Source organism: Streptomyces saintjeani (genome assembly GCF_055409605.1).
In genome coordinates, this window is record NZ_CP189624.1 from 7829649 (window position 1) to 7886985 (window position 57337).

The window sequence follows — 57337 nt, forward strand, 5'->3', positions numbered from 1 at the left end:
TGCGAACGCCGCCTCCTGGCCGAAGGAGATGACCGGGAGGAGCAGGTCGAGGGTGTAGAAGACGGGGTTGAAGCCGGGGGACTCGGCGGGCTTCAGGGGCGCCGGGTGGTGGAGGGCGAAGGTGACCGAGCCGAGGGCCAGCAGGGAGAGCAGCCAGATGCCCGCGCGCAGGGGGCGGAAGCCGTAGCCGACCGTCGTGTCCTGGAGGTGGCCCCAGAGGCGGCCGTACCAGGGGAGGGTGCGGCGGTGGCAACGCTGCTTGGCGAGCTGGACCAGGCGGGCGGAGGCGTCGTCGCCGGTTCTGCGGTAGGCGGCGGTGAGCTGCTCGTACGCGTGCGGGTTGAAGGAGTCGTCGCGGTCCAGCATCGGGAGGCGGGACTCGACCGGGGCGTGCGGGGTCAGGAACGTGTACGTCAGGTCCAACAGGCGGACCTGGTCCGGGAGTTTCTCCGGGGACAGGTTCAACTGGCCTATCTCCGTGGCCCGGAGGTTCAGCATGCCCTCGATCGGAGCGCCCCTGCGCAGCCACAGCTCCCCGATCACGCAACTGCTCGCGCGCAGCGCCGTCCCGCCGGGGTTCGACAGCGTGCAGTCGAGGAGGTCGATCCGGCCGGGGACCCGGGCGCCGCGCAGGTCGATCCGGCCCTGTGCGCGCAGGCGGCGGGCGACGATGTTCGCGCCCACCTCCATCGTCTCGGCCTGGAGGACGTTCGCGCCCGGGTGGGCGAGGTCCGCGTCCTCCAGGTCCACCGAGCCGGCGACACGGGCGCCGTCGAGGCGGATCAGGCCCCGTACGGTGAGGCCCCTCGCGCACAGCTCGTCGTCCACGGAGACCTGGTTGAGGCCCAGCGCCGGCAACCCGCTGTCGTCGCCGGTGACTTCCGCGTGGTCCAGGAAGAGCGCGCCCGCGATCTGGGTGCCGCCGAGGCGGACCGGGCCGGAGATACGGCACCGGGTCAGACGCAGGCTGCCGTCGATGCGGGCGCGGGCCGCGGCGAGGCCGGGGAGGGTGCTGTCGCGCAGGTTCAGGTACGGCAACTGGGCCCCCGCGAAACGCGGAGTCCGGTCGAAACGGCAGTAGTTGAGGCGGATCACCTGCTCCACGGTCGCGTACCGCAGGTCCAACTCGCCGGTGATCCGCGCCCCCAGGAGCTTCAGCGCGGGTACCTCGCCGGGTTCCGAGGGGCCGTTGAGCAGCAGCGCGCGCAACACCTCGGCACGGACGGACCGTTCGGGCCCCCACTCGACGCCGGGCCCGTCCCCGTCCCCGTCCCCGTCCCCGTCCTCGTCACGGAAGTCCACGGTCGCCCCCGTGACGAAGGCCCGCCAGACGCGTCGCTCGGCCGGTGTCAGATCGTTGATCTCCATCGGTCGCGACTCTGGCGGGCCTGGTGGCGGGGTGTCAACGGGGGTGGTGGCAGATCACACGGGGGTGCTGCGGGGCGGGAGGGCGAGACGCCGGGGCGATGCGCCATCGCCGCGCGCCGCACCCCGTCCGCCTCACCGACCCCGTCACGCCCTCGCGTTCCACTCCGCGATCGCCGGCCACCCGTGCTCCATCGACAACCGGCTCACCGTCCCCGTCGCCAGCTGGAACAACCGCCCCTCGGAAGCCGGCAACCCCAGCCGCCGGGCCGTCAGCACCCGCAGGAAGTGCGCGTGGGCGACCAGCACCACGTCACCCTCCTCCAGCGCGGGCACCACACGCGCGAGCACCCGGTCCGCGCGAGCGCCGATCTCCTGCGGCGACTCCCCGGGGTGCCCCTCGGGACCGGGCGGCACCCCGTCGGTCCACAGGTACCAGTCGGGACGCGTCCTGTGGATGTCGACGGTCGTGATCCCCTCGTACCCGCCGTAGTCCCACTCGTGCAGGTCGGGCTCGGCCGACGCCCCGGTGATCCCGGCGAGTTCGGCGGTACGGACGGCGCGGGCCAGCGGGCTGGTCAGCGCGAGTGAGAAGGTCCGGCCCGCGAGGAGCGGCGTGAGCGACTTGGCCTGCTGCTCACCCTGGTCGGTGAGGGGCAGGTCGGTCCAGCTGGTGTGCCGGCCCGACGCGCTCCACTCCGTCTCCCCATGGCGGACCAGGAACAAGTCCCCCATGGCCGGACCTACTTGCTCTCGACGGCGTGCCCGCCGAACTGGTTGCGCAGCGCCGAGATCATCTTCATCTGCGGCGAGTCGTCCTGCCGGGACGAGAACCGCGCGAACAGCGAGGCGGTGATCGCCGGGAGCGGCACCGCGTGGTCGATGGCGGCCTCGACCGTCCAACGCCCCTCGCCGGAGTCCTCGGCGTACCCGCGCAGCTTGTCCAGGTGCTCGTCCTCGTCCAGCGCGTTCACCGCGAGGTCGAGCAGCCACGACCGGATGACGGTGCCCTCCTGCCAGGACCGGAAGACCTCGCGCACGTCGGTGACGGAGTCGACCTTCTCCAGCAGCTCCCAGCCCTCGGCGTACGCCTGCATCATGGCGTACTCGATGCCGTTGTGGACCATCTTGGAGAAGTGCCCGGCGCCGACCTTGCCGGCGTGGACGTACCCGTACGGCCCTTCGGGCTTGAGGGCGTCGAAGACCGGCTGCACCTTCGCGATGTGCTCGGCGTCGCCGCCGACCATCAGGGCGTAGCCGTTCTGGAGACCCCACACGCCGCCGGAGACACCCGCGTCGACGAAGCCGATGCCCTTGGCGCCCAGCTCCTGCGCGTGCTTCTCGTCCTCGGTCCAGCGGGAGTTGCCGCCGTCGACGACCGTGTCACCGGCATCGAGGAGGCCGCCCAGCTCGTCCACGACGGACTGCGTGGGGCCGCCGGCCGGGACCATCACCCAGACCACGCGCGGCGCTTCGAGCTTCTCCACCAGCTCCGACAGGCTCGCCACGTCGGAGAGTTCGGGGTTGCGGTCGTACCCGACGACGGTGTGGCCGGCGCGGCGGATCCGCTCGCGCATGTTGCCGCCCATCTTGCCGAGACCGATCAGTCCGAGCTGCATGGCTACTTCACTTCCTTGAGGTCACGGTAGGCGGCGACGAGAGCGGCCGTGGAGGCGTCGAGTCCGGGCACGTCCGCACCCGAGGTGAGGGCGGGCTCCACGCGCTTGGCGAGGACCTTGCCCAGCTCCACGCCCCACTGGTCGAAGGAGTCGATGTTCCAGACGGCGCCCTGGACGAACACCTTGTGCTCGTAGAGGGCGATGAGCTGCCCGAGGACCGACGGTGACAGCTCGCCCGCGAGGATGGTCGTCGTGGGGTGGTTGCCCTGGAACGTGCGGTGCGCTACCTGCTCCTCCGGGACGCCCTCCGCACGGACCTCGTCGGCCGTCTTGCCGAACGCCAGCGCCTGGCCCTGCGCGAACAGGTTGGCCATCAACAGGTCGTGCTGCGCCTTGAGTTCGTCGCTCAGCTCGCCGACCGGACGCGCGAACCCGAGCAGGTCGGCCGGGATCAGCTTCGTGCCCTGGTGGATCAACTGGTAGTACGCGTGCTGCCCGTTGGTGCCCGGCGTGCCCCACACCACGGGACCGGTCTCCCAGGAGACCGGACGCCCCTCGCGGTCCACGGACTTGCCGTTGGACTCCATGTCCAGCTGCTGCAAGTAGGCGGTGAACTTGGAGAGATAGTGCGAGTACGGCAGCACCGCGTGCGACTGCGCGCCCAGCACGTTGCCGTACCAGACCCCCAACAGGCCCATGATCAAAGGCGCGTTGGCCTCGGCGGGCGCCGTACGGAAGTGCTCGTCGACCAGGTGGAACCCGTCGAGCATCTCCCGGAACCCGTCCGGACCGATCGCGATCATCAGCGAGAGCCCGATCGCGGAGTCGTACGAGTAGCGCCCGCCGACCCAGTCCCAGAACTCGAACATATTCGCCGTGTCGATGCCGAAGTCCGCGACCTTCTCGGAGTTCGTCGACAGCGCGACAAAGTGCTTGGCCACGGCCTTCTCGTCGCCGTCCAGGCCCCTGAGCAGCCAGGATCGCGCCGAGGTGGCGTTGGTGATCGTCTCGATCGTGGTGAACGTCTTCGAGGCGACGATGAACAGCGTCTCCTCGGGATCGAGGTCGCGCACGGCCTCGTGCAGGTCGGAGCCGTCCACGTTGGACACGAACCGGAAGGTCAGCGAACGGTCCGTGAACGCCCGCAGCGCCTCGTACGCCATCGCGGGACCGAGGTCCGAGCCACCGATACCGATGTTGACGACGTTGCGGATCCGCTTGCCGGTGTGCCCGACCCACTCGCCCGACCGCACCTGCCCGGCGAACGCGGCCATCTTGTCGAGCACCGCGTGCACGGCCGGTACGACGTTCTCGCCATCGACCTCGATCACCGCGCCGCGCGGCGCCCGCAGCGCGGTGTGCAGCACCGCCCGCTGCTCGGTGATGTTGATCTTCTCGCCCCGGAACATCGCGTCCCGCAGCCCGAACACGTCGGTGGCGGCGGCGAGTTCACGCAGCAGCGTCAGCGTCTCGTCGGTGACGAGGTGCTTCGAGTAGTCGATCCGCAGATCGCCGACCCGGACGACGTACCGCTCGGCGCGGGCGGGGTCGGTCGCGAACAGCTCGCGCAGCCCGGTCCGTCGGGCCGAGTGCGCCAACAGCGCTTCCCACTCGGGCCGTTCGGTGAGCAGAGGTGTCTCAGACATGTGCGGGGGTCTCCTTGGTGCCCTCGCCGCGCAGGGCGACGGCGTACATCTCGTCCGCGTCGAGGCGACGCAGTTCCTCGGCGATGAGTTCTGAGGTGGTGCGCACCTTCAGCGCGAGGGTGCGGGACGGCTGGCCCGGCAGCGACAGCGTCGCGAGGGGGCCGTCGGGACGGTCGATGACGACCTCGCCGTCCGCCGTGCCGAGCCGGACGGCCGTGACGACCGGACCGGCCGTGACCACGCGGTCGATCGTGACCTTGAGGCGCGCCTCCAGCCAGCGGGCGAGCAGCTCGGCGGCCGGGTTGTCGGCCTCGGCCTCGACGGCGCCGGAGACGATCGGCACCCGGGCCTGGTCGAGGGCCGCCGCGAGCATCGAGCGCCACGGTGTGAGGCGGGTCCAGGCGAGGTCGGTGTCGCCGGGGGCGTACGACCGTACCCGCGCGGACAGCGTCTGGAGGGGGTTCTCGACCGCGTACAGGTCGGTGATCCTGCGCTGCGCCAGCGCGCCCAGCGGGTCCTTCGAGGGGTTCTCGGGGGCGTCCACCGGCCACCAGACGACGACCGGCGCGTCCGGCAGCAGCAGCGGCAGGACCACCGAGTCGGCGTGGTCGGACACCTCGCCGTAGGTGCGCAGCACGACGGTCTCGCCGGCGCCCGCCTCGGAGCCGACCCGGACCTCGGCGTCGAGCCGGGACTGGGTGCGCTCGCGCGGGGTGCGGGCCTGGCGCTTGATGACGACCAGGGTGCGCGAGGGGTGCTCGTGCGATGCCTCCTCGGCCGCCTTGATCGCGTCGTACGCGTTCTCTTCGTCCGTGACGATGACCATCGTCAGGACCATTCCCACGGCGGGGGTGCCGATGGCGCGGCGACCCTGCACCAGCGCCTTGTTGATCTTGCTTGCCGTGGTGTCGGTGAGGTCGATCTTCATGGCCTGCGCCAGCTCCGTCCGTCTCGTGCGAGCATCTCGTCGGCTTCCTGGGGGCCCCAGCTGCCGGACGCGTACTGGGCGGGCTTCCCGTGCGTCGCCCAGTGGACCTCGATCGGATCGAGGATCTTCCAGGACTCTTCCACTTCCTGGTGGCGGGGGAAGAGGTTGGCGTCCCCGAGCAGTACGTCCAGGATGAGCCGTTCGTACGCCTCGGGGCTGGACTCCGTGAAGGATTCGCCGTACGCGAAGTCCATCGTCACGTCCCGGATCTCCATCGAGGTACCCGGGACCTTCGACCCGAACCGTACCGTCATGCCCTCGTCCGGCTGGACCCGGATGACGATCGCGTTGGAACCCAGCTCCTCCGTGGCGCTGGAGTCGAACGGCGAGTGCGGCGCCGTCTGGAAGACCACCGCGATCTCGGTGACCCGGCGGCCGAGCCGCTTTCCGGTGCGCAGGTAGAACGGGACCCCGGCCCAGCGGCGGTTGTCGACGTTCAGCTTGATCGCCGCGTACGTGTCCGTCGTGGAGGCCGGGTCGATGCCGTCCTCCTGGAGGTAGCCGCTGACCTTCTCGCCGCCCTGCCAGCCCTCGGCGTACTGGCCGCGCACGGTGTGCTCGCCGATGTTCTCCGGGAGCTTCACGGCCTTGAGGACCTTCAGCTTCTCGGTGAGCAGCGACGCCGCGTCGAACGCGGCCGGCTCCTCCATCGCGGTGAGCGCCATCAGCTGGAGCAGGTGGTTCTGGATGACGTCACGGGCCGAGCCGATGCCGTCGTAGTACCCGGCGCGCCCGCCGATGCCGATGTCCTCGGCCATCGTGATCTGCACGTGGTCGACGTACGACCGGTTCCAGATCGGCTCGAACATCTGGTTCGCGAAGCGCAGCGCCAGGATGTTCTGGACGGTCTCCTTGCCGAGGTAGTGGTCGATCCGGAAGACCTGGTCCGGGTCGAACACGTCGTGCACGATCCGGTTCAGCTCCTCGGCCGACGCCAGGTCGTGCCCGAACGGCTTCTCGATGACCGCGCGCCGCCAGGAGCCCTCCGGCGGGGTCGCCAGCCCGTGCTTCTTCAGCTGCTGGACGACCTCGGGGAAGAACTTCGGCGGTACGGAGAGGTAGAAGGCGTAGTTGCCGCTCGTACCGCGCGCCGCGTCCAGCTCGTCGACGGTCTGCCGCAGCTGCTTGAACGCGGTGTCGTCGTCGAAGGCCCCGGGGATGAACCGCATGCCCTCCGCGAGCTGCTGCCACACCTCCTCGCGGAACGGCGTCCGGGCGTGCTCGCGCACCGAGTCGTGCACGACCTGCGCGAAGTCCTGGTCCTCCCAGTCCCGGCGGGCGAACCCGACGAGCGAGAAGCCCGGCGGGAGCATCCCGCGGTTGGCGAGGTCGTAGACGGCCGGCATCAGCTTCTTGCGCGACAGGTCACCCGTCACCCCGAAGATCACCAGCCCGGACGGCCCCGCGATCCGCGGCAGCCGCCGGTCCCGGGGATCCCGCAGCGGGTTCTCCCAGTCGGCCGGGTCCACGGCCGTACCGCTGACAGTGTCTACGGCGTTCATTCCGCGCCCACTCCCTTGTTTCCCTTGCTCTCCAGCGACTTCCTGACCGCGCTCAGCAGGTCCTCCCACGCGACCGCGAACTTCTCGACACCCTCCTGCTCCAGTCGGGTGACCACCTCGTCGTACGACACACCCAGCGCCGCCACCGCGTCGAGGTCCGCGCGGGCCTGCTCGTACCCGCCCGTGACCGTGTCACCGGTGACGACCCCGTGGTCGGCGACCGCGTCCAGTGTGGCCTGCGGCATGGTGTTGACCGTGCCGGGCGCGACCAGCTCGTCCACGTACAGGGTGTCCTTGTAAGCAGGATCCTTCACTCCGGTCGAAGCCCACAGCGGACGCTGGCGGTGCGCGCCCGCGCTCTCCAGGGCGGCGAAGCGCTCGGAGGCGAAGACCTTCTCGTACGCCTCGTAGGCCAGCCGCGCGTTCGCGAGCGCCGCCCTGCCCTTGAGGGCGAGGGCCTCGTCGGTGCCCAGCGCGGTGAGCCGCTTGTCGATGTCGGAGTCGACGCGGGAGACGAAGAAGGAGGCCACGGAGTGGATCGTGGACAGGTCGAGACCGGCCGCGCGCGCCTTCTCCAGGCCCGCGAGGTAGGCGTCCATGACCTCGGCGTACCGCTCCAGGGAGAAGATCAGCGTCACGTTCACGCTGATCCCGAGGCCCGCGACCTCGGTGATCGCCGGGAGGCCGGCCTTCGTCGCCGGGATCTTGATCATCACGTTCGGCCGGTCCACCAGCCAGAACAGCTGCTTCGCCTCGGCGACGGTCGCCGCCGTCTCGTGCGCGAGACGCGGGTCCACCTCGATCGAGACCCGGCCGTCCCGGCCGCCGCTCGCGTCGTACACCGGCCGCAGCACGTCCGCCGCGTCCCGTACGTCGGCCGTCGTCATCATCCGTACGGCCTCGTCGACCGTGACGCCGCGTACGGCCAGGTCGGCGAGCTGCTCCTCGTAGCCCTCGCCGGAGCCGATCGCGGCCTGGAAGATCGAGGGGTTGGTGGTGACGCCGACGACGTGCTGGGTGGCGATCAGCTCGGCGAGGTTGCCGGAGACGAGCCGCTGGCGCGAGAGGTCGTCCAGCCAGATGGAGACGCCTTCAGCACTCAGGCGTTCCAGGGGTGTTGCGGTCACTTCGATCATCTTCTTTCTGGCGTTTCGATCAACCACGCGCGGCGGCAAGGGATTCCCGGGCTGCGGCGGCGACGTTCTCTGCGGTGAAGCCGTACTCGGCGAACAGGGTCTTCGCGTCGGCGGAGGCGCCGAAGTGCTCCAGGGACACGATGCGTCCGGCGTCACCGACGTAGCGGTACCAGGTCAGGCCGATGCCGGCTTCCACGGCGACGCGGGCCTTGACGGCGGCGGGGAGGACTTGCGCGCGGTACTCGGCGGTCTGCTCCTCGAACCACTCCACCGACGGCATCGAGACCACGCGGGTGGGGGTGCCCTCGGCCTCCAGCAACTCCCGTGCGGCGACGGCGAGCTGGACCTCGGAGCCGGTCGCGATCAGGACGACCTCGGGGGCCTCGCTCGCCTCGGCCAGGACGTAACCGCCCTTCGCCGCGTCCGGGTTGGGCGCGTACGTCGGAACTCCCTGGCGGGTCAGGGCCAGTCCGTGCGGGGCCGGGTGCGTGGAGTGGCGCTTGAGGATCTCCGCCCAGGCGATCGCCGTCTCGTTCGCGTCGGCGGGGCGTACGACGTTCAGGCCCGGGATCGCGCGCAGCGACGCCAGGTGCTCGACCGGCTGGTGGGTCGGGCCGTCCTCGCCGAGGCCCACCGAGTCGTGCGTCCAGACGTAGGTGACCGGGAGCTGCATCAGCGCGGACATGCGGACCGCGTTGCGCATGTAGTCGGAGAAGACGAGGAACGTCCCGCCGTAGATACGGGTGTTGCCGTGCAGCGCGATGCCGTTCATCTCGGCGGCCATCGAGAACTCGCGGATGCCGAAGTGGACGGTCCGGCCGTACGGGTCGGCCTCCGGAAGGGGGTTGCCCTTCGGGAGGAACGAACTCCCCTTGTCGATGGTCGTGTTGTTCGAGCCCGCCAAGTCGGCGGAGCCGCCCCAGAGTTCGGGGACGACCGGGCCCAGCGCCTGGAGGACCTTGCCGGAGGCCGCGCGCGTCGCGACGGACGTGCCCTCCTCGAACACCGGCAGCGCGTCCTGCCAGCCCTCGGGGAGCTGACCGGCCACGACACGGTCGAACAGGGCGGCGTGCTCGGGGAATCGGTTCCGCCACTCGGCGATCCGCTTGTCCCACGCGGCGTGCGCCTCGGCGCCCCGGTCGAGGGCCTGGCGGCTGTGGGCGAGGACCTCGGGGGCGACCTCGAAGGACCGCTCCGGGTCGAAGCCGAGCAGGCGCTTGGTGGCGGCGACCTCGTCGGCGCCGAGCGCGGAGCCGTGCGAGGCCTCCGTGTTGCGGGCGTTGGGGGCGGGCCAGGCGATGATCGTGCGCAGGGCGATGATCGACGGGCGGTCGGTCTCGGCCTGCGCCGCCTTCAACGCCGCGTACAGGGCGGGGACATCGACGTCGCCCTCGTCGGTGGGTGCCACGCGCTGAGTGTGCCAGCCGTACGCCTCGTACCGCCCCAGGACGTCCTCCGAGAACGCCGTCGCCGTGTCGCCCTCGATCGAGATGTGGTTGTCGTCGTAGACGAAGACCAGGTTGCCGAGCTTCTGGTGGCCTGCCAGCGAGGACGCCTCGGCGGAGACGCCCTCCTCCAGGTCGCCGTCCGAGACGATCGCCCAGATCGTGTGGTCGAAGGGGGAGGTGCCCTCGGGGGCCTCCGGGTCGAAGAGGCCGCGTTCGTAGCGGGCCGCCATCGCCATGCCGACCGCGTTCGCCAGGCCCTGGCCGAGGGGGCCCGTCGTGGTCTCGACGCCCGCCGTGTGGCCGTACTCGGGGTGGCCCGGGGTCTTCGAGCCCTGCGTGCGGAACGCCTTCAGGTCGTCGAGTTCAAGTTCGTATCCGGCCAGGAAGAGCTGGGTGTAGAGGGTCAGCGAGGTGTGGCCGGGGGACAGTACGAAGCGGTCGCGGCCCGTCCACTCCGGGTCCGCCGGGTCGTGCCGCATCACCTTCTGAAAGATCGTGTACGCGACCGGGGCCAGGCTCATCGCCGTGCCCGGGTGGCCGTTGCCGACCTTCTGCACCGCGTCCGCCGCGAGCACGCGGGCGGTGTCCACGGCTCGGCGGTCGAGGTCGGTCCACTCCAGGGCCTTGGGTGTCTGCGCGCTCATCGTCAGAGATCCCTCTTCAAGAAGTCACTTGTGCGACCGGTAACACGGCCGTTACGTCTCCAAAACTAAAAGTCGGACTTTTTCTGTGGAAGGGCTGCATGTGTCAGCCTGTGGTGAAAGTGGGACACGGAGATCACGAGCGAGGCGGCGCGAGCGGGACATGGCGGACAGAACCATCCAAGGCGGCGAGGGTGACGGGCCGGTGGCCGGAATCCGAACGTTCCCCTTCCCCGCCGACCTCAGCGTCGCGGGGGTGGGCATGCAGGTCGGGCCCATGAACACCGGGCGCGCCTGGCACCCCGCCGAGGCACGCATCGACCGCGTCCACCGCATCGACTTCCACGTGGTCCTGCTGTTCGAGGACGGGCCCGTGCGGCACATGGTCGACTTCACGGAGTACGAGGCCCGTGCGGGCGACGTCCTGTGGATCAGGCCGGGGCAGGTCCACCGCTTCTCCCGCGTCCCCGACTACCGGGGGACCGTCCTCGCGATGCAGCCCGGGTTCCTGCCGCGCGCGACCGTCGAGGCGACGGGGCTGTACCGCTACGACCTCCCGCCGCTTCTGCGCCCCGACGCGGAGCGGCTCGCCGCGCTGCGGGGTTCCCTGTCGCACCTCCGGCGCGAGTACGAGGACGCGAAGACGCTGCCGCTCAGCCTCCATACGGCGGTGCTGCGGCACTCCCTGACCGCGTTCCTGCTGCGCCTCGCCCACCTCGCGGCGACCAGCTCCGCCGAGGCGGAACGGCGGATGGACACGACGTTCACGCTGTTCCGCGACGCGGTCGAACGGGACTTCGCGACGAACCACAGCGTCAGCGCGTACGCGGACGCCCTCGGCTACTCCCGGCGCACCCTGGTCCGCGCGGTGCGCGCCGCGACCGGCGAGACGCCCAAGGGCTTCATCGACAAGCGGGTCGTCCTGGAGGCGAAGCGGTTGCTGGCGCACACGGACCTGCCCATCGGCCGCGTGGGCGCCGCCGTGGGCTTCCCCGACCCGGGCAACTTCTCGAAGTTCTTCCACCAGCACACGGAGACGACGCCGGCGGCGTTCCGGGCGGAGCTGCGCTAGCGGAGGTCCCTGAAGGCGAGGGGGGCATCGGGGGCGCAGGTCTCGTCGTGCAAGGCGAGGCCGCCGAGGTCTGCGGGGAGCGGTGTGGTGAAGTGCGCGGGGTCGAGACGGAAGCGGACACGGGTGCCTTCTGCCGGGGGCGGGGTGAACCGGGCCGGCTCCGCGAGGGGTTGGAGACACCGGAGGGTCTGCCGGAAACCTGTGCCGTCCCGCCACACCTCGACGAGGGTCTCCGTACTCAGCACTGCCGCCGCGGCGGCGAAGCAGCGGTTCGGGCCGAGCAGCGAGTCGTTGTACCCCGGGACGGGGCGCCCTTCCGCGTCCAGCGCGTCGGCACGGTCGTCGCCGATCGAGAACTCCAGGTCGGCGTGGATCTCGACCTCGACACGCAGGGAGTGCGGCTCGGCCACCTTGGCCGCCGGGTGCAGAGAGTGGCCCACAACGGCGCTCAGCACCTCACCGGTCAGCCGGGGGTCACGCAGCCCGACACGGAAGTGCATACCGGGCCTTCGCAGGACGGACTCCTCCATGGAGAGCACGATGATCTGGCTTGCGTCGTACTCGTCGGCGGTCATGCGCGCACGCTACCCGGGAGCCGAGGCCGAGGGTGTCCGGCCGGGACTTGCGCCGGCCGGACACCTCGTACCGCCCTACCAGGTCACGAACATCACCGACCTGAAGTGGTCGGGGGCGTTCGTGCCCGGGTCCATGAAGGTCGCGGTCTCCTCGGGGTGGCAGTCCGTGCCCCGGTACAGGATGGCGCGGCGGTCGGTGTGGTTGGTCGCTTGGGTCGCTTCGGCCAGCGTGTTGTAGCAGCGATTGTCCTCGGGGTTGGGCAGATCGGCTCCCGGCGGCCACCCCCCGTTCAGGTAGTAGTAGGCGAAGGATCCTCGGGCCGCCTGGGCGGGCGTCGTGAACGCGGTGCACAGGGCTGTGGCGGCCACGACCACGGCCAGCGTCTTGCGGAGGTGCTTCATGAACTCGCTCTCTCGGGGGGCGTGTTGCGGACGGCCAGTGTGTTCGCCCGGACACGCCCGTGAGGCGGGCGTCACCCGAACGGCCGTGGAGGAAACGATCCCGCTTCACCCGCCCGGGTTACCCGGCCGAGGCCCGACGGCCGTACCGACATAGCGTGACGGCGCCGGTCACGCGGACGCGCTTGCGCCATTTTCCCGGGGCGGCGCGAACCGGAAGCGCGTCACCAGGGCACCTCTCCCTCGTCGTCGAAGAAGCGGCCCGTCGGACCGTCGGCCGAAACGGTAGCCAGCCGGATCGCGGCAGCCGCGCCCTGCTGGGGGGTGCGCACTCCCCGGAAGCCGTTGAGGTCGGTCGCCGTGAAGCCGGGGCAGACGGCGTTGATCAGGATGTGCGTGTCGGCCAGTTCCTTGGCGTACTGCACGGTGACGGCGTTGAGGAACGTCTTCGACGGGGCGTACGCGATGGCGATGGGGCCGGTCTCGGCGCCAGGCGTGGTCTGGAGCGTGAGGGAGCCGACGCTGCTGGAGACGTTCACGATCCGCGGTGACGGCGAGCGGCGCAGCAGCGGCAGCAGGGCGTTGGTGACGCGGATGACGCCGATCACGTTGGTCTCCACGGCCGCCCGTACCCGGTTCACGTCGACCGTGGTGGGCTCCTGCGGCCCGCCCCCGGTGATCCCCGCGTTGTTGACGAGTGCGTCGAGCCGCCCGGCCCGCTCCTCCATCAGCCGAGCCGCCGCTGTCACGCTCGCGTCGTCGGTCACATCCAGCGGCACGCCGAACGCATCGGCTCCGGCCGCGCGCAGCTTGTCGACAGCGGCCTTGCGCCGTTCCTCGCTGCGCGCGCCGATTCCGACGGACCAGCCGAGGGCGCCGAGCCCGGCGGCGATCTCGTACCCGATGCCCTTGTTGGCCCCGGTCACCAGCGCGACCTTGTGGTGGTTCACAGTGTTCGTCTCACTCATGACATCGATGCTTCTCCCCCGCCGGGCAGGGCGTCCAAGACCGACTGGGTGGACGGCGATACCGCCCGGATATCGCTCCTGGTCGGCCCGGTTAGGCTGGTGGGGTGGAGACACGTGAGCTGCGGTACTTCGTCGCGGTCGCCGAGGAGCTGCACTTCGGCCGGGCCGCGCAGCGGCTCGGGATCGCCCAACCGCCGCTGTCGCGGGCGATCGGCGGGCTCGAACGGCGCCTGGGCACCCTCCTGCTGGAGCGTGGCAGCCGGGGTGTCTCCCTGACCGTGGCAGGGGCGGTGCTGCTGCGGGAGGCGCGGGCTGCGCTGGACGCCGTCGAGGCCGCCGAACGGCGCACCCGCCGGGCCGCCCTCGCCGCGACCGGCCGCCCCGCCGTGGCCCTGGCCGCGAAGGCGGGCGCCTCCGGTGAACTGCTGGCGAAACTCCTCGACGCCTACGCCGCCGAGCCCGGCGCCGTCGCCGTGGACGTCGTGCTGTGCGGACCGGGCGAACAGGCACGGTTGCTGCACGACGGCCGGGCCGACGTAGCCCTGCTGCATCGGCCGTTCGACGACACGGCCGGCTTCGACACCGAGGACCTGCACCACGAGGGTCAGGTCGCGGTCCTCCCGGCGGGCCACCCTCTCAGCGCCCGCCCCCACGTGCGGCTCGCCGAGGTCACCGGCCTTCCTGACCTGCCTCTGCCGCGCTGGCCCCGCCCTGACGGCACCTTCCCGGACGGCCCCGGACCGCAGGTGCGCGACCACACGCAACTCACCCAGCTCATCGCCCTCGGCCGAGCCTGCGCCGTCGTCCCGGAGTCGGGCCTCACCGGCCTGCGCGAGGACCTCACCGCCGTACCGGTTCCCGACGCCCCCCACGTCACCACGGTCATCGCCTGGCCCCCACACAGCCGCTCAACGGCGGTCGCGGGGCTGGTCCGCGCCGCCACCGCCCTGTGACCGACGGCGGTGAACGCCGGGAGATCGTGCCGGATTTCGGGGACGGTGTCCGGTTTCCCATCAGCTCCCGGCACATCGCGCGGTACGAGGTGACTGGCCTGCACTGGCGCCGCCAGATAGAGATCCTTGACCCCTGGGGGGACCGGGACGGCCGGTAGCGGCTGCGGCAAGCGTTGGACCGCGTCCTGGGGGACGGACCGCAGGGTCCCCCCGCCGTATTCGACGACATGCGCCCGAGCCAGGGTGGGCTTGGGCGGCTCCTGTGACTCTTCTGGGCGACCACCGGGCTGTCCAGCGGTGCGTTGAGCTGGGCATGAACCGACTGAGCGTTACCGCTGCCCTTCTGGGCGCGCTGTCCCTGACCGGCCTTCCCGCCACGCCCGCCGCTGCTGTGGACCCGACGCCGCCCCTCGGCTGCGCTTCCACCACGGGCTACGACGCGGGCAACCGGAACAGCGCGAGGCTGACCATCTGTTTCACGCAGCAGATCAAGTACTTCGCCGACGAGGGTGTCAATCGGATGGCTCCGGGCGTGACGGTGGACGCGCACTGCTGGCACAGGACGGCCGTGTTCTGGACCGAGCAGAACACCTGCGAGTGGAAGGGCACGCTGTCGATGAAGAAGGACGGCGTCGAGCAGTGGAGGGAGCCGAACTGGGGCAAGGTGACCTACTCCCTCCACCAGCACAACACCGAGCAGTTCGCCTTCTACCAGTGCCGGGGCAACGGCACCTACGCCCTGACCCTGGACAACATCACGATGTTGGTCCATCACTCCGACACGACGCGGCACGTGGTCCCTGTTGAGCCCGTCACCCGCACCAGCACGGGCTGCTGACCCACGCGCACATACTGCGGGCCCGCCCGGATGTCCGGGCGGGCCCGCAGGCCGTTTCTCCGGTCCAGCATCCGCATCCACGACTTATGGGGTCAGTGCCCGAAGTCGAACCAGTTGACGTTCACGAAGTCGTTCGGCTGGCCGCTCGTGAAGGTGAGGTAGACGTCGTGGGTGCCGGTGACGGAGCTGATGTTGGCGGGGACCGTGCGCCAGGTCTGCCAACTGCCCGTGCTCGCCAGGGAGAAGCTGCCGATCGGGGTGGAGGTCCGGCTGTCCAGGCGTACTTCGACCAGACCGCTGACGCCGGATGCCGCGCCGCTCGCGACACGGGCGTAGAACTGCTTCGCCGGAGTGGAGCCGAAGTCGACGCCCTTGTACTGGGCCCAGTCGCCGTTCGCCAGGGAGCCGATGTTCTGGCCGCCGCCGGTGTCGGAGGTGGTCTCCGTGGTGGTGCCGGACTGCGCGTCGTAGGACTCGGCCTGGATGGGGGCGTAGGCGTCACGGGACCCTGTGGGAGGGGGAGTTGTGCCGCCGCCGGTGGACTGGAGGACCTGGACGTAGTCGACGAGCATCGGGTGGCCCGGCACGGTGCCGCTGTCCAGGCCGCCGCCGTACGCGTCCGGGAAGGCGCCGCCCATCGCGACGTTCAGGATGACGAAGAAGCCGTGGTTGGTGGCGTTGGCCCAGGTGGTGGCGTCGACCTGGTTCGCGGTCACCGTGTGGTAGTTGACGCCGTCGACGGAGAAGCGGATCGCCTCGGGGGTGACCGAACGGTCCCATTCCATCGTGTAGTTGTGGAAGCCGGACTGGCAGGTCGTCGAAGGGCAGGCGACGTTGTTGCCGATGCCGGTCGTCTCGTTGCAGGGCCCGCCGGGGTTGGTGCCGCAATGGACGGTCGCCCAGACCCGGTTGAGACCCTGGACGTTCTCCATGATGTCCAGCTCGCCGACGCCGGGCCAGTTCTGGTAGTTGCCCCGGTAGGGCGCGCCCAGCATCCAGAAGGCCGGCCAGTACCCCTCGGCGGCCGTGCCGGTGACGTTCGGCATCTGGATGCGCGCCTCGACACGGAGCTTGCCGCCCGCCGGGGGCTGGAAGTCCGTACGGTTCGTCTCGATCCGGCCCGACGTCCAGTTCCCGGCGGAGTCCCGCAGCGGCGTGATCCGGAGGTTGCCGCCGCCGTCGAGAGAGACGTTCGCCGTGCTGTTCGTCATCGTCTCGACCTCGCCGGTACCCCAGTTCGCGGGGCCGCCGGGGTACGAAGTGCCGGTGCTGTACTGCCAGTTCGAGGTGTTGACGCCGGTTCCGGCGGCGCCGTTGAAGTCGTCCAGGAAGACCTGGGACCAACCCGACGGCGGGGTCGGCGCGGAGGCGCCCGCGGGGAGGGTGGCCGCCGTCGCGAGGGCGGCGGCGAGGCCGAGCGTGGACAGGACGGCGAGCAGGGCGCGGCGCCGTCTGGGGACACCGGAGGCTGCGGTCATGGGGGACCTCTCGGGTACGGGTTGTGGGGAGTGCGGGTGCCGAGAGAGCTTTTGAGAGCGCTCTCAAGGTGCCGACAATGTCCACCCTGCCCGGAAGGCCGTCAAGAGTTGAAGCGAGGAATTGCCGTACAGGGAAGGCGAGTTCACCCGATGAAGACGGGTATGTGACGCGCTCGCGTCAACAAGGCGCGGGGGGTGCGGCCTACGCCGGCCTCCACCCCAGCGCCCGCGATATCCCCCGCGCCGCCACCCGCACCGCAGGCGCCAGCACCCCCACCTGCGCCCCCTGTTGGGGTACGACCACCGACACGGCGGCCACCACCTCGCCGCCGGGCCCCCGCACCGGAGCCGCCACCGACAGCGCGTCGTCCGTCACCTGACGGTCGCTCACCGCCACGCCCGTACGCCGGACTTCGGCGAGGACGCGGCGCAGAGCGGCGGGATCGGTGATCGTGCGGTCGGTGAACGACTTCAACGTGCCGGTGCAGTACGCCTCTTGGAGGCCCGCATCGCCGTGCGCCAGCAACACCAGCCCCACGCCGGTGACATGGAGTGGCCAGCGCGCCCCCACCCGGATGTGGACGCCCACCGAGGACCGCCCGCTGAGCCACTCCGTGTAGACGACGTCGTGGCCGTCACGGACCGCCAACTGGACGTTCTCGTGGGTGGCTTCGTAGAGGTCCTCCAGGTACGGGAGGGCGATCTGGCGCAGTGCGAGGCCGCGCGGCGAGAGCGCGGCGACCTCCCAGAGCCGCAGGCCGACGTGGTAGGCGCCGGACCCGTCCCGCTCCAGGGCGCCCCACGTGGTGAGGGCGCCGACGAGGCGGTGGGCGGTGGTGAGGGTCAGGCCGGCTCGCCGGCTGATGTCCGTGAGCGTCAGCGCCGTGTGGTCGTGGTCGAACGCGGCGAGGACGGACAGCAGCCGGTCGGGCGCGGATCGTCGGTTCATGCGTCACCCCGATGTGGTCTCCCGCGCCGGGGACGGTGCGGCGGCGGGCTCAAGAGTGTCGTACGACGTCTCGCGCATGCGCCAGACGGTGAGCGCGGTGATCGCGGCACCGGCGCACAGGAGCGGGGAAACCGGCGTGCTGGAACCGCCGCCTGAGGCCAGGAGGCTGCTCGCGATCAGCGGGCTCTCGGTGACGCGCAGCGCGACCAGCGGGACGGGTGCCCACACGCCGATCGCGTCGTACGTCGGCAGCAGGCCGACGAGGAAGCTGCCCGTGCCCATCAGGGCCATCGTCGGCAGCGTCATCGACTTGCGGCCGACCCGGTCGCCGGTCAGGCGAGGCCCTCGCCGGCCAGCCGCAGCAGCAGTCCGTGCAGCACCTCGCGCTCGGCCGAAGTCAGCGGCCCCGTCAGCTCGTTGGTGACCCGGAGGCCCGCTTCGTCCGTGTCCCGCAGGAACGCGCGGCCCGCCTCGGTGAGCACGACGGTGCGGCTGCGCCGGTCGTCGGGGGAGGGGCGGCGCTCGGCGAACGTGAGCCGCTCCAGGTCGTCGACCAGGCCGACGATCGCGCTCGGGTCGTAGCCGAGGCGCGCGCTCAACTCCCGTTGCAGAGCGCCCTCGCAGCCCGCGAGGTAGCGCAGCACCGCGTAGTGGCGCAGGCGCACGCCGGACTCCTGGAGGAACGTGTTGAACAACTGGCCCGAGCGCAGGCCGAGCCGGTACAGCAGATAGCCCGTGTCGGCGTGCAGGCCGCGCATCCATGGCTCGTCCGCGTCGATCTGGGCGGGGCTCGCGGTGTCGTGCGGGCTGGTGATGGCGGGCTCCTCGGGGTCGGCGCCGGGGTCGGGCGGTCTGTCGTACGGATTCCAGCATGAACCATCTGTAGGTCGGCGACAACTATTGACGACAACAATCATTGCTCTTAGCTTCTATCTCCACGCCCCTCCTCACCCGCTCCTCACCGAAGGGACTTTCCGTGCCCCGTATCGATCTCACCGGCAAGGCCGCCGTCGTCACCGGCGCCGGCCGTGGCCTCGGACTCGCCTACGCCCGCGCGCTGGCCGCCCACGGCGCCTCCGTGGTGGTCAACGACGTCGACGAGGAGGCCGCGGAAAGCGCGGTGAAAGCGATTGCCGAAACGGGCGGGACCGCCGTCGCCGAGGTGGTCCCCGTCGGGACGACCGAGGCCGCCGACCGGATCGTCGGGCGGGCCGTCGAGACGTTCGGGCGGCTCGACGTGCTGGTCACCAACGCCGGGATCCTGCGCGACAAGGTGCTGTGGAAGATGACGGACGACGACTTCGACGCCGTGATCACCACGCATCTGCGGGGCACCTTCACCTGCGCGCGCGCCGCCGCCGTCCACATGCGGGAGCGCGGCGAGGGCGGGACGCTGATCCTCGTCGGCTCGCCCGCCGGGCAGCGCGGGAACTTCGGGCAGACCAACTACGCGGCGGCCAAGGCCGGGATCGCCGCGTTCGCCCGGACCTGGTCGATGGAGCTGGCCCGCGCGCGGATCACCGTCAACGCGATCGTGCCCGTCGCCGCGACCGCGATGACCGAGACGATCCCCGCGTTCGCGCCGTACGTCGAGGCGATGAAGCGAGGGGAGCCGCTGCCCGGGTTCCTCCGCAAGGGCGAGGGGTTCGGGACGCCCGAGGACTGCGCGGCGCTCGTACCGTTCCTCGCGTCCGACGCGGCGCGCGGGATCACCGGGCAGGCGATCGGCATCGGCGGGGACAAGGTGACGCTGTGGTCGCATCCGCAGGAGGTGCGGGCGGCGTACGCGGACGGCGGCTGGTCGCCTCAGGCGCTCGCCGAGGCGTGGGGGACGTCGGTCGGGGCCCAGCCGGAGACGGTGGGAATCCCGGCGCCGAAGGTGGGGGAGGCGTGAGCGCGCGCCCGGTGATGGACGTCGAGGCCCTCACCGCGATCGACGTCCACACCCACGCCGAGGTCTCCTCCAAGGGCAACGTCTCCCTCGCCGACGACCTCCACGACGCCTCCGCCGCCTACTTCAAGGTCGAGGGCAAGCGCAAACCCACCCTGGAGGAGACGGCCGCCTACTACCGCGAACGCAACATGGCCGCCGTCGTCTTCACCGTCGACTCCGAGTCCGCGACCGGCACCGCCCCCGTCCCCAACGAGGAAGTGGCCGAGGCCGCCGCCGCGAACGCCGACGTCCTGATCCCCTTCGCGTCCATCGACCCGTTCCGGGGCAAGGCGGGCGTCAAGCAGGCCCGGCGGCTCATCGAGGAGTACGGGGTCAAGGGGTTCAAGTTCCACCCCAGCATCCAGGGCTTCTTCCCCAACGACCGCGCCATCGCGTACGACCTGTACGAAGTGATCGAGGGGTACGGCTGCATCGCGCTCTTCCACACCGGCCAGACCGGCATCGGCGCCGGCGTCCCGGGCGGCGGCGGCATCCGCCTCAAGTACTCCAACCCCCTGCACGTGGACGACGTCTCGGCCGACTTCCCCGACCTGAAGATCATCCTCGCGCACCCCTCCTTCCCCTGGCAGGACGAGGCGCTCGCGGTCGCCACCCACAAACCCGGCGTCCACATCGACCTCTCGGGCTGGTCGCCGAAGTACTTCCCGCCCCAACTGGTCCAGTACGCCAACACGTTGCTGAAGGACAAGGTCCTCTTCGGCTCCGACTTCCCCGTCCTCACCCCCGACCGCTGGCTCGCCGACTTCGCGAAGCTGCCGATCAAGGACGAGGTCAGGCCGAAGATCCTGAAAGAGAACGCCGCCCGCCTGCTGACGATCTAGAGGGGCCGCAGATGCGCAACGAGGGACTGGGCTCCTGGCCCGCCCGCCGGGCCCGGAAGACCCCGCACCGCACCGCCCTGGTCCACGGCGACACGCAGTACTCGTACGCCGGCCTGCACGACCGCACCACCCGCCTCGCCCACGCCCTGCGCGCGCGGGGCCTCAGACGCGGCGACCGCCTCGCCTACCTCGGCCCGAACCACCCCTCCTACCTGGAGGCCCTGTTCGCGGCCGGCACGCTCGGCGCGGTCTTCGTCCCGCTCAACACCCGCCTCGCGGGCCCGGAGATCGCGTACCAGCTCGCCGACTCCGGCGCCAAGACGCTGATCTACGCCCCCACCCACGCCGGTCTCGTCGCCGGACTCCCCGGCGGCACCGACGTACGGACCTACCTCGAAATCGGCGCGGAGTACGAACAGGCCCTGGACCAGGCGCGGTTCGAGCCGGTCGACGAACCCGTCACGGCCGACGACACCTGCGTCATCATGTACACCTCGGGCACCACCGGACGCCCCAAGGGCGCCATGCTCACCCACGGCAACCTCACCTGGAACGCCGTGAACGTCCTCGTCGACACCGACCTGATCGCCGACGAACGGGCCCTGGTCTCCGCCCCGTTGTTCCACACGGCGGGGTTGAACATGCTGACCCTGCCGGTCCTCCTCAAGGGCGGCACCTGCGTCCTGGTCGAGGCGTTCGACCCCGACGCGACCTTCGCTCTGGTCGCCCGGCACCGGATCACGTTCATGTTCGGCGTGCCGACGATGTTCGACCTGATGGCCCGTCACCCGGGCTGGGCCGACGCCGACTTGACCTCGCTGCGGCTGCTCACCTGCGGCGGCTCACCCGTACCGACCCCCCTCATCGCGGCGTACCAGGAACGGGGGCTGACCTTCCTCCAGGGGTACGGGATGACCGAGGCGTCGCCCGGGACGCTCTTCCTCGACGCCGAACACGCCATCAGCAAGGCCGGTTCGGCGGGGGTGCCGCACTTCTTCAGCGATGTCCGCGTGGTACGGCCGGACCTGGTGCCTGTCGAGGCGGGGGAGACCGGGGAGGTCGTGGTGCGCGGTCCCCATGTCATGCCCGGCTACTGGGGGTTGCCCGAGGAGAGCGCGGCCTCCTTCACCGACGGGTGGTTCCGCAGCGGGGACGCGGCGACGGTCGACGAGGACGGGTACGTCCATATCGTCGACCGGATCAAGGACATGATCATCTCCGGCGGGGAGAACATCTACCCCGCCGAGATAGAGGACGTGATCCTCACGCACCCCGGTGTCGCCGAGTGCGCGGTCATCGGCGTCGCCGACGAGAAGTGGGGCGAGGTGCCGCGCGCGGTCGTCGTGCCCCGCGAAGGGGCCAGCCCCGATCCCGACGCCATCCTCGCGGGGCTCGCGGGGCGGCTCGCCAAGTACAAGATCCCCCGGTCGGTCGTGCTCGTGGATGAACTCCCGCGCACCGCCTCCGGAAAACTCCTCAAGTCCCGGGTGCGCAAGCGCTACGGCAACAGCGAAGGAACGTCATGACCATCACCGTCAACGGCCTCGGCGAACTGAAGAAGCTCGCCGGGAGCGACCTCGGGGCCAGCGAGTGGACCGAGGTGACGCAGGGGAAGATCGACACGTTCGCCGACGCGACCGGGGACCACCAGTGGATCCACGTCGACGTGGAGAAGGCGAGGACGGGGCCGTTCGGGGCGCCGATCGCGCACGGATATCTCACGCTGTCACTCTTCATACCCCTGTTCTCAGGGCTCCTTGAGGTCGAGGGCGTCACCACCAAGGTCAACTACGGCCTGAACAAGGTGCGTTTCCCCTCTCCGGTGAAGGTGGGATCGCGGATCCGCCTCGCCGCGCGGCTCGCGGAGGTCGAGGATGTGGCAGGTGGGGTGCAGATCACGGTCGACGGCACGATCGAGATCGAGGGAGGTGCGAAGCCGGCTGCGGTCGTTCAGGGGGTGCTCAGGTTTCTCGCCTGAGAACAACCGCTCGAACTAGCCCATCGGACGTAAAGGCGCCCCTCTTCGGGCTGTGCCGTTCCGCCGGGAGAGATACTGTGCCCCCACCATGACGCTCCGCCGCCTAGGGACAACCGTGAGAACCACTGCACCGGCCGACAGGCCGAAGGCCGACACCGCGCCCCGCCTCGACGCCCCCACCGACCCGAAGAACGCCAGGGGAGTGCGCCGGGCCCTCGCCGGCACCCGGTCCGCCCAGGGTGCGGGGGTGACCTTCCAGTCGTCCATCTGACCACCGTCCGTCCGACCGCCGCCGAGAACCCCTGAATCCGCTCCCCCAGCCATGACCGGCCCCCTCGTCCCGCTGCGCCAGCTCGTGCTCAAGGTGCACAGCCGGTGCGACCTCGCGTGCCGTCACTGCTACGTGTACGAGCACGCGGACACGAGCTGGTCGGCCAAGCCCAGGGTGATCTCCGAGGAGACGGTCTCCGAGGCCGCCCGGCGGCTCGCGGAACACGCGCGGACGCACCGGCTCGCCTCCGTCCAGGTCATCCTCCACGGAGGCGAGCCCCTGCTCGCCGGAATCCCCCGCCTGCGGTACGTCTGCGAGCAACTCACCGGCGTGTTACGGGGAGTTGCCGAGCTGGATCTCCGTATCCACACCAACGGCGTGCAGTTGACGGCCCGTCACCTCGACCTCTTCGCCGAGTACGGCGTCCGCGTGGGTGTTTCCCTTGACGGAAACCGTGCCGCGAACAACCGTTTCCGCCTCTACCGCGATGGCCGCAGCAGCTACGACAAGGTCCTCGCGGCGCTCGCCCTGCTGAACGAGCACCCCCACCTCTACGCCGGAATCCTCTGCACGGTCGACGTCCGCAACGACCCCGCCGCCGTCTTCGACGCCCTCGCCGCCCTCACCCCTCCCCGCATCGACTTCCTTCTCCCGCACGCCACGTGGGACACCCCGCCCTACCGCCCCGAGGGCCGCGCCACCCCCTACGCCGACTGGCTGCTCGCGGTCCACGCCCGCTGGAGCGAGCGGGGCCGCCCCATGCCGGTGCGGCTCTTCGACTCCGTCGTCAGCACCCTCGGCGGCGGCCCGAGCCACACCGAGGCGATGGGCCTGGACTGTGCCGACGTCGTCGTGATCGACACCGACGGCGGCTACGAGCAGGCCGACTCCCTGAAGACCGCGTACGACGGCGCCCCCGCCACCGGCTACGACGTCACCCGCCACTCCTTCGACGACGTCTCCCGCCACCCTGGCATGGCCGCCCGGCAACAGGGCCTGGCCGGACTCAGCGAGCAGTGCCGCGCCTGCCCGGTCGTCCGCTCCTGCGGCGGCGGCCTCTTCGCGCACCGCTACCGCTCCGACGGCACGGGCTTCGACAACCCCTCCGTGTTCTGCGCCGACCTGAGGGAACTGGTCGACCGACTCGCCGCCCGCACCGGCGCGGACGCGACCCGTCCCGTCCCCGGCTTCGACGCCCTGGCCGACGGCACCGACGACGGCACGGCCGTCCGGGCCCTCACCGAAGGCCGAACAGCGGTCACCCTGGCTCTCCTCAACGAGCTGGAGGCCGAACTCCCGCACCCCGCAAGCCCGTTGTGGACGGACGCCTGGCAGCGCGCCGCCGCCCCGCACACCCTGGCGACCGTCCTGGCCCACCCCTACACCCGCCCCTGGATCCTGAGCTGCCTCGACGGCACCGCCTCCCCGGACCACCTCGCCACCCTCGTCACCCCCACCCCCGTACGCCGCCTGCGCTGCGGCCCCCTCGACATCGCCCTCGACGACAGCGACCCCCACCGCGACTGCTTCGGCGCCCCCCTCCACCCTGGACTCACCCCCGACGACGTCACCCGCTGGGAGCAAGTCCTCACCAAGTCCTGGGAGTTGATCGACCGGGCCCTCCCCGGCACCGCCGCCGCGATGGCCGCCGAGGTCAGGACGGTCACCCCCCTCACCGCGCCGCCCCGCACCGCCGGCGCGGGCCCGGCCGCGCTCGGCGCCCGCCTCGACGACGAACCCGCCGAGGTGGCCGCCCAGTTGGCGCACTGCTTCCGCCTCGGCGTCCTGGACACGCTGCTCGACGTGTGCGAGCTGTACGACGAGGAGGACCCGTACGTCGGCACGCTCCTCGCCGGCGCGTACGCGGGCGCCGCGACCGACGCCCTTCTCGGAACCTCCCAAGTCCAGGCCCGGCTACGGGAGTTGGCCGAGCACCCCGCCCTCACCCCCCTCGGCCGCAGGTTCGTCGACGGCATCGGGCGGTCCCTGTGAGCGCCGAGTTCGCCCGGCTGGGCGTGCGTCCCGGGGCCACCGTCCTGGTGCACGCCTCGCTGCGCCGGGTCGGCGTCGGCCCCGGCACGGTCCTCGGGGCGCTGCTCGATGCCGTCGGGCCCGAAGGGACGGTCGTCGTCCCGACGTTCACCGCCGGGAACTCCGACACCTCACCGGCGTACCGGTGGGAGACGCTCGGCATGACGGAGGCTCAGATCGGCGAACACCGGGCCAGGATGCCCGCGTTCGACCCCGAGGGCACGGCCTCGCAGGGGATGGGGCGGCTCGCGGAAGCCGTACGCCGGTCGGCGCGGGCCGTGCGCAGCGCGCATCCGCAGACCTCCTTCGCGGCGATCGGCGCGCGGGCGCGGGAGTTGATGGCCGGGCACGACGAGGAGTGCCATCTGGGGGAGCGGTCGCCGCTCGCCAGGCTGGAGGCGGCCTGGGCCCAGGTCCTGCTGCTCGGCGTGGGGTTCGAGGTGTGCAGCGCGTTCCATCTCGGTGAGGCGCGGGTGCCGGGGGTGGCGCGGCGGACGTACGGGTGCGTGGTGCGGCGGGGCGGGGTGCGGACCTGGGTGTGGTACGAGGACGTCGCCCACGACGACCGGGACTTCGGGGAGCTGGGCGCCGCGTTCGAGGCCGGGACGGGGATGGTGCGGCGCGGGCGGGTCGGGGGCGGGGAGGCGGCACTGTTCCCGCTCGCCGCCGCCGTCGCGTACGCGAGGGTCTGGCTGGCCGGAAATCGCGCACACGGGCTTTCCGCAGACCCGTCACAAGACGCGGCCCGCTCCCTACACTGATTTTCGGGGTGGCACGGGGATCGGGGGAGCGTGTGCAGCCTACGGAACCGGTGGGGGCCGAGGCCGACGGGCCGTACTTCTTTCTGAGTTACGCCCATGTGCCGCGCGACGGGTCCGACCGGGCCGACCCCGATCTGTGGGTGCACCGGCTCTTCCGTGATCTGTGCGACGTCGTTCTGAACCTGACGACCGTGCCCGCCGGGGGTGCCGGGTACATGGACCGGTCGATGCGCGCGGGGGAGGATCTGAGCGACGAACTCGCCAGGTCCCTCGCGCACTGCCGGGTGTTCGTGCCGCTGTACTCGCCGCGCTACTTCATCAGTCCCTGGTGTGGGCGGGAGTGGACCGCGTTCGGCCGCCGGCCCGGCTCGATGCCCGGCGCTGTGGTGCCCGCGCTGTGGGCGCCGGTGCTTGAGCACCGGTTACCGTCCTGCACGCGGGACGTTCCCCATCCCGAGCACGAACACACCCAGCGCTACCGGGAGTTCGGGCTCTACGGGCTCGCCAAGCTGCGGTCGTTCCGCAGCGACTACGAGAAGGACGTCCACACACTCGCCCGGCGGATCGTCGCGGCCGGGGACGCCGTCGACGTCCCGCACGGAGACGGCGGCAAGGACAGCCTGGACGCCGCGCGGGACGCGTTCACGCACACCGCGCAGAACGCGTTCACGCACACCGCGTCCCCGCGCCCGGCCGAGCCCCGGCCCCGGCCGACCACCCGGCGCCGCCTGCGCATCAGCGTCGCCGCCGCCTCCTGGACGAACCTCCCCGAGGGCCGCGACCCCGCGTACTACGGGCGCACGCCCCTCGACTGGCGGCCCTACCACCCCGCATCGCCGTATCCGCTCGGCACGTTGGCGTCCGACATCGCCGAGCGGCTCGACTTCCAGCCGGATGTGCGGGAGTTCGACCACCGGGCCGCGCCGGCCGACGGGCCGGAGGTGCTGCTCCTGGACCGCTGGCTGCTGCGCGACCCCGGACACCGGGCCCGGCTGGGGGAGTTCGACGCCGCCGACCGGCCCGCGACCGGCGTCGTCGTCCCCTGGAACGGCGCCGACCGCGACGACGAGGCGGACGGGCGCAGCGTCGCCGCCGAGGTCGAGGCCGTCCTGCCCCGCCGCACCCGCCGCCAGCGCCAGGCGGGCCGCCCGCCGGTCCTCGGCCCCGACCCGGCCACGTTCAGCCGCCAGCTCCCGCGCGTGGTGCACTGGGCGGCGACGGAGTACCTCAGACGAGCCCCGGCCCGCCTCCCGCCCGGCGACGGGCCGGAACGCTTCCGGCTGGGCGACGCGGGCCGGCAGGAAGGCCGAGGCCGGCCGGGACCCCGGAACCCGTGGCAAAGCCAGGGCGACGGGGAGAGCGAAGGTCGCCAGGGTCCCTCGGACCGGCTGGAAAGCCGTGGCCGCCAGCAGCCCCCCGGCCGGCAAGGGACCCCCGGTCCCCCGGAAGACCCGGGCCCCCAGCAACCCCCGACCCCCCAGCAACCCCCGAACCACCAAGCTCACCAGCGCCACCGGGGCAGCCCTTCGGCGGCGCCCGACCGTCGTCGTGCCGAGGAGGAGGGACCGCGATGAGCAGCCTCGACGAACAGGGTGGCCGCGCAGGCCGCATCGTGACGTTCTACTCGTACAAGGGCGGCACCGGCCGCACGATGGCGCTGGCCAACGTCGCCTGGATCCTCGCCGCCAACGGCAAACGCGTCCTCGCCGTGGACTGGGACCTGGAGGCGCCGGGCCTGCACCGCTTCTTCCACCCCTTCCTCGACCCGGCGACGGTCGGCGCCACGACCGGCGTCATCGACCTGCTCACCGAGTACGCGTGGGCCGCCACCGACGACGACGGCGAGGGCCGCCCCGACGACTGGCACCGCGAGTACGCGCGCGTGCAGCGGCACGCCGTCTCCGTCGACTGGGCCTTCCCCGAACCCGGCACCCTGGACCTGGTCACGGCGGGCCGCCAGAACCGCGACTACTCGGCGATCGTCGCCACCTTCGACTGGGACAACTTCTACGACCGCCTCGGCGGCGGCCTCTTCTTCGACGCCCTGCGCGACGACATGCGCGCCAACTACGACTACGTCCTCATCGACAGCCGCACCGGCCTCTCCGACATCGCCGACATCTGCACCGCCCACCTCCCCGACGTCCTCGTGGACTGCTTCACCCTCAGCGACCAGTCCATCGACGGCGCGGCGTCCGTCGCCCGGGACATCGGCGAACGGTTCCGCCCGCGCAACATCCGCATCCTGCCCGTGCCGATGCGCATCGACGAGGGCGAGAAGGAGAAGGCGGACGCCGGACGGATGCTCGCGCGCGCCAAGTTCGACGGCTGGCCCGCCGGTCTGACGGACGATCAACTGACCACCTACTGGCTGTCGGTGGAGATCCCCTACCGGCCGTACTACGCGTACGAGGAGACCCTCGCGACCTTCGCCGACGAGGCCGGGAACCCGATCTCCCTGCTCGCCGCGTTCGAACGGCTCACCGCCGTGGTCTCCGCGCAGGCGGTCACCGCGCTGCCCCGCATGGACGAGGAGCAACGCCTCGGCGTCAAACGGAAGTTCGTCCGCACCCGCGCCGCGCTCCCCGCCGACCTGCACCTCAGTTACGTGTCCGAGGACCGCATGTGGGCGGAGTGGATCACCGCCCTGCTCTCCCGCGCGGGCTTCCGGGTGACCCCCCGCTACGCGGGCGGCGACGGCGACGGCGCCGACAAGCCCGCCGACCGTACCGTCGTCGTCCTCTCCCCGGCCTACCAGCGCTCCGCGCGCGCCCGCCAGGTCTGGGAGACCGCCACCGGCAACGACCCCACCGGCCGGCGCCAGGTCCTCGCCGTACGCGTCGGGGACATCCGGCCCGCGCCCGCGTTCACCGACTGGCCCAGCGTCGACGTCGTCCGCACCAACGAGAAGACCGCGGCGACGTCCCTGCTGCGCGCCCTCGGCAAGCCCCCGCTGACCGGCGACCTCACCGACGACACCGTCGGGACGGCCGCCGCCCGCTTCCCCGACACCCAGCCCCGCTTCTGGAACGTGACCCCCCGCAACTCGTCCTTCACCGGCCGCAGCGCCCTGCTGGAGAGGCTGCGCGACCTCCTCGGCCCCAGCGGCACCGGCGGGCGCAGCGCCGCGTACGCGCTGTACGGGCTCGGCGGCGTCGGGAAGACGCAGATCGCGCTGGAGTACGTCCACCGGTTCGCCGCCGACTACGACCTCGTCTGGTGGATCTCCTCCGAGCGCAGCGAGTTCGTGGTCTCCGCGCTCGCCGACCTCGCCCCCCGGCTCGGCCTGCGCGGCGGGGAGGACGCCGCCCAGGTCGCCCAGGAGGTCCGCGACCACCTGCGGCAGTCCGGGCCCGCGCTGCGCTGGCTGCTGGTCTTCGACAACGCCGACGAACCCCAGGAGGTCAGCCATCTGCTGCCCGGCGGCAGCGGACACGTCCTGATCACCTCCCGCAACCAGACCTGGCTCCAGTACGGCGAGGCCCTGGAGATCGACCCGTTCCTGCGCGAGGAGAGCGTCGAGCACCTGCTGCGCCGGGCACCCGACCTCAGCGCCGAGGACGCCGACCGGGTCGCCGCCGCCGTGGGGGACCTGCCGCTCGCGCTCGAACAGGCCGGTGCCTGGCTCGCGGAGACCGCCACCCCGGTCGACGACTACCTCCTCGAACTCGACCGGCAGGCCGAGCACGTCCTGTCGCTCAGCCAGCCCGCCGGCTACCCGCAGCCCGTCGCCGCCACCTGGAACGTCTCCATCGAACGCCTCAAGGAACGCTCCCCGGCCGCCGTACGCCTGCTGCAACTGTGCGCGTTCTTCGCCGCCGAACCGATCTCCATGAAGCTGCTGTACGGCGACGAGATGATCCGCGTGCTGGCCGCCGAGGACCCCTCGCTCCAGGAGAAGATGGTCCTCGGCCGGGTCATCCGCGAGATCGGCCGGTTCGCGCTCGCCAAGGTCGACCGCTCCCAGCAGAGCACCATCCAGGTCCACCGCCTCGTCCAGGCCGTCATCCGCTCCCAGCTGACGCAGCGCGAACAGCTGGAGGCGCAGCACGTCGTCCACCGCATCCTCGCCGGGGCCCGCCCCTCCGGCGAGGAGCCCATCGACGACCCCGAGAACCAGCCCACGTTCGCCGCGATCTGGCCGCACCTCGACGCGTCCGAGGCGAGCATCTGCGACGACCCCGAGACCCGCCAGCTCCTCATCGACCGCGTCCGCTACCTGTGGAAGCGCGGCGAACTCCCCGCCGCCATCACCTTCGCGGAGAGCCTGCGCACCCTGTGGGAGGAGAAGCTGGAGGACTCCCGGGCGCGCATCGCCGAGTTCGCCGAATTCCCCCTGGAGCCCGACGACGCCCCCCGGCTCCCGGCGCAGTCCGGCGGACGGCCGCCGCGCACCCTCACGGAGGAGCGCCTCTACCTCACCAACCTCCGGATCCAGCTCCTGCACCTGCGCTTCCACATCGCCAACATCCTGCGCTCCTTCGGCAAGTACGTCGAGGCCGAGCGGCTCGGCTCCGACGTCCTCGCCCAGCAGCGCTCCCTGCTCGCCCCGGACCACCCGCACATCCTCATGACCACCAGCGGCCTCGCCACCGACCTCGGCTCCGTCGGCCGCTTCACCGAGGCCCTCCAGATGGCCGCCGAGGCATACCTCGGCTTCAAGGAGGCGTTCGGCGAGGACCACCCGCGCACCCTCAGCGCCAACAACAACCGCGCCGTGTGCCTGCGCCTGCTCGGCCGCTACAACGAGGCCCGCGACGTCGACCAGGAGATCTACGACCGGCGCCGCAACGACCTCGGCGCCAAGCACCCGCACACCCTGATCAGCGTCACCAACCTCGGCCGCGACCTGCGCGAGACCGGCGAGTACGACGCCTCGATCTCCCTGCTGCGCGGCGGCCACGCGGCGTACGCCGAGACCTTCGGCGAGCTGTACCCGGAGACGCTGCGCAGCGCCAAGAGCCTCGCCGTGTCGCTGCGCAAGGCCGGGCTCGTCGACGAGGCCCGCGCCCTCACCCACCGGACCCGCGAGAACTACCGCCTGCGCGAGACCCCCACGACCACCCCCGACGTCCTCGACTGCACCCTCAACTACGCCGTCGACCTGTACGCCACCGGCGCCCGCGAGGAGGCGCTCGCCCTCACCCAGGACATCGTCAGGCAGTACCGCCTCGCGCCCGGCGAACGCCATCCCGCGACCCTCGCCGCCCTCAACAACTGCGGGATCTTCCTGCGCGGCGCGGGCCGCGTGCAGGACGCGCGGGTGCTCCTGGAGGGCAACTACGCCACCTTGCGCGAGGTCCTCGGCGACGCCCACCCGTACGTGCTGGCCTGCGCGGTCAACCTCGCCAACACCCTCGCCGAACTGGAGGAGCTGCACCGCTCGGAGGAGCTGGAGCGGCTCGCCGTCACCGGGTTCCAGAAGGCGCTCGGGTACAAGCACCCGGACACGATCGTCTCCCGCGCCAACCTGGCGGTGACCCTGCGGGCCCTGCGGCGCATACCGGAGGCCGACCAGTTGCAGGAGAGCGCGCAGGCCGACCTGGAACGGCTCCTCGGTGAAGGGCATCCGCACACGGTGAGCGTGCGCGAGGGCAAGCGCATCCATCGGGATCTGGAGCCACCCCTCATCTGACTGCCCGTCAAGTCTGCGACGGTGCCAGCCGGTTGGGGCCGCCCGACAGCCATGTCACGATGTCCGGCAGCACCCGCAGCGCCGCGAAGTGCGCCGCCCTCGGATGCACGACGACCGTACGGCCCGGGATGTGCTCCGCCAGCCACCGCGTGTGGCTGGCCGGCGCGAACACGTCCTGCTCGCCGTGCCACAGCAGCACCGGTACGGAGATCGCGTCCAGGGCGAAACCCCACGGCGCGCAGAACGACAGCGCGTCGTCCACCCAGCCGTCCGCCGAGACGCTGAGCGCCTCCGCGTAGCTGCGGATCAGCATGGAGCGGATACCGGCGTCCGCGATCACCCTGAGGTCCGACTCCGTGAGCTCCCACCGGAGCTGGGACAGCAGCTTGCGCGGGTCGGCGCGGATCGCGACCGAGCGGGCGCGCAGGCTCGCGGCGAGGTGGTCGGGGCCGGTGACGGCCTGCGCGTACTCGTGGACGTTCGACGCGGACATCCCCGCGAACCAGTCCAGGCCCGCCGCGTCGCGCGGGGCCAGGCTCACCAGGACCGCGACGCGCGTCACCCGGCCCGCGAGCAGCGCCGCGCAGGCCAGGGCGTGCGGGCCGCCGCCGGAGCGGCCGGCCACCGCGAAACGCTCCACGCCGAGCGCGTCCGCGATCGCCGCGACGTCCTCGGCGACATGCGCGACCGAGCGGCCCGGGAGGCGGTCCGAACTGCCGTACCCCGGACGGTCGTAGGTGATCAGACGGACCCGCCGGTGGTAGAGCAGCATCGGGCGGGGCGCCGGGCCGATCCGGCTGCCGGGGGTGCCGTGCAGCAGGAAGACGGGAAACCCGCGCGGATCACCCGCGATCTCCACCGCCAGCCGTCTGCCGTCCCCCGTGAACACCTCGGTACGCATCCGCGGCCCTTTCTGAAAAGAAGGAAGCCCCCGTCAACTGCGGTACACGCTGCGGTCATCTCCCATGGTGACCCAGATCATCCGGGTGCGTGCGGGTGTTGGCCTTTTCGGGCGGTGACTCCGGCCGGGAAGCGACCTTCAACTCCGGGTCGGGACAAGGTCGATGAGGCGGGCCGCAGCTTCCTCCGCGAGCGGCGTGAGGCGTTCGTGGACGCGGCGGAACGTCTTCTCCGCGCCGTCCGCCGGCCAGTCGGCGGGGAGGTGGCGCACCGGGAGGCGGGGGTCGCGGCGGATGATGTTCAGCCAGTCCGTCTGGAGCAGCAGGCGGCGTGCCAACGCGTCGTCCGCCGACGGGAGTTCACCCTCCCAGCGCTGCCAGCGCTCCTTGAACGCCGCGTACCGGGACGCCAGTTCGCCCAGCTCCCAGGTCTCCTCGATCATCGCCGTGATGTCCGTGCCCGCGTCCGCCTGCGCGCGGAACACCTTCACGTGCGCGGACAGCCCCAGCTCCTCGACCAGCTCGGCGACGTCCACCTCGCCCGGCGCGATCCACAGCCCGCTGAACAGCGGACCGAACCCGTGCCAGGCCAGCTTCGAGCGCAGGTCGTGCCGTTGCCGCTGCCACGACTCCGGCAGCGAGAACCCCAGCAGCGTCCACGAACCGTCCCACCGCCGGTTCACCGCCCCCGTGTGCCACACCCGCCGCTCCCCGTCCCTGAGCACGGCCTCGGAGTGCGCGGTCAGCCCGAAGTACATCCGCCGGCCCTCCCGCTGGCGCCGCAGCAGCCCCCGGTTCACCATCCGGGTGAGCGTCGACCGCGTGGCCTGCTCCCCGACCCCGGCCCGCGCGAACACGTCGATGACGCTGCCGGAGTACACACAGACGGAGCGCCCCAGTACCTGATCACCCAGGAACGTGAGCATCAGGGACTGGGGCCGCACCGATTCTTCCGTGGTCACCCGGCCAACCGTACGGCGGTACGGGTCAGCGCACCACGTCCACGAAGATCGGGTTCGCGTAGAACCAGGTGTCCGTCCACGGGTCGCCGTCGCCCGGCGTGTGGGGGATCGGGCCGCGCGGGTCGACCGACGCGCCGAGGTAGCCCGTGCCGGTGCGGTTGCCGTCGCTGCCGCGCAGCCGGAGGTAGAAGGAGTCGTCCTCCACCGTGACCGGGATGCGCAGGGTGTACGTCCCCTTGAGGCCGGAGACGTCCTTCGTGCGGACCACCTTCGTGTCGGGGGCCTTCCAGGTGTCGGCGTCCGTGACCGGGCCGGTGACCGTGCCCCGGATGACGTCGACGTGGGCCAGCTTCGGGAGGATGCCGTGGGGGTTGACGCGGGACGCCGTGGTGACCGTGATCTCCAGGGTCAGCTTCTCGCCCTTGCGGACCCGCAGGCGCCCTCCGAGCGTGACGCCCCGGCCGTGGCTGTGCTGACGCTTGAGGCGGACCTCCAGACCGTCCAGCAGGTGGCCGTGGTCCGCCCAGACCCGGCCCGCGCGCATACCGGCCATGACCGCGCGGTAGCCGTAGCGGGTGACACCGACGTGCGTACGGCTGAACTGGCCCGGCCAGAAGTCGCTGCCCGGCTGCGGGGACGTCGTGTCGACCGGGTCGGGCAGCTTGCCGGTGTTGTCGAAGTTCCGCCCGGCCGGCCAGTCGCCGTTCTTCCACGTGTCGAAGACGACCCGGTGCGCGTCGGAGTTGCTGGTGATCGAGTACAGGCCGCCTTCTGCCAGCATCGAGTCCCAGAGCCCCCCGACGGTCGCCGTCGCCCAGTCGAAACCGCCGTACGTCAGGTACGCCTCCTTCGGGTACCCCGCGAAGGAGTTCGCCGACGGCGCGTTCTCGTACTCGCCCCGGATCGAGTTCGCCCCGCGCCAGCCGGGGATCGCCGCGCCCTGAGCACCCGGCGCCCCCTCCATGCCGATCATGATCTCGGGGGCGGCGTCGCGCCAGGCCCGCAGTTCGTGCGGGGAGTCGATGCCGAGGCGCAGCGGGTGGTTGGCGAGCACGAGCACGTCGTCCACGTAACCGGTACGGCGCTGCTCGGCCAGCCACTTGATCGCCTTGACGGCGTGTGCCTCGTTGCGCGCGGTGTTGGGGTTGCCGGGGGCGCCGTCGGTGTACTGGAGGAGCTTGCCGTCGTAGGCGCTCTCGAACCGGGTCAGGACGTCGACCTCGTTGGGACCCGGCGGCGTGAACACCGTGCAGTGCTCGGCGGCCGGGATGTACCACTCCAGGCCCTGGAAGATGAGCTGACGCGGGTTCTCCTTGCGGGCCCTGAGGATCTCCGCGTGCTCCAGCGGGGCGCCGTACTGCGCGTGCCCGAAGTTGGAGTGCTCGGTGAACACCATCCAGTCCAGCCCGAACTCGGCGGCCTTCGCGGCGAGCTGGGAGAACGTGTACTTCGCGTCGTGGCTGTACACGGAGTGGATGTGGTGGTCGCCGACGAGGTAGGCGAGGCGCGGGTCCTCGCCCCCGTAGCCGTGGCCCCTGCCGGCGGCGGAGGCGGGGGAGGCCAGCGCCGGGGACAGCGCGAACGCCGCCCCGAACAGGCCCGCGCTGCGCAGGAGTCCGCGCCTGGAGACGCCCTGCGGATCGAGGTCGGCGGGCGCGACGGAGGGGTCGGCCCAGGTGGGGAGCTGTTGCTCGGTCATGACGGGTCTTCCTGAGGAGGGCTTTCCGGGGACGGTCAGTGGTTCATGAACTGGCTGACGGGCAGCGCCCGTTCGACGATCCGCACATCACCGAGGCGCGCGTGCAGGATCTGGTCGATCTTCCCGGCGTACTCGTAGCCGCCGAGCAGCCACGGCAGCCCGACCGAGGTGATCCCCGTGGACACGGCCTTGGGGTTGCGCACCACCGGGCACCCGTCGACGTACAGCGTCGTGTGCTTCCCGTCGTTGACAACGGCGACGTGCCACCAGGTCTCCAGCGGCGTCTGCTGGCCCCAGTTGGTGGCGATGCCTTCCTGGTTCAGCGGACGCATCGCCCACTGCGGCTCGCGGTCGTTGGACAGCGACAGCGTGGCCAGCGGCTCGTCCGGGTCGTCCCCGGTCTTGTGCGCGGCGCCGCCCGTACCGGTCCGGCTGACGATCCCCGACCACGCGTGGTGGGACGGGTCCCAGTCGGCGGGCAGGCGGTAGAACGCCTCGATGGTGTACCCGTTCTTGAACACGGCCTTGTTGATCGGCGCCGAGGGGACGGTCTTCAGGTAGGCGCCCTTCAGCGGCGACTTGAACCCCTGGAACTCCAGGCTCCCGTGCCCCGGCTGGTCGGGGTGGTGGTCGGCGGACCAGCCGAGGGCGCCGCCGCCCACGCTCACCTGCGTGAGGTCGTTGCCCTTCCCCGACAGATCGCGGACCGTGCCGCTCGCCGCCTTGTCGAACCGCCAGTACGCGACCGTCCCCCGCACGAGCATCCGGGACACTGGCCGCGCCGCCCGCACCGGCGCCGGGGCGAAGCCCTCGAAGCGCGCCGCGAAGTCGATGTCGACGCTGAACCGGTCGGCGTCACCGCTGAGTTCGATCTCCTGCCGCTCGAACTCGTTGAGCCCCTTCTTCGCCCGCCCCAGGATCCACGGCGACACCGTCTCGACGTCGATGACGTTCCGGTCGAGGTCGAAGCGGTACAGCCGGATCATCGCCGCGCCGCCGAAGTACCGGTTCTGATAGTTCGTCAGATGCAGGTGGACGTCGTTGCCCGCGCTGTTCTTGCGCGTTGCGCGTCCGGCGGGCCAGTAGTGCCCGTTCAGTGTGAGGAAGATCTGGTCGTGGTCCTTGACCAGCCGGTCCCACAGCTGCTGCCCGTAGTCCGACAACTGGTCGTCGTCCACGACGAGTTCGTGCGTCGTGAGGATCACCGGCGTCTTCGGGTGCTGGGCGAGGACGCTCTTCGCCCACGCGTACCCCTGGTCGGACAGCCGCCAGTCCAGCGCGAGGACCAGCCACTGACGGCCGCCCGCGTGGAACAGGTGGTACGTGTTGTAGCCGTCCGGGGACGCCCCGCCGAAGGTCGGCTTGGACGCGAACCGCTTCGGCCCGAACGCGTCCAGGTAGGACGAGGCACCGCGCTGGTCGGTCGTCGAGGATTTCACGTCGTGGTTCCCGGCCAGCACGCTGTAGCCGACACCCTTGCGGTCCAGCAGCCTGAACGCGTCGCCGATCGCCGAGAACTCGGCGGCGGCCCCGTTCTGCGTCAGGTCGCCCAGGTGCGACAGGAAGACGATGTTCTCGTCCTTCCCGTGCTCCAGCAGGTACTTGAGGGACGCCTCGACGGGCTTCGCGTCGATGCTGGGCCCGTCGAAGAGGTACTGGGTGTCGGGCATCACGGCGAGCGTGAACCGACGGCTCTTCGCGTCGGGACGCCAAGAAGCCTGAACCTTCTCGGCGGCCGAGGCGGAACCGGCCGGCAGCGCGACCCCGGCGGTCGCGGCGGCGCCGAGCAGCGCCGTCGCGCGCAGGAAGCCGCGCCGTCCGGCACCGGCCTGCGGAGCCTCGCAGGGCTCCTGGCCGGAAGAGTCATGGGCATGCGAAGTACACACAGGTGCTCCGGTGGTGCTGAGGAAGAAAGGGGAGGTGAGCGTTACAGCACGCGCAGGGTCCAGCTCCAGTGATGGCAGCCCGTCGCGACCAGGTAGGAGGGGAAGGTGTCGGGCCCGCACGAGGCCGTGCCGAGCCCCCGGTGCGCCGCGTCGACGTGCACCACGCAGCCCGCGCGCGGCACGAGTTCGTCGTGGTGCGCCGCCGCCGTCAGGTCGCCCGCGCGGTGGCGCGTGACGGAGACCTGGCGCGGGGAGTCCAGGGTGACGGCGAGCCCGGTGGCGTCCGGCGCGGACAGGGTGAAGCGCCGTACGCCGTGCCGGCCGCCGCTCTCCTGCGGGCGCAGGTACGGCGTGAACAACCGGTCGACGGGCTGCGCGTGGTGGCCGACGGGAGCGCCGGCCGCGCGGTCCGGGTACGACTCCCAGGGGCCCTGCCCGAACCATTCGAGCAGGTCGAGCCCGGGCACCGTCTCGAAGACCGACCCGACGCGCGCCACGTCGTGGAACGCCTCGGGCACCTGGGCCGACTCGTCGACGTGGATGCCGCCCTCCACCGGCGTGAGGATCTGCCGGTGCCGTACGACACCCGTCGCGCCCGCGTACTCGGCGTCCACGATGACGACCGCGCCGTCCCGCTGCACCGACACCACCTCGCGCACGAGCCGGTCGAGCCCCCACGCCCGCCAGCGCGCCGCGATGCCGCCCAGCTCGTCGTTGTCGGTGGGCGCCCGCCACAGCGAGAGCACCGGCGCCGAGGTGAGCAGCGGGTGGACGAGCAGCCCGTCGCCGTCGATCTCGACCCGGCCCCTCACCACCGGTTTCCCGGCGGCCGAGGGCCCTCGCAACCGCACTTGCGGCACGCAGATCTCGGTCCCCGCCGGCGCCCACGGCAGCTCCTCCGCCGTCGTCACCCGCAGGGTCAGCCACGCCTCGCCGCCGTCCTGAGGCAGCGTGAACGGCACGGGTACGACACCGGAGTCACCCGGCGCCAGATCCGGCAGTTCTGCCACGGAGACGAGGTCGGTGCCGTCGGCGAGCGACAGCCGCCATTCGGCGTCCAGCCAGTCGAGACCCCGGAAGTGCTGGTGGTTGGAGACCACGAGGTCGCCGTAGTCGTCCAGCTCCAGCCGGACCGGCGCCGCGATCTCCCGGTGCTCGAACAGCACCGGCTTCGGGGTCCGGTCCGGGAAGACGACGCCGTCCGCGATGAACGCGCCGTCGTGATCGGGTTCGCCGAAGTCACCGCCGTACGCCCAGCGGTGGCCGGGTCCGGCGACGCCGCTCTCGTAGAGCCCGGCGCCCCCACGCCCGGCCGGTCGTCCGTCGTTCACACGTTGGAGGATTCCGTGGTCCCAGAACTCCCAGATGAACCCGCCCTGAAGTCCAGGCGTTGACTCGATGGCGGACCAGTGGTCCGCGAGCGTGCCGTTGCTGTTTCCCATCGCGTGCGAGTACTCGCACCAGATCAGCGGCTTCGTCTGTGTCCCCGAGCGGGCGTGCGCGACCACCTCGTCCAGCGAGGCGTACATCGGGCAGGCGATGTCGGAGGCGTCCGAGGCGGCGGCCCAGTCGAGCTTCGCGGCGCCCTCGTACTGAACCGGTCGAGTCGGATCGTGCCGGCGCACCCAGCCGGCCGCCGCGTCGTGGTTCGCCCCGTAGTCCGACTCGTTGCCCAGCGACCAGACGATCACCGACGGGTGGTTCTTGTCCCGCAGCACCATCCGCGAGACCCGGTCCACGAAAGCGCCCAGGTAACGCGGGTCGTCGGTGATCTCGTGCGCGTGGTCGTGCGACTCGACGTTCGCCTCGTCGACCACGTAGACGCCGAGTTCGTCGGCGAGGTCGTAGAACGCGGGGTCGTTCGGGTAGTGCGAGGTGCGGACCGCGTTGAAGTTGAACCGCTTCAGCAGGGCGAGATCGGCGCGCATGTCCTCGTACGACACCGTCCTGCCCGTCAGCGGGTGGAAGTCGTGCCGGTTCACCCCGCGCAGGAACACCCGCACGCCGTTGACCAGCAGATCCCGGCCGACGATCTCGACGTCCCTGAACCCCACCCGGTGCCGGGAGACGTCGGCCACCGAGCCGTCGGCGCGATGCAGGCGGACGGAGAGACCGTACAGCACCGGCGTCTCGGCGCTCCACGGCCGTACGCCGGTGACCTGGTGGTTCAGGCGGACTTCGCCGAGGAACGCGGAGACGCGGCCGTCCTCCTCGTTGAACCGGTCGAGTTCGGCGTCCTGGGTGAGGAGGGCGCCGTTCAGCTCGCCGGTGACGTACCAGCCCTCGGGCAGCTCGCCGCGCGCGTCCCGCACCGTGCAGTCGACGCGCAACGCCCCGTCGGCACCGGCGCGCACGTCGACGTCGGCGAGGTGCAGGGGGTCGGTCGCGTACAGGAGGACGGACCTCGTGATGCCCGCGTGCCACCACTGGTCCTGGTCCTCGATGTGCGAGACATCCGACCATTTGACGACCGTGAGGCGGACCAGGACGCGCTCACCGGGACGCGCGAACTCCGTGATGTCGAAGTCGGCCGCGAGGTGCGAGTCCTTCGAGACGCCGACCGGGCGGCCGTCCACGTGGACGAGGAGCACGCTCTCGGCGGCACCGACCTGGAGGACGATCCGCTTGCCGGTCCAGTCGGCCGGGACGTCCACGACCCGCTCGTACACGCCCGTCGGGTTCACGGCGGGCACGGACGGCGGGACGTCCGGGAACGGCATCCGGACGTTGAGGTAGACCGGCGGGTCGTCCGTGTGCTGCATGGTCCAGGCGCCCGGCAGGGTCTGCGAGGACCAGGCGCCGCCGAGCGCCGCGTCCGGCGACGGCAGGAGCTGGAAACGCCACTCGCCGTCCAGGGACAGGGCCCCGGGACGGCGGTCCACGGCGGACATGGGCGACCGCCCCCAGGAGGTCACCTCGGGTGACTCCCAGGGGCGGAGCGCGGACAGCGGGTCCATCACTTGATGGCCCCCTTCGCGAGGTCTCCGATGATCTGGCGGGCGCCGATCGCGAACACGATCAGCAGCGGGACCAGCGCGAGCAGCGCGCCGGTCATGACCATGCCGTAGTCCGTGGTGCCGTGCGTGCCGTTGAGCTGCGACAACGCCACCTGGAGGGTCACGTTGTCCGGGTTGGTCAGGGCGATCAGCGGCCACGCGTAGTCGTTCCACTGGCCCATGAACGTGAAGATCCCGAGGAACGCGAGCCCGGGACGCACCACCGGGAGCGCGACGTGCCAGTACTGGCGCATGAAGTTCGCGCCGTCGATCCGCGAGGCGTCGAGCAGCTCGTCGTGGATCGCGCCCCGCATGTACTGGCGCATCCAGAAGATGCCGAACGCGTTCGCCGCCGCCGGGACGATCAGCGAGGTCATCGACCCGATCCAGCCCAGCTTCGCCATGATCACGAACTGCGGGATCGCGGCGAGCTGCGCCGGGACCATGAAGATGACCATCATCAGCGCGAACAGCACCCTGCGGCCCGGGAAGGGGAACTTCGCGAAGACGAACGCGGCCAGCGAGTCGAAGAACAGCACCAGCACGGTCACGCTGGTCGCGACCAGCAGCGAGTTCCCCATCGACCCGAAGAAGTCGATCGAGTCGAAGAGATTGCGGACGTTCTCCCCGAAGTGCGAGCCCGGCAGCAGCTTCGGCGGATAGGAGAAGATCTCCGACGAGGTGTGGGTCGACATGATGACGGCCCAGTAGAACGGGAACGCCGACAGCAGCAGCCCGATGACCAGTACGGCGTGCAGCGCGATACCGCGCCTGCGGGAGCCCTTGATGGAGGACATGGCGCGCGGCTCCTAGTCTTCGCCCCGGCGCTGCACCAGGCGCCAGTTGACGATCGAGAAGATGATGACGACGAGGAAGATCCCCCACGCCACGGCGGCGCCGTAGCCGAAGTCGTTGTTGTCGAAGGTCTGCTGGAAGAAGTAGAGGACCATCGTCTGGCCCGAGTGCCCCGGACCGCCCGCGTACGTCGAGTCGTTGGCCGTCGACTGGAGCAGCACCTGAGGCTCCGAGAACGACTGGAGCCCGGTCACCGTCGACACGACCAGCACGAACAGCAGCACCGGCCGCATCATCGGCAGCGTGATCCGGAAGAACGTCTGGAACGGGTTCGCCCCGTCGACCTTCGCCGCCTCGTACAGCTCGCCCGGGATCGTCTGGAGCCCGGCGAGGAAGATGATCGCGTTGTAGCCGGTCCACTGCCAGGTCATCAGCGTCGCGATCGCGACCTTGATCCCCCACGGCGTGTTCAGCCACGCCACCTGGTCAAGACCCACCGCCTGCAACAGGGCGTTCATCAGGCCGAAGTTGGTCGAGAACACCGACCCGAAGATGATCGCCACCGCGACCACCGACGTCACGTTCGGCAGGAAGTACGCGAACCGGTAGACGTTCTTGAACCGCACGGCCGAGTTCAGCATCACGGCCGTCACCATCGCCAGGAAGATCATCGGGAACGTCGCGAGCGCCCAGATGACGATCGTGTTCCCGATGGAGTTCCAGAAGTCCGTGTCGGAGATCAGGTACCGGTACTGCGCGAGCCCGGCCCACTCCATCGACCCGAGCCCGTCCCAGCGGTGGAACGAGACGTACAGCGAGAACCCGACGGGGATCAGGCCGAAGCCGAGGAACAGCAGGTAGAAGGGGGAGATCGCGGCGTACAGATGCCAGTACTTGCGCCAGCCCCTCTTGGGCTGGGCGGCCGTCGTTCTTTCGACGACGGGAGGCTTCTGGAGGGCGGTGGCCATCAGTAGCTCACCCCCAGGTGCTTCGCGATCCGGCGGCACTTGCTCATGGCGTCCTTCCAAGCCTGCTCGGGGTTCTTGCCGAGGACGCCGACGTTCTTGATCTCGTCCTTCAGGGGCTGGCCGAGCGCGATGTCGAACGGGCTGTTGTAGGCCACCGGGATCTTCTGCGCGGCCGGGCCGAAGACGTCCATGGTCACCTGCCCGCCGAAGAACGGGTCGGGCTCGGTCAGCTTCTTCATGCCGTACGACGCGGGCGTCGACGGGAACAGACCCGCGTCCACGAACCCCTGCGCCTGGTTGTCGGCGTCCAGCAGCCAGGTGATGATCTCGAACGCCTTCTCCGGCTCCCGGCACTCCTTGGTGATCGCCAGGAACGAGCCCCCGATGTTGGAGGGCCCGCCCGGACAGTTCGCCACCCGCCACTTGCCGGCCGTCTTCGGGACGCCCTGCTTGAGGTCGCTCGTCGACCAGGACGCGTTCAGGTTCGACGGCAGCTTGCCGTCCTCCTGCGCCGACAGCGCGTCCGGCGTGCCGCTGACGATGCTGGAGACGATCCCGCGCTTCTTCGCCTCCACCGCCCGCGCCCACGCCGTACGGACGTGGTCCTCGTCGCCGATGAAACGCCGGTCCTTGTCGACGTACTGCTTCGTGCCCTGGTTCATCGACATCGTGAAGACGCTGGTGATGTCGGTCAGCAGGAACGTGCCGGGAAGCCGCTTCCTCAGCTGCTCACCGGCCGCGAAGAACTGCTCCCAGGTCGCGATCTCCCGTGACACGTCCGCCGGTTCGGAGGGGAGGCCCGCCTTCGCGAACACGGCGGGCTGGTAGTAGTGCGCGACCGGGCCGCAGTCGATGGGGAAGCCCACCATCGTCCCGTCGTCGGCGACCCCCTGGTCCCACTTCCACGACAGGTACTGGCTTTTCAGCTTGTCGGCGCCGAGCGTGCGCAGGTCCACGAACTGGTCCGCGTTCGGCAGGTAGGACGCCATGTCCTCGCCCTTGAGCCCCGCGATGTCCGGGATGTGGGCCCGGCCGGCCATGGTCGTGATCAGCTTCGAGCGGTAGTAGCCGCCGATCTGGATCGCCTTCAGGTCGACCGAGGGGCCGTACCGCTTCTTGGCGTTCTTCACGACGGTGTCGCTCAGGCCGCCGTTCCAGTACCACAGGACCATGTTGTCGCCGGTCGAACCGGCCGGTACCGCGCAACTGGACGCGAGGCCGCCCAGCGCACCGGCGGCCCCGGTGGCCAGGCCCGCACGCAGCAAGCCTCTTCGTGAGAGCCGCACAGCTCCCACCGCCTTTCGGATCTGTTCTGCACTACTCGGGGGGTATCAAGGGGGGGTTCAAAGGGAGGGGCTCAAAGGGGGGTTCTCAAGGGGGGTTTCTGAGGGGGGTCTCAAGGGGGGTCTCAAGGGGGGTCTCTGAAATGAAACCGACGGACCGTCAGGTCAGCCGCGCCGGAGGCGTCACCGGCGCGTACCGCACCGGCCGCCCCGGATCGGCGGGCAGCCGGTCCGTCAGGAAGCCGTACGCGTGCCGCAGTCCGGGGTCGGTCACCGACCGCCACCAGCGGTCCACGCCGTACCAGCCCGGCGCCGCGAGCGCGCCGCCGTGGTGCTGTACGGAGAGCCCCGCGGCCAGCACCGCGAACTTGAGGCGCTCCTCCAGCGGCCACCCGCCGAGCGAGGCCGCGACGAAGCTCGCGCCGAACACGTCACCGGCGCCCGTCGCGTCCAGCACGTCCACCGGGAGCGCGGGGACCTCGGCGTACTCGCCGGTCGTCTGGTCCACGGCCACCGCACCCTCGCCGCCGCGCGTGACGACCGCCACCGGCACCAGCTCGGTGAGCGTGCCGAGCGCCGCGACCGCGCTGTCCGTGCGGGTGTAGGCCATCGCCTCGCCCTCGTTCGGCAGGAACGCGTAGCACAGGGCGAGCTGGTCCAGCAGGTCCCGCGACCACTCCTGGGTGGGGTCCCAGCCGACATCCGCGTACACCCGCGTGCCGTTCGCGGCGGCCTTCGCGATCCACTCGCGCGGCTCGGCCTCCAGGTGCACCAGCGCGGTACGCGCGGCGGGCGGGGCGGCCATCAGGACGTCCTGCGAGTACGGGGGCTCCTGGCCGTGCGTGACCAGGGCGCGGTCGTCGCCGTGCGCGAGGGCCACCGTCACCGGGGTCGGCCAGTCCTTGGCGACCCGGGACAGCGTGAGGTCCACGCCCTCCTGGCCGGCGATGACCTCCTGGCAGTACGCGCCGTAGAAGTCGTCGCCGAAGACCGTCGCGAGCTGGGTGCGCAGGCCGAAGCGGGAGGCGGCCACCGCGAGGTTCGCGATGCCGCCGGGGCCGCAGCCCATACCGGCCGTCCAGACCTCCTCGCCGGGCGTGGGCGGCTTGCCGAGACCCGTGAGGACGAGGTCGTAGAAGAGCAGACCGGTCAGCAGGACGTCGGGGCGGTCGTCGTCCACGGGGGTGTCGGTGTCGTCCACGGGGGTGGCGCCTCTCGTCGGAACGTTCGTCAGAACTGTTCACATTCGGTGCACGGAATCGTGCGCTCTCTTCCAGATCTGGTCAATAGTCGAGCAGAAATGAGCATGGATTTGATTGAAGATGACGAGTAGTGTTCGTGTCGTGCTGGCAGAACGACGACATCAACTCATCCTCCGGGCCCTGCGCTCCGGCGGCCCCGCAGCTGTCACCGACCTCTCCGAGCAGCTCGGCGTGAGCCCCGCGACGATCCGGCGCGACCTGGTCAAGCTGGAGGAGGACGGGCTCCTGACCCGCGTCCACGGCGGCGCGGTCGCCGAGGAGGGCGACCAGCCCTTCGCCGAGGTCGCCGGGGTCCGCGTCGCCGAGAAGGACGCGATAGCCGCCCGCGCGGCGGCGATGATCGGCAGCGGACAGTCGGTGCTGCTCGACATCGGCACCACCGCCTACCGGCTCGCCCGGCAACTGCACGGCCGCCGCCTCACCGTCATCACCAGCAACCTCGTCGTCTACGAGGAACTGGCCGACGACGAGGGCATCGAACTGGTCCTGCTCGGCGGGGTGGTCCGCCGCGACTACCGCTCCCTGGTCGGCTTCCTCACCGAGGACAACCTCCGCCAGCTCCGCGCCGACTGGCTCTTCCTCGGCACCAGCGGAGTGCGCCCCGGCGGAGAGGTGATGGACACGACGGTCGTCGAGGTGCCGGTCAAACGCGCGATGATCAAGGCGAGCGACAAGGTCGTCCTCCTCGCCGACCGGGCCAAGTTCCCGGGCACGGGCATGGCGAAGGTCTGTGGTCCAGAAGATCTGGACGTGGTGGTGACGAACGCCCCGGTCGACCCGGTCACCCGCTCCTCCCTGGCGGAGGCGGGTGCCGAGGTGATCGTGGCAGGAAAGGTGCAAGCGTGAAGCTGACGATTCTGGGCGGCGGCGGATTCCGGGTGCCGCTCGTGTACGGCGCGCTCCTCGGCGACCGCGGCGAGGGCCGGGTGACCGAGGTCGTCCTGCACGACCTGGACGCGGGGCGGCTGGAGGCGGTCACCAGAGTCCTCGCCGAGCAGGCCGCCCCGGTGCCGGACGCGCCGGTGGTCACCGCCACCACCAGCCTCGACGACGCCCTCCGTGGCGCCGACTTCGTCTTCTCCGCGATCCGCGTCGGCGGCCTCGAAGGCCGGGCCAACGACGAGAAGGTCGCCCTCGACCAGGGCGTCCTCGGCCAGGAGACGGTCGGCGCGGGCGGCATCGCGTACGGGCTGCGCACGGTGCCGGTCGCCGTCGACATCGCCCGGCGCGTCGCCCGGCTCGCCCCGGACGCCTGGGTCATCAACTTCACCAACCCGGCGGGCCTCGTCACGGAGGCCATGTCCCGCCACCTCGGCGACCGCGTCATCGGCATCTGCGACTCCCCGGTGGGCCTCGGCCGCCGTATCGCCCGCGTGCTGGGCGCCGACCCGAACGACGCCTACATCGACTACGTCGGCCTCAACCACCTCGGCTGGGTACGAGGGCTGAAGATCGCCGGACGCGACGAACTGCCCCGCCTCCTCGCCGACACCGACCTGCTCGGCTCCTTCGAGGAGGGCAAGCTCTTCGGCACCGACTGGCTCAAGTCGCTCGGCGCGATCCCCAACGAGTACCTGCACTACTACTACTTCAACCGCGAGGCCGTCCGCTCCTACCAGGAGGCCGAGAAGACCCGCGGCGCCTTCCTGCGCGACCAGCAGGCCCAGTTCTACGACGAGGTCGCCGCGCCCGGCGCGCACGCGCTGGACGCCTGGAACCGCACCCGCGCCGAGCGCGAGGCGACGTACATGGCCGAGAACCGGGAGACCGCCGGTGCCGGTGAACGCGACGAGGACGACCTGTCCGGCGGGTACGAGAAGGTCGCCCTCGCCCTGATGCGGGCCATCGCCCGCGACGAGCGCACGACCCTCATCCTCAACGTCCGCAACCGCCACACCCTCTCCGTGCTCGACACGGACGCGGTCATCGAGGTGCCCTGCCTGGTCGACGCCAACGGCGCCCACCCGGTCGCCGTCGCGCCCCTGCCCGGCCACGCGGTCGGCCTGGTCAGCGCGGTCAAGGCCGTCGAGCGCGAGGTGCTGGCCGCCGCCGAGTCCGGCGCCCGTACGACCGCGGTGAAGGCGTTCGCGCTGCACCCGCTGGTCGACTCCGTGAACGTCGCCCGCAGGCTGGTGGAGGGCTACACGGCCGTTCACCCCGGTCTCGGGTACCTCAAGTAAGCTCCCGGCGGAAAGCGTCCGGAAAGCGCTTTCTACGGTTGGTCCGGTATCTCTCCCTGGAGACCTCTCATGCATGACGAACGCCAGCGGATCGAGGAGCGCGTGGAGCGCCTCCACACCCAGCGCATCAAGCCCGCGATCTACGCGGCGACCGTCCCCTTCGCGGTGGAAGCCTGGCAGGCCCCGGGAGAGCCGGTGTCCTTCGAGGAGGCCGCCGCCGCGCCGTACACGCCGTTCGCGATGGACACCCCCTGGGGCCCGCCGTGGGGCACCACCTGGTTCCGGATGCGCGGCACGGTCCCCGCCGAGTGGGCGGGCCGCCGCGTCGAGTCGGTCATCGACCTCGGCTTCGTCGGCGACTGGCCCGGCAACCAGGCCGAGGCCCTCGTCCACACCGTGGACGGCACCCCGCTGAAGGCCGTCAACCCGCTCAACCAGTACGTCGCCGTCGCCAACCCCGCCGTCGGCGGCGAGGAGATCGACTACCTGGTCGAGGCCGCGTCCAACCCGGACATCCTGGCCGAGAACTTCTCGAAGATCACGCCGATGGGCGACATCCTCACGGCCGGCGACAAGCCGCTCTACACCTTCCGGCACGCGAACCTCGCCGTCCTCGACGAGGAGGTCTGGCACCTCGACCTCGACGTGCAGGTCCTGCGCGAGCTGATGGTCGAGCTGGGCGAGCACGACCCGCGCCGCCACGAGATCATGCACGCGCTCGACCGGGCGATGGACGCGCTCGACCTGGACGACGTGGCGGGGTCGGCCCCGGCCGTACGCGAGGTGCTGAAGCCGGTGCTGGCCAAGCCCGCCAACGCCTCCGCGCACGTCATCTCGGGCGTCGGCCACGCCCACATCGACTCCGCGTGGCTGTGGCCGATCCGCGAGACGAAGCGCAAGACGTCCCGCACCTTCTCCAACGTGACGTCGCTGGCCGACGAGTACGAGGAGTTCGTGTTCGCCTGCTCGCAGGCCCAGCAGTACGAGTGGGTGCGCGACAACTACCCCAAGGTGTGGGCCCGCATCCAGGAGTCCGTGAAGAAGGGCCAGTGGGCGCCCGTCGGCGGCATGTGGGTCGAGGCGGACGGCAACCTGCCCGGCGGCGAGGCCGTCGCGCGCCAGCTCATCCACGGCAAGCGGTTCTTCATCGAGCACTTCGGCATCGAGACCAAGGGCGTCTGGCTGCCGGACTCCTTCGGCTACACCGGCGCCTACCCGCAGCTCGCCAAGCTCGCCGGCAACGAGTGGTTCCTCACCCAGAAGATCTCCTGGAACCAGACCAACACCTTCCCCCACCACACCTTCTGGTGGGAGGGCATCGACGGCACCCGCATCTTCACGCACTTCCCGCCCGTCGACACCTACAACGCCCGCTTCAGCGGCGAGGAGATGTCCCGCGCGGTCCGCCAGTACCGCGAGAAGGGCAACGCCAACCGCTCGCTCGCGCCGTTCGGCTGGGGCGACGGCGGCGGCGGCCCCACCCGCGAGATCATGGAGCGCGCCCGGCGCCTGAAGGACCTGGAGGGCTCCGCGAAGGTCGAGATCGAGCACCCCGACGAGTTCTTCGCCAAGGCCCGCGCCGAGTACCCCGACGCCCCCGTCTGGGTCGGCGAGCTCTACCTGGAGCTGCACCGCGCCACCTACACCTCGCAGGCCCGCACCAAGCAGGGCAACCGACGCAGCGAACACAAGCTGCGCGAGGCCGAGCTGTGGGCGACGACGGCCGCGCTGCACGCACCGGACTACACCTACCCGTACGAGAAGCTCGACCGCCTCTGGAAGACGGTCCTGCTCCACCAGTTCCACGACATCCTGCCCGGCTCCTCCATCGCCTGGGTGCACCGCGAGGCCGAGGCCGAGTACGCCCGTGTCGCCGAGGAGCTGGAGGAGCTGACCGCCGAGGCGATCGACGCCCTCGGCCACGGCGGCCTGCGCGTCTTCAACACCAGCCCCTACGACCGCGCCGAGGTCGTCCGCACCCCGGACGGCACCCGCGCCTACGTCGAGGTGCCGGCCGGCGGCAGCGCGGTGCTGACCGACTCGGAGGCGCCGCACCCGGTCACCGTGGACGGGCTGACGCTCGACAACGGCCTGGTACGCGTGACGTTCTTGGAAGACGGCACTCTGGGCTCGGTGTACGACCTGCGCGCCGGACGTGAAGTCCTCGCCGAACCCGGCAACCTGCTGCGCCTGCACACCGACCTGCCCAACTACTGGGACGCCTGGGACATCGACAAGCACTACAAGAACCGGTACACCGACCTGCTCGACGCGGACTCGGTGACCGTCGTCGAGGCGGATCCGCTGATCGGCGCCGTGCGGATCGAGCGGTCCTTCGGCAAGGGCTCGACGATCGTCCAGACGGTCACCGTCCGCGCCGGCAGCTCCCGCATCGACGTCGAGACGGACATCGACTGGCACGAGGCCGAGAAGATCCTCAAGGCCGCGTTCCCCATCGACATCCGCGCCCCGCACTCCTCCGCCGAGATCGCCTTCGGCCACATCCAGCGCCCCACCCACACCAACACCACGTGGGAGTCGGCCCGCTTCGAGGTCTCCGGCCACCGCTGGGTCCACCTCGCCGAACCCGGTTACGGCGTCGCCGTGCTGAACGACTCGACGTACGGCCACGACGTGTCCCGCACGGTCCGCGAGGACGGCGGCACCACGACCACCGTCCGCCTCAGCCTGGTGCGCGCCCCGCGCATCCCGGACCCCGGCGCGGACCAGGGGCGCCACCGCTTCACCTACTCCCTGCTGCCGGGCGCGAGCATCGCCGACGCGGTCGCCGAGGGCTACTCCCTCAACCTGCCGCTGCGCCTCGCCGAGTCGACGGGCGCCGCCGAACCGGTCGTCTCTGTGGACGGCGAGGGCGTGACCGTCGAGGCGGTCAAGCTCGCCGACGACGGCTCGGGCGACCTCGTCGTCCGGCTCTACGAGTCGAGCGGCGGCCGTGCGGAAGGGACGCTGCGCACGTCGGTGCCGATCGCCGGGGCGCAGATCACCGACCTGCTCGAACGGCCTTCTCAGGACGTGGAGTTGGCGGCGGACGGGTCGGTGGCGGTCGCGCTGCGGCCGTTCCAGATCCTGACCCTGCGCCTGCGGCGCGCATGACCCCTGCGGGACGGGCACTCGGCGGTGCCCGTCCCTCGGGACTCCCCGAACACCCCTATGTGGCCTAGGAGTTCAGCCGTGCCCATGCAACCCTGGTTCACCGACGCCAAGTTGGGGATCTTCGTCCACTGGGGCATCTACGCCGTGGACGGCGTCCCGGAGTCCTGGTCCTTCTACGACGACATCGTCCCCTACGACCAGTACGTCTCCCAGCTCGACCGGTTCACCGCGTCGAAGTACGACCCCCGCGCCTGGGCCGACCTGTTCGCCCGCGCCGGGGCCAAGTACGCCGTCCTCACCGCCCGCCACCACGACGGCGTCGCGATGTGGGACACCGAGCACAGACACCTGGGCCTGGACCGGGACTTCCTCACCGGATACGCCGACGCGCTGCGGGAGAAGGACCTCAAGGTCGGCCTCTACTACTCGCACTCCGACTGGAGCCACCCCGACTACGCGACGACCCGCAAGCCGGGCCGCCCGCCGGAGCAGGAGGACAACCGGTACTCCGAATGCTCCGCCGAGGACGAGGACCTGGTCGCCTGGGAGAGGTTCATCGCCTACCGGGACGGCCAGATCACGGAGTTGGCGTCCCGCTTCCGCCCGGACCTGATGTGGTTCGACGGCGAGTGGGACCGCAGCGAGGAGCAGTGGCGCATCCCCGAACTCGCCGCGCTCATCCGGTCGTACACGCCGGACGTCGTCTTCAACGCGCGGATGCTCAGCGAGGGCGACTACGCGACCCCCGAGCAGGGCGCCCCCATCGTGCCGCCGGACGGGCCGTGGGAGCTGTGCCTCACGATCAACGACTCGTGGGGCTACCAGCACCACGACGACAACCACAAGTCCCTTGCCCAGCTGGTCCGTTACTTCACGGAGACGATCGGCGGGGGCGGCAACCTGCTCCTGGACGTCGGCCCGATGGAGGACGGCACGATCCCCGCACCGCAGGCCGAGCGCCTCGAAGGGCTGGGGGAGTGGATCCGCAGGCACGAGGAGGCGGTGTACGGGACCGGGCGCGGGCTTCCGGCGGGGCACCACTACGGCCCGAGCACCCTCTCCGCCGACGGGCGCACCCTGTACCTCGTCCTCTTCGACGCGCCGCGCGCGGAGATCGGCGTACGGGGTCTGGCGACCGGCGTGCGAAGGGTGCGGGTCGTGGGGTCGGGCAAGGAGCTGGGGCACCGGGTGGTCGGGGGGCTGCACGACGCGGTGGGTGTCCTGTGGATCGACCGGCCGGAAGAGGCGGATCTCGATCCGTACGCCACTGTCCTGGCCGTCGAGCTGGAAGGCGAACTGGAGCTGTACCGGGGAGCGGGACGGTTCTGAACGTCATTCGGGTCGGCCGGTCGCTCCCCGTGACAGCGGCCGACCGACCCGATCCCCCGATCGCTCCACGGACCTCCCGTACCCCGTTCGGTCCCCCGTGAGGTCCATGGAACTTGTGGTGCTCCCCCTTGTGGTGCTTCCCCAGGAACGTCGGCGCTTCCCCCGTCGAGCCCCCCTGCGCCCACATGAGTAAGAGCGCCCACCCTGCCCCCTGATACACCCCCACGCAAAAAAATCTCCCCCAGTTTTCCGTGACCGGGGGAGATGAGGGATGACCTGCGTCTGCTCAGGCGGACGCGGTGGCCTCCGAGGCGACCGTGCTCTCCACGACGGCCTCGCTCTCCACCAACGCGGCGGGCGCGGCGACCGCCGGGAGCACCGGCTCGTCCACCCGATGCTGCGGCAGCGTCACCGGCCGCAGCTGACGCGGTCCGGAGACGACCGTGTAGTCCTGTCCGAGGAACGGCGGCGCGATCTCGCCCGGGTCCTCGCCGAGCGCCAACTGCACAGCCGCCCAAGGGGCGTTGACCCCGCACTGCGAGAGCTGGTGCAGCCCTCCGGCGGGCCGGGTGTTGACGTCCATGAGGACCGGCTCGTCGCCGAACATCCGGAACTGGATGTTGGACAGGTAGTGCAGCCCGAAGCCCTCGGCGATCAGCCGGGCAGGCTCCAGCCACCGCTGGTCCAGCGTGAACCCGCGACGGCGCCCGTTCTTCGTGCGCCCGATGGACATCCGGACGATGTTGTCGGGCCCGGTGAGGCAGTCCACCGACACCTCGGGCTGCTCCAGGCGCGGCATGACGATCCAGTCGACCTCTTCCTCGGCCTCCTCCAGCGCGGCCGTCACCATGTCCAACGGGACGTAGGGGGACGGGAATCCGGTGAGGTGCGAGAGCGAGAAGGGGGAGCGCGTGACGACGCGGAAGCCCACCCCGCCCGCGCCGGACGCCGGCTTGAAGCACGCCTTGTGGCCGTCGGCCTCCAACGCGTCGACGGCGGCGACCAGTTGCCCGGCGTCACGGACCCGGAACCACGGCGGCACACTCACGCCGACGGCGCGCACGGCCTCGTACGCCACGATCTTGTCCTCGAAGACGGCCACGGCCTGCGGCGTCGGCGCGAGCAGCGCGGTGCCGACCGCCTCGAAGTCCGCGCGGTGCGCGACGACCGCCGACTGGTGCAGGCGCGGCACGAACACGTCGATGGAGCGGCGCGCGCACTGGTCGAGCGCGAACTCGACGTAGGCGGCGGGGGAGAGGCCCTCGGGCTCCAGGTCGGCGGTGTCGGCGGCGGCCAGGACGGGGGAGTCGGCGTCGCCGTGCGTCGCATGGATCTCCACGGCGCGGTCGCTGGGATTTCTCCGCAGCTGATCCATGAAGAAGACGTTCTCCGCGTACGTGCGGTTGAGCCAGACGCGTACGCGAGAGACCATGCGAGGCCGCCTTTCAGGGTTCGCGGGCAGGGCGAAGCGGGCCCGGCCCGGGCAGAAGGTTGGAGGGACACCAAACCGCCCTGCGCGAAGGGAAGTTCATGGCGGTGGTGTTGGAGGCGATCATACGGCCTGCGGGGGGTACCGCGTGCAACACGCGTGTTACGGATTCCCGGGTCGTGCTCCCGTGCCGTGGGTGGCCCGTGCGACGGCGTCGTACGGGACGGCCTTGTCGCGGGGCGCCGAATGTGTTGTCGTGGTGACCTTGGAGAGTTCGGCGAGTTCGACGAGTTCGGCGAGTGCCGTGGCGAGAGACGGGGGCGCGTGGTGACGACGACGGCCGGGGGAGCCGGGCGGCTGCTGGCCATCAGCGACCTGCACATCGGGTACCCCGAGAACCGGGCCCTGGTGGAGGAGCTGCACCCGGACACCGAGGACGACTGGCTGCTGGTCGCGGGTGACGTCTCCGAGAACGTCGCGGACATCCGCTGGACCCTCAAGACCCTCGCGAGCCGCTTCGCCAAGGTCGTCTGGGCGCCCGGCAACCACGAGCTGTGGACCCACCCCTCCGACCCGGTCACGCTGCGCGGCGTCGAGCGGTACGAGCACCTCGTCGCCGTCTGCCGCGACCTCGGCGTCGTCACCCCCGAGGACCCCTATCCGATCTGGGAGGGCCCCGGCGGTCCGGCCGCGATCGCCCCGCTGTTCCTGCTGTACGACTACTCGTTCCTGCCGGCGGGCTGCGCGACCAAGGAGGCGGGCCTGGAGTACGCGCACGGCACGGGCGTCGTCTGCAACGACGAGTACCTTCTGCACCCCGACCCCTACCCGACCCGCGAGGCGTGGTGCCGGGCGCGCGTGGAGCTGACCCGGCGGCGCCTGGAGGAGCTGCCGGCGGACCTGCCCGTCGTCCTCGTCAACCACTACCCCCTCGACCGGCACCCCACCGAGGTCCTCTGGTACCCCGAGTTCGCGATGTGGTGCGGCACCACCCTGACCGCCGACTGGCACCGCCGCTTCCCGGTGGCCGCCATGGTCTACGGCCACCTCCACATCCCGCGCACCACCTGGCACGAGGGCGTCCGCTTCGAGGAGGTCTCGGTGGGCTACCCCCGCGAGTGGAAGAAGCGCCAGCAGCCGCCGGGGCGCCCGCGGCTGATCCTCCCGGCCGCGCCCGCGGCTGCGGCTCCGGTTCCGGCGAAGGGCGAGGGCCAGTGATCGAGCGGCTGTTGCCCGCGTCCGTGGTGACGGTCGAGGCGATCGGGCCTGCCGCCGCCGACCCGGGCGCCGAGGCCGGGCTGTACCCCGAGGAACGCGCGGTGATCACGAAGGCCGTCGACAAGCGGCGCCGCGAGTTCGCCACCGTACGCGCCTGCGCGCGGCAGGCGATGGAGAAGCTCGGCGTCCCGCCCCGGCCCATCCTGCCCGGCGAGCGCGGCGCGCCCGGCTGGCCCGAAGGGGTGCGCGGCAGCATGACGCACTGCGCCGGGTACTGCGCCGCGGCCCTCGTCCGCACCGCCGACCTCGCCTCCCTCGGCATCGACGCCGAGCCTCACGACCGGCTGCCGGAGGGCGTCCAGTCCGCGATCGCGCTGCCCGCGGAGGAGGAGCGCCTCGCCGCGCTCACCGCGAGCCGGCCCGGCGTCCACTGGGACCGGCTGCTGTTCAGCGCGAAGGAGTCGGTGTACAAGGCGTGGTTCCCGCTGACGGGGAAGTGGCTGGACTTCTCCGAGGCGGACATCACGCTGACACCGGTGGAGGAGACGTTCGGGACGGTGTCGGCGACGCTCCTCGTGCCGGGGCCGGTGGTGGAGGGGCGGGAGGTCGGGCGGTTCGAGGGACACTGGACGGTCAGGGACGGGTTGCTGGCCACGGCGATCGCGATTCCGTACGCATCGTGAATCTCAGCAGCGTGCATCTCGGCATCGTGCATCTCAGGGACACCACCCCCGTACGAGCCTGAAGAACTCCTCCTCGTTCCCCGTCAGCCCCGCCCGCCCGAGCGCCTCCTCCGCCTCCGCGAGCACCGACTCCGGGACGACCCGCACCTCTCCGTCGTACGCGGCGGCCACGGTGTTCAGGAGTCGCAAGTACGCCTGGACTGCGGCGCGTTCACGGTCGGTCAGTACGGAGGTGGTGGGCATGGGCGGCTCTCCCCTGGTCGGCGTCGGCTGGTTGGTCTCGTCGTACCGTCCAGCTTGCCGCCCGCCACCGACAATCGCCCTCAACCCCGTTGCGATGCGCTCCGGTTCACCTGCATAGCGGACGGCATGTTCGGCCGCGCGTCACTTCCCGTCCTGCCGCAGATACCCGAGCGATGCCTCGATCCGCCCCGCCAGCCGGTCGCGCCGGCCCTTCTCCGGCGTCCCCGCGAGCAGCCCCCGGCAGCGGCTCGCCAGCAGCAGGCCGAAGGTCTCCGCCTCGCGCTCGTCGGCCTCGTCGAAGCGCGTGCGCGCGGCGACCCGGCGCACGGTCTCCTGGAGGTCGGCGCCGTCGCGCAGCAGGCGCGTGGCGACGACGGCACCCTCGACGGGCCGGCCGTGGTGCCCGGCGGTCATGTGCCACAGCTCGTGTCCGAGGATGACCAGTTGATGCTCGGGCGCCGTCCGTTCCTCGATCACCACGAGGTCCTGGTCGGTCATGTCCAGCCACAGCCCGCTCGCCGTACCGACCGGGAAGGCGGCCGTACGGAAGTGCACGGGACGGCCCCGGCGGCGGCTCATCGCGGCGCACAGACCGGCGTACACGTCCCCGGGTGCCGCGGGTGCGTCGAGGGCCAGCCCGGCGAGGAGTTCGCCGCACAGCCGCCGCATCCGCCTGCTCATGCCCACCGTCCTCCAGGAGTTCACGACTCGGGTCGCTTGACGCTCTCCAGCAGCATGTCCAGCCACTCGGCGACCTTGTCGCGGTGCTGGTCGGTGGGGAGTTGGGCGGCGCGCCAGGCGATCCCGCGCACGCCGTGGTCCTGGAGGAGCCGTTCCAGCGGGTCCGCCGCGGAGGCGGCCTCGCGCGCGGCGAGCTGCTGGAGGAGCTCCTGTTCGGTGTGGAGCAGGACGCTGGCGAGCGCCTCGGGGTCCTCGGCGGTCAGGAAGCCCGCGTGGACGCGGAAGAACCGCTGGATCGCGTCGCAGTGCTCCATCGTGGGCCGCCGGTCGCCGTTGATCAGCGCGCCCGCCTGCTGCCGGGACATGCCCGCGCCGTCCGCGATCTCCTGCTGCGTGTACTTGCGCCCGCCCGGCTTGAGGCGGGTGCGCCGCAGCAGCCCGAGCCGCTGGAGGAAGCGGGCCTGTACGTCGGGCTCGCCCGCCGGGCGCCCGCTCAGCAGCGCCTTGACGACGGGTTCGGGCACCCCGGACGACACCGACAGCCGGGGGACGTCGAAGACCTGCGCGTACGGCACGCCGAGGCGGCCGGCGAGCGCGGTGACCCGGGCGACGAGAGCCGACAGCGAAGCCGTCGCCGGGTCGCCAGCAGCCTCGTAGCCATCCGTCACGGAACAGGTCTCCTACATCTCTCGCGAACGCCCCGCGTCCCGACCGGCCGAAACCGCCTCCTCCGCACCGACGGTCACACTCATCCATACCGGCAGTCACGGTCAACTGCCCGGAGGGTAACCGGTTTTTCGAACTCACATCCAGGTCTCGCCACAACTGTGGCCAATTTCAGCCGTCAACAAACGCCGAATGCCACGATAGTTGACATGACAGTGCGGGGGCCGGAGGATCGGGGCGCCGCGAGACGGCCGCATCAGGCAAGAGGGGTGACCTCCCGATGGCATACAGGGCAGGTGGGCAGCGGCCCATGCCGCCGTCCCGCCCCGAGGGGCCCGAGGCCCGCGCGTACCTCCAGGACTACGCCGCGCTGCTGGACGCGGTCTCCTTCCCGTCCGTCGTGCTCGACCAGCGCTGGGGCGCGGTCATCGCGAACACCGCTTTCCGGACACTTTTCCGCGAGGTCGGCCCGCATCCCACGGCCATGCCCGACGACAACTTCCTGCGCTTCGTCCTCTTCCACCCCGACGCCTCGCTCGTCCTCGGCGACCACGAGTCGCGCTGGTGCCTGCCGATGCTCGCGCAGTTCGCGGCGGCCCTGGAACGGGACGGCGACGACCGCGAACTCCAGGCCGTACGGCGGGAGATCGCGCAGGACCCGATCATGGAGGCCGCCTACCGGCACGGCCTGCCGCGCTGGATCCGCGAGGTCGGCCCCGCCGCCACGGCCCTCGACGGCGACGTCCGCCCCCTCCTGCACCCCGACCCGCGCTGGGGCGCCACCGACTGCCGCGTCGTCACCGAGGTGACCAAGGCTCTTCAGGACATGGGGTGCACGAGGCTGACGCTGGTCCTGCGGGAGCCTCGGCGGGCGCAGCACGGGGGGCGCCGGGGCGGGGCGCGGGCCGCGCGCAGGGGGGCGAGCCACCTGACGGTGGTGCCGGAAGTCTGAGCCTCAGAGATCCAGCACCAGCCGGTCACCCTTGCATCGCGACACGCAGATCATCATCGTCTCTCCGGCATCCTGTTCCTCCGCCGTCAGCACCGAGTCCCGGTGGTCCACCGTCCCTTCGAGGACGTCGGTCTCGCAGGTGCCGCACGTCCCCTCCGTGCACGAGTACAGGACCTCGACCCCGGCCGCCCGCACCGCGTCGAGCACCGAGACGTCCGCCCCGACCGTGACCGTACGGCCGCTGCGCTCCAGGACGACCTCGAACTCGCCATTGATGGCGTCCAGTTGGGTGGCGCGCGGCTGGAACCGCTCGACGTGCAGCACTCCCGACGGGCACCGGCTCTCCACCGCGTCGAGCAACGGCCCTGGCCCGCAGCAGTAGACGAGCGTGTCCCCAGGCAACTCGTCCAGCACCGGCCCGAGTTCGAGCACCGCCCCGGTCTCGTCCTGCGGCGCGATGGTCACCCGGTCGCCGTAGCGCAGGAGTTGGTCCGTGAACGCCATCGACCGCCGTGACCGGCCGCCGTACAGCAGGGTCCACTCCGCGCCGGACGCCTCGGCGGCGGCGAGCATCGGCAGCAGCGGGGTGATGCCGATGCCCCCGGCGACGAAGCGGTAGCGGGGTGCGGGCAGGAGGGGGAAGTTGTTGCGGGGGCCGCGTGCCCGGACCTTGTCGCCGGGCGCCAACTCCCCGTGCACATAAGCCGATCCGCCTCTGCCGGCCGGCTCTCCCAGTACCGCGATCCGCCACTCGTGCCGGTCCGCCGGGTCGCCGCACAGCGAGTACTGCCGCTCCAGGCCGGGCGCGAGGAGGAGGTCGACGTGGGCGCCGGGCTCCCAGGCGGGCAGGGGGTCGCCGAGCGGGTGGCGCAGGGACAGCAGACGTACACCCTCGGCCGGGGTGTCTATCTGATGGATGGTCAGCTCGCCGTCGTACGCGGTCACTTGGTGTCCTCCGTCTCGTGCCCGCGCGGGTGCGCCAGCATCCATTCCCACATCTCCACCGGGTCCTGCGCCGTGTGTTCGCGTCCGCAGTGGCAGGTGCCGTGCAGGACGTCGGTGCC

48 protein-coding genes and 1 pseudogene (2 of these 49 only partly in view) are annotated in these 57337 nt (G+C 71.2%); 19 read left to right on the forward strand and 30 right to left on the reverse strand.

Annotated elements, in window-relative coordinates; genetic code table 11:
- The 8 genes from ACQCO7_RS35400 to tkt form a co-directional block, all read right to left on the reverse strand.
- Nucleotides 1-1368, reverse strand: partial view of a membrane-associated oxidoreductase gene (locus ACQCO7_RS35400; protein WP_464075634.1) — the 5' portion only. Its footprint begins 105 nt before the window's first position; 1368 of the gene's 1473 nt are visible here — the first part of the coding sequence; it begins with the start codon at nt 1366-1368; its stop codon lies beyond the left edge, outside the window.
- A gap of 144 nt (nt 1369-1512) precedes the next feature.
- Complete coding sequence (locus ACQCO7_RS35405) at nt 1513-2100, reverse strand: histidine phosphatase family protein (protein ID WP_464075635.1); 588 nt, start codon at nt 2098-2100, stop codon at nt 1513-1515.
- A gap of 8 nt (nt 2101-2108) precedes the next feature.
- Nucleotides 2109-2984: a phosphogluconate dehydrogenase (NAD(+)-dependent, decarboxylating) gene (gene gnd / locus ACQCO7_RS35410; protein ID WP_464075636.1), complete on the reverse strand. Its 876-nt coding sequence runs from the start codon at nt 2982-2984 to the stop codon at nt 2109-2111.
- Between the two features lie 2 nt (nt 2985-2986).
- A complete protein-coding gene (gene pgi / locus ACQCO7_RS35415; RefSeq protein ID WP_464075637.1) occupies nt 2987-4630 on the reverse strand; it encodes a glucose-6-phosphate isomerase in 1644 nt (547 codons plus the stop codon).
- Nucleotides 4623-5558 (reverse strand): glucose-6-phosphate dehydrogenase assembly protein OpcA, encoded by a 936-nt coding sequence (gene opcA, locus ACQCO7_RS35420; protein ID WP_464075638.1) that lies wholly within the window; start codon nt 5556-5558, stop codon nt 4623-4625. Before opcA ends, pgi begins: the two co-directional genes overlap by 8 nt.
- Nucleotides 5555-7120 carry a glucose-6-phosphate dehydrogenase gene (gene zwf, locus ACQCO7_RS35425; RefSeq protein ID WP_464075639.1) on the reverse strand — a complete coding sequence of 522 codons (1566 nt, stop codon included), beginning with the start codon at nt 7118-7120 and terminating at the stop codon, nt 5555-5557. The genes opcA and zwf overlap by 4 nt, the downstream gene beginning before the upstream one ends.
- Nucleotides 7117-8256, reverse strand: coding sequence for a transaldolase (tal, locus tag ACQCO7_RS35430; RefSeq protein WP_464075640.1), 1140 nt, complete (start codon nt 8254-8256; stop codon nt 7117-7119). Before tal ends, zwf begins: the two co-directional genes overlap by 4 nt.
- A 19-nt stretch (nt 8257-8275) precedes the next feature.
- Nucleotides 8276-10348 (reverse strand): transketolase, encoded by a 2073-nt coding sequence (gene tkt, locus ACQCO7_RS35435; protein WP_464075641.1) that lies wholly within the window; start codon nt 10346-10348, stop codon nt 8276-8278.
- A gap of 160 nt (nt 10349-10508) precedes the next feature.
- On the opposite strand from tkt, the gene ACQCO7_RS35440 reads away from it, so the two are divergent.
- Nucleotides 10509-11417 (forward strand): helix-turn-helix domain-containing protein, encoded by a 909-nt coding sequence (locus tag ACQCO7_RS35440; RefSeq protein WP_464075642.1) that lies wholly within the window; start codon nt 10509-10511, stop codon nt 11415-11417.
- Here ACQCO7_RS35440 and ACQCO7_RS35445 read toward each other — a convergent pair.
- From ACQCO7_RS35445 to ACQCO7_RS35455, 3 genes are all read right to left on the reverse strand, one after another.
- Nucleotides 11414-11992, reverse strand: a complete 579-nt coding sequence (locus ACQCO7_RS35445) for a hypothetical protein (protein ID WP_464075643.1) — start codon at nt 11990-11992, stop codon at nt 11414-11416. The two genes, ACQCO7_RS35440 and ACQCO7_RS35445, sit on opposite strands and share 4 nt — an antisense overlap.
- A 75-nt stretch (nt 11993-12067) precedes the next feature.
- A complete protein-coding gene (locus ACQCO7_RS35450; RefSeq protein WP_464075644.1) occupies nt 12068-12394 on the reverse strand; it encodes a hypothetical protein in 327 nt (108 codons plus the stop codon).
- A 221-nt stretch (nt 12395-12615) separates the two neighbouring features.
- Nucleotides 12616-13359, reverse strand: coding sequence for an SDR family oxidoreductase (locus tag ACQCO7_RS35455; RefSeq protein ID WP_464075645.1), 744 nt, complete (start codon nt 13357-13359; stop codon nt 12616-12618).
- A gap of 104 nt (nt 13360-13463) precedes the next feature.
- Between ACQCO7_RS35455 and ACQCO7_RS35460 the strand changes: the two genes are divergently transcribed.
- Nucleotides 13464-14312, forward strand: a complete 849-nt coding sequence (locus ACQCO7_RS35460; RefSeq protein WP_464075646.1) for a LysR family transcriptional regulator — start codon at nt 13464-13466, stop codon at nt 14310-14312.
- Nucleotides 14313-14625: 313 nt separating this feature from the next.
- Entirely contained in the window at nt 14626-15150 is a 525-nt protein-coding gene (locus ACQCO7_RS35465; RefSeq protein WP_464075647.1) for a hypothetical protein, read from the forward strand.
- A 92-nt stretch (nt 15151-15242) separates the two neighbouring features.
- On the opposite strand, the gene ACQCO7_RS35470 is transcribed toward ACQCO7_RS35465, so the two are convergent.
- The 4 genes and pseudogenes from ACQCO7_RS35470 to ACQCO7_RS35485 all read right to left on the reverse strand — a co-directional run bounded on the left by ACQCO7_RS35470 (nt 15243) and on the right by ACQCO7_RS35485 (nt 18335).
- Nucleotides 15243-16628, reverse strand: coding sequence for a glycoside hydrolase family 16 protein (locus tag ACQCO7_RS35470; protein ID WP_464075648.1), 1386 nt, complete (start codon nt 16626-16628; stop codon nt 15243-15245).
- Nucleotides 16629-16830: 202 nt separating this feature from the next.
- On the reverse strand, nt 16831-17577 hold the full coding sequence (locus ACQCO7_RS35475; protein WP_464075649.1) for an IclR family transcriptional regulator: 747 nt from the start codon (nt 17575-17577) through the stop codon (nt 16831-16833).
- Between the two features lie 186 nt (nt 17578-17763).
- Nucleotides 17764-17907 (reverse strand): annotated as a pseudogene (locus tag ACQCO7_RS35480) (MFS transporter); the annotation flags it as partial.
- A gap of 2 nt (nt 17908-17909) precedes the next feature.
- The gene (locus ACQCO7_RS35485; RefSeq protein ID WP_464077365.1) at nt 17910-18335 is read right to left on the reverse strand and encodes a MarR family winged helix-turn-helix transcriptional regulator; all 426 of its coding nucleotides are present in this window, start codon (nt 18333-18335) and stop codon (nt 17910-17912) included.
- Nucleotides 18336-18553: 218 nt separating this feature from the next.
- Between ACQCO7_RS35485 and ACQCO7_RS35490 the strand changes: the two genes are divergently transcribed.
- The 9 genes from ACQCO7_RS35490 to fxsT all read left to right on the forward strand — a co-directional run bounded on the left by ACQCO7_RS35490 (nt 18554) and on the right by fxsT (nt 31028).
- Nucleotides 18554-19471, forward strand: coding sequence for an SDR family NAD(P)-dependent oxidoreductase (locus tag ACQCO7_RS35490; protein ID WP_464075650.1), 918 nt, complete (start codon nt 18554-18556; stop codon nt 19469-19471).
- A 14-nt stretch (nt 19472-19485) separates the two neighbouring features.
- A complete protein-coding gene (locus tag ACQCO7_RS35495; RefSeq protein WP_464077366.1) occupies nt 19486-20352 on the forward strand; it encodes an amidohydrolase family protein in 867 nt (288 codons plus the stop codon).
- 11 nt (nt 20353-20363) lie between these two features.
- Nucleotides 20364-21878, forward strand: a complete 1515-nt coding sequence (locus ACQCO7_RS35500) for an acyl-CoA synthetase (RefSeq protein WP_464075651.1) — start codon at nt 20364-20366, stop codon at nt 21876-21878.
- Nucleotides 21875-22330 carry a MaoC family dehydratase gene (locus ACQCO7_RS35505; protein ID WP_464075652.1) on the forward strand — a complete coding sequence of 152 codons (456 nt, stop codon included), beginning with the start codon at nt 21875-21877 and terminating at the stop codon, nt 22328-22330. Before ACQCO7_RS35500 ends, ACQCO7_RS35505 begins: the two co-directional genes overlap by 4 nt.
- 115 nt (nt 22331-22445) lie before the next feature.
- Nucleotides 22446-22601: a hypothetical protein gene (locus tag ACQCO7_RS35510; RefSeq protein WP_464075653.1), complete on the forward strand. Its 156-nt coding sequence runs from the start codon at nt 22446-22448 to the stop codon at nt 22599-22601.
- Nucleotides 22602-22652: 51 nt separating this feature from the next.
- Complete coding sequence (locus ACQCO7_RS35515) at nt 22653-24593, forward strand: FxsB family cyclophane-forming radical SAM/SPASM peptide maturase (RefSeq protein WP_464075654.1); 1941 nt, start codon at nt 22653-22655, stop codon at nt 24591-24593.
- A complete protein-coding gene (locus ACQCO7_RS35520; RefSeq protein WP_464075655.1) occupies nt 24590-25393 on the forward strand; it encodes an AAC(3) family N-acetyltransferase in 804 nt (267 codons plus the stop codon). The genes ACQCO7_RS35515 and ACQCO7_RS35520 overlap by 4 nt, the downstream gene beginning before the upstream one ends.
- A 32-nt stretch (nt 25394-25425) precedes the next feature.
- Nucleotides 25426-26967, forward strand: coding sequence for a TIR-like protein FxsC (locus tag ACQCO7_RS35525; RefSeq protein ID WP_464075656.1), 1542 nt, complete (start codon nt 25426-25428; stop codon nt 26965-26967).
- On the forward strand, nt 26964-31028 hold the full coding sequence (gene fxsT / locus ACQCO7_RS35530) for an FxSxx-COOH system tetratricopeptide repeat protein (protein WP_464075657.1): 4065 nt from the start codon (nt 26964-26966) through the stop codon (nt 31026-31028). Before ACQCO7_RS35525 ends, fxsT begins: the two co-directional genes overlap by 4 nt.
- Nucleotides 31029-31035: 7 nt before the next feature.
- Here the strand turns inward: fxsT and ACQCO7_RS35535 are convergent, their stop codons facing one another.
- The 9 genes from ACQCO7_RS35535 to ACQCO7_RS35575 form a co-directional block, all read right to left on the reverse strand.
- Nucleotides 31036-31929, reverse strand: coding sequence for an alpha/beta fold hydrolase (locus tag ACQCO7_RS35535; protein ID WP_464075658.1), 894 nt, complete (start codon nt 31927-31929; stop codon nt 31036-31038).
- Nucleotides 31930-32067: 138 nt separating this feature from the next.
- A complete protein-coding gene (locus tag ACQCO7_RS35540; protein WP_464075659.1) occupies nt 32068-32889 on the reverse strand; it encodes a PaaX family transcriptional regulator in 822 nt (273 codons plus the stop codon).
- A gap of 25 nt (nt 32890-32914) precedes the next feature.
- A complete protein-coding gene (locus ACQCO7_RS35545) occupies nt 32915-34588 on the reverse strand; it encodes a PHP domain-containing protein (protein ID WP_464075660.1) in 1674 nt (557 codons plus the stop codon).
- Nucleotides 34589-34623: 35 nt separating this feature from the next.
- Nucleotides 34624-36474, reverse strand: coding sequence for a LamG-like jellyroll fold domain-containing protein (locus tag ACQCO7_RS35550; protein WP_464075661.1), 1851 nt, complete (start codon nt 36472-36474; stop codon nt 34624-34626).
- Nucleotides 36475-36515: 41 nt separating this feature from the next.
- Complete coding sequence (locus tag ACQCO7_RS35555; protein ID WP_464075662.1) at nt 36516-39431, reverse strand: glycoside hydrolase family 2 TIM barrel-domain containing protein; 2916 nt, start codon at nt 39429-39431, stop codon at nt 36516-36518.
- Nucleotides 39431-40267: a carbohydrate ABC transporter permease gene (locus tag ACQCO7_RS35560; RefSeq protein WP_464075663.1), complete on the reverse strand. Its 837-nt coding sequence runs from the start codon at nt 40265-40267 to the stop codon at nt 39431-39433. The genes ACQCO7_RS35555 and ACQCO7_RS35560 overlap by 1 nt, the downstream gene beginning before the upstream one ends.
- A gap of 12 nt (nt 40268-40279) precedes the next feature.
- Nucleotides 40280-41233: a carbohydrate ABC transporter permease gene (locus ACQCO7_RS35565; protein ID WP_464075664.1), complete on the reverse strand. Its 954-nt coding sequence runs from the start codon at nt 41231-41233 to the stop codon at nt 40280-40282.
- Nucleotides 41233-42519: an ABC transporter substrate-binding protein gene (locus tag ACQCO7_RS35570; RefSeq protein WP_464075665.1), complete on the reverse strand. Its 1287-nt coding sequence runs from the start codon at nt 42517-42519 to the stop codon at nt 41233-41235. The genes ACQCO7_RS35565 and ACQCO7_RS35570 overlap by 1 nt, the downstream gene beginning before the upstream one ends.
- 157 nt (nt 42520-42676) lie before the next feature.
- Nucleotides 42677-43696: a carbohydrate kinase family protein gene (locus ACQCO7_RS35575; protein ID WP_464077367.1), complete on the reverse strand. Its 1020-nt coding sequence runs from the start codon at nt 43694-43696 to the stop codon at nt 42677-42679.
- Nucleotides 43697-43859: 163 nt separating this feature from the next.
- Between ACQCO7_RS35575 and ACQCO7_RS35580 the strand changes: the two genes are divergently transcribed.
- The 4 genes from ACQCO7_RS35580 (at nt 43860) to ACQCO7_RS35595 (ending at nt 50401) form a co-directional block, all read left to right on the forward strand.
- Nucleotides 43860-44624 (forward strand): DeoR/GlpR family DNA-binding transcription regulator, encoded by a 765-nt coding sequence (locus ACQCO7_RS35580; protein WP_464075666.1) that lies wholly within the window; start codon nt 43860-43862, stop codon nt 44622-44624.
- On the forward strand, nt 44621-45958 hold the full coding sequence (locus ACQCO7_RS35585) for a 6-phospho-beta-glucosidase (protein WP_464075667.1): 1338 nt from the start codon (nt 44621-44623) through the stop codon (nt 45956-45958). The genes ACQCO7_RS35580 and ACQCO7_RS35585 overlap by 4 nt, the downstream gene beginning before the upstream one ends.
- A 69-nt stretch (nt 45959-46027) precedes the next feature.
- Complete coding sequence (locus tag ACQCO7_RS35590) at nt 46028-49072, forward strand: alpha-mannosidase (RefSeq protein ID WP_464075668.1); 3045 nt, start codon at nt 46028-46030, stop codon at nt 49070-49072.
- Nucleotides 49073-49096: 24 nt separating this feature from the next.
- Nucleotides 49097-50401, forward strand: coding sequence for an alpha-L-fucosidase (locus ACQCO7_RS35595; RefSeq protein WP_464075669.1), 1305 nt, complete (start codon nt 49097-49099; stop codon nt 50399-50401).
- A 286-nt stretch (nt 50402-50687) separates the two neighbouring features.
- Here ACQCO7_RS35595 and ACQCO7_RS35600 read toward each other — a convergent pair whose 3' ends face one another.
- Complete coding sequence (locus tag ACQCO7_RS35600; protein ID WP_464075670.1) at nt 50688-51833, reverse strand: ATP-grasp domain-containing protein; 1146 nt, start codon at nt 51831-51833, stop codon at nt 50688-50690.
- A gap of 324 nt (nt 51834-52157) precedes the next feature.
- Here ACQCO7_RS35600 and ACQCO7_RS35605 point away from each other — a divergent pair, with 324 nt between their 5' ends.
- A complete protein-coding gene (locus ACQCO7_RS35605; protein ID WP_464077368.1) occupies nt 52158-53048 on the forward strand; it encodes a metallophosphoesterase family protein in 891 nt (296 codons plus the stop codon).
- Entirely contained in the window at nt 53045-53731 is a 687-nt protein-coding gene (locus ACQCO7_RS35610; RefSeq protein WP_464075671.1) for a 4'-phosphopantetheinyl transferase family protein, read from the forward strand. The genes ACQCO7_RS35605 and ACQCO7_RS35610 overlap by 4 nt, the downstream gene beginning before the upstream one ends.
- Nucleotides 53732-53764: 33 nt before the next feature.
- Here ACQCO7_RS35610 and ACQCO7_RS35615 read toward each other — a convergent pair whose 3' ends face one another.
- The 3 genes from ACQCO7_RS35615 to ACQCO7_RS35625 form a co-directional block, all read right to left on the reverse strand.
- Nucleotides 53765-53974 carry a hypothetical protein gene (locus ACQCO7_RS35615; protein WP_464075672.1) on the reverse strand — a complete coding sequence of 70 codons (210 nt, stop codon included), beginning with the start codon at nt 53972-53974 and terminating at the stop codon, nt 53765-53767.
- A 141-nt stretch (nt 53975-54115) separates the two neighbouring features.
- The gene (locus ACQCO7_RS35620; protein WP_464077369.1) at nt 54116-54643 is read right to left on the reverse strand and encodes a toxin-antitoxin system, toxin component; all 528 of its coding nucleotides are present in this window, start codon (nt 54641-54643) and stop codon (nt 54116-54118) included.
- Between the two features lie 32 nt (nt 54644-54675).
- Nucleotides 54676-55323, reverse strand: a complete 648-nt coding sequence (locus tag ACQCO7_RS35625) for a helix-turn-helix domain-containing protein (protein ID WP_464075673.1) — start codon at nt 55321-55323, stop codon at nt 54676-54678.
- A 278-nt stretch (nt 55324-55601) separates the two neighbouring features.
- Between ACQCO7_RS35625 and ACQCO7_RS35630 the strand changes: the two genes are divergently transcribed.
- Nucleotides 55602-56273 carry an MmyB family transcriptional regulator gene (locus ACQCO7_RS35630; RefSeq protein WP_464075674.1) on the forward strand — a complete coding sequence of 224 codons (672 nt, stop codon included), beginning with the start codon at nt 55602-55604 and terminating at the stop codon, nt 56271-56273.
- A gap of 3 nt (nt 56274-56276) precedes the next feature.
- Here ACQCO7_RS35630 and ACQCO7_RS35635 read toward each other — a convergent pair whose 3' ends face one another.
- On the reverse strand, nt 56277-57218 hold the full coding sequence (locus ACQCO7_RS35635) for a PDR/VanB family oxidoreductase (protein WP_464075675.1): 942 nt from the start codon (nt 57216-57218) through the stop codon (nt 56277-56279).
- Nucleotides 57215-57337, reverse strand: partial view of a hypothetical protein gene (locus ACQCO7_RS35640; protein WP_464075676.1) — the 3' portion only. Its footprint extends 36 nt past the window's final position; only the last 123 of its 159 coding nucleotides appear in the window; its start codon lies off the right edge, out of view; the stop codon is at nt 57215-57217. The genes ACQCO7_RS35635 and ACQCO7_RS35640 overlap by 4 nt, the downstream gene beginning before the upstream one ends.

What these genes read in the sequence shown, in the direction of transcription:
- ACQCO7_RS35405 (WP_464075635.1), bottom strand. Translation starts at nt 2,100, where the DNA reads ATGGGGGACTTGTTCCTGGTCCGCCATGGGGAGACGGAGTGGAGCGCG.
- gnd (WP_464075636.1), bottom strand. Translation starts at nt 2,984, where the DNA reads ATGCAGCTCGGACTGATCGGTCTCGGCAAGATGGGCGGCAACATGCGC.
- pgi (WP_464075637.1), bottom strand. Translation starts at nt 4,630, where the DNA reads ATGTCTGAGACACCTCTGCTCACCGAACGGCCCGAGTGGGAAGCGCTG.
- opcA (WP_464075638.1), bottom strand. Translation starts at nt 5,558, where the DNA reads ATGAAGATCGACCTCACCGACACCACGGCAAGCAAGATCAACAAGGCG.
- zwf (WP_464075639.1), bottom strand. Translation starts at nt 7,120, where the DNA reads ATGAACGCCGTAGACACTGTCAGCGGTACGGCCGTGGACCCGGCCGAC.
- tal (WP_464075640.1), bottom strand. Translation starts at nt 8,256, where the DNA reads ATGATCGAAGTGACCGCAACACCCCTGGAACGCCTGAGTGCTGAAGGC.
- tkt (WP_464075641.1), bottom strand. Translation starts at nt 10,348, where the DNA reads ATGAGCGCGCAGACACCCAAGGCCCTGGAGTGGACCGACCTCGACCGC.
- ACQCO7_RS35440 (WP_464075642.1), top strand. Translation starts at nt 10,509, where the DNA reads ATGGCGGACAGAACCATCCAAGGCGGCGAGGGTGACGGGCCGGTGGCC.
- ACQCO7_RS35445 (WP_464075643.1), bottom strand. Translation starts at nt 11,992, where the DNA reads ATGACCGCCGACGAGTACGACGCAAGCCAGATCATCGTGCTCTCCATG.
- ACQCO7_RS35450 (WP_464075644.1), bottom strand. Translation starts at nt 12,394, where the DNA reads ATGAAGCACCTCCGCAAGACGCTGGCCGTGGTCGTGGCCGCCACAGCC.
- ACQCO7_RS35455 (WP_464075645.1), bottom strand. Translation starts at nt 13,359, where the DNA reads ATGAGTGAGACGAACACTGTGAACCACCACAAGGTCGCGCTGGTGACC.
- ACQCO7_RS35465 (WP_464075647.1), top strand. Translation starts at nt 14,626, where the DNA reads ATGAACCGACTGAGCGTTACCGCTGCCCTTCTGGGCGCGCTGTCCCTG.
- ACQCO7_RS35470 (WP_464075648.1), bottom strand. Translation starts at nt 16,628, where the DNA reads ATGACCGCAGCCTCCGGTGTCCCCAGACGGCGCCGCGCCCTGCTCGCC.
- ACQCO7_RS35475 (WP_464075649.1), bottom strand. Translation starts at nt 17,577, where the DNA reads ATGAACCGACGATCCGCGCCCGACCGGCTGCTGTCCGTCCTCGCCGCG.
- ACQCO7_RS35485 (WP_464077365.1), bottom strand. Translation starts at nt 18,335, where the DNA reads ATGCGCGGCCTGCACGCCGACACGGGCTATCTGCTGTACCGGCTCGGC.
- ACQCO7_RS35495 (WP_464077366.1), top strand. Translation starts at nt 19,486, where the DNA reads ATGGACGTCGAGGCCCTCACCGCGATCGACGTCCACACCCACGCCGAG.
- ACQCO7_RS35500 (WP_464075651.1), top strand. Translation starts at nt 20,364, where the DNA reads ATGCGCAACGAGGGACTGGGCTCCTGGCCCGCCCGCCGGGCCCGGAAG.
- ACQCO7_RS35505 (WP_464075652.1), top strand. Translation starts at nt 21,875, where the DNA reads ATGACCATCACCGTCAACGGCCTCGGCGAACTGAAGAAGCTCGCCGGG.
- ACQCO7_RS35515 (WP_464075654.1), top strand. Translation starts at nt 22,653, where the DNA reads ATGACCGGCCCCCTCGTCCCGCTGCGCCAGCTCGTGCTCAAGGTGCAC.
- fxsT (WP_464075657.1), top strand. Translation starts at nt 26,964, where the DNA reads ATGAGCAGCCTCGACGAACAGGGTGGCCGCGCAGGCCGCATCGTGACG.
- ACQCO7_RS35535 (WP_464075658.1), bottom strand. Translation starts at nt 31,929, where the DNA reads ATGCGTACCGAGGTGTTCACGGGGGACGGCAGACGGCTGGCGGTGGAG.
- ACQCO7_RS35545 (WP_464075660.1), bottom strand. Translation starts at nt 34,588, where the DNA reads ATGACCGAGCAACAGCTCCCCACCTGGGCCGACCCCTCCGTCGCGCCC.
- ACQCO7_RS35555 (WP_464075662.1), bottom strand. Translation starts at nt 39,431, where the DNA reads ATGGACCCGCTGTCCGCGCTCCGCCCCTGGGAGTCACCCGAGGTGACC.
- ACQCO7_RS35560 (WP_464075663.1), bottom strand. Translation starts at nt 40,267, where the DNA reads ATGTCCTCCATCAAGGGCTCCCGCAGGCGCGGTATCGCGCTGCACGCC.
- ACQCO7_RS35565 (WP_464075664.1), bottom strand. Translation starts at nt 41,233, where the DNA reads ATGGCCACCGCCCTCCAGAAGCCTCCCGTCGTCGAAAGAACGACGGCC.
- ACQCO7_RS35590 (WP_464075668.1), top strand. Translation starts at nt 46,028, where the DNA reads ATGCATGACGAACGCCAGCGGATCGAGGAGCGCGTGGAGCGCCTCCAC.
- ACQCO7_RS35600 (WP_464075670.1), bottom strand. Translation starts at nt 51,833, where the DNA reads ATGGTCTCTCGCGTACGCGTCTGGCTCAACCGCACGTACGCGGAGAAC.
- ACQCO7_RS35615 (WP_464075672.1), bottom strand. Translation starts at nt 53,974, where the DNA reads ATGCCCACCACCTCCGTACTGACCGACCGTGAACGCGCCGCAGTCCAG.
- ACQCO7_RS35620 (WP_464077369.1), bottom strand. Translation starts at nt 54,643, where the DNA reads ATGCGGCGGCTGTGCGGCGAACTCCTCGCCGGGCTGGCCCTCGACGCA.
- ACQCO7_RS35630 (WP_464075674.1), top strand. Translation starts at nt 55,602, where the DNA reads ATGGCATACAGGGCAGGTGGGCAGCGGCCCATGCCGCCGTCCCGCCCC.